The organism is Shewanella holmiensis (genome assembly GCF_025370255.1).
Classification (GTDB): Bacteria; Pseudomonadota; Gammaproteobacteria; order Enterobacterales; family Shewanellaceae; genus Shewanella; species Shewanella holmiensis.
In genome coordinates this window covers 57,672-106,208 of record NZ_JAMTCD010000016.1, presented here as the reverse complement: position 1 = coordinate 106,208, position 48,537 = coordinate 57,672, and the positions used below count along the sequence as shown (strand labels likewise).

Below are 48,537 nucleotides of genomic sequence, written 5' to 3'. Positions count from 1 at the left end.
AGTATTGGGCTCAGCCCCAACAATGTCTTCTGAGTGTTCAATTGATAAGCAGCCAGAAGACAGCTTGTGGCGAGTGGCGACAGCTAAGCATAAATCTTGGCACACCAATATTTTTGGCGCCATGTTAGCCATCTATGATGCAAATCCGAATGCCTTTGCTCAGCAAAAAATTAATATGCTTATGGCCGATGCCAAACTAAATTGCCCATCACAGGAAATACTCGATCAATATCAAGATGCGCAAGCGGATAAAATGAAGTTTGATGATTTAGTCGCTTTACATAGTGGCAGCTGAAACCGTCGTGAAGTGGTGAAAATAACCGCTTGTGTAAGCATTAAAGACGCTGTATTATCTCGCGCCTAAAACATATTCTTATTAACTGCATGTGGTGTCCAACTTCGGGTTGTGATAGCGACATGGCCTTCAATTTGAGGTAACCCCAATGAAACCAGGTATTCACCCAGAGTACGCAGAAATGACCGCAACTTGTACTTGTGGTAACGTAATCAAAGTAAATTCAACTGCAAAGAAAGATTTGCACTTGGACGTATGTGGTGCATGTCACCCATTCTACACAGGTACTCAGAAGATCGTTGATACCGGTGGTCGTATTGACAAGTTCAACAAGCGTTTCGGTATGCTTGGTAAAAAATAATTGCTTTTGCAATTATACTAAAGGCGCCTTAGGCGCCTTTTTTGTTTTTTGCACAGATGAAAACTGACTTTTTAGTTATAAATAATAGTCTTGTGTACTTAGCTAAGATTGTTGTTATTTTTACTAACATTTATGTCGTAAAACTGGCTTATTAGGGTTTAATTTTGAAAATGTTTGTTATTTTACTACATTTTTAACTTGTTGATTTTAAATAACTCGTAAGTGATAAGTTAGTATTACGTTGCTTATGCCTTTCAATGGTCGGATCGGTGGGTAAAGTTTGAGTTTTTGATTTATATCCTGTTATTTTTAGCGTATTGTTAACATTTTCCACTGCTGTATAAATCAGCAGTTATTAGATGTTGTTCACCATATAGCGCACTCAGGATTGATAAAATGTCAGATTTTCGCCAACAAGCTCTCGACTATCATGAATTTCCCGTACCAGGCAAAACTGCTGTCTGTTTAACTAAACCCGCTCAATCTAGTTATGATCTAGCGCTAGCGTATAGCCCTGGCGTTGCTGAGCCTGTGCGTGAGATAGCGGCTGATCCTGAAACGGCTTATCGCTATACCAATAAAGGTAATACCGTTGCGGTAATCTCTAATGGCACCGCTATTCTCGGCCTCGGTAATTTAGGGCCTTTGGCGTCAAAACCTGTAATGGAAGGCAAGTCATTATTGTTTAAACGTTTTGCAAACATTGATTCTATCGATATCGAAGTAAAGCACCGCACATCGGAAGAGTTTATCAATACAGTCGAAGCGATTGCTGATACGTTTGGCGGTATTAATTTGGAAGATATTAAAGCCCCTGAATGCTTTCAAATTGAAAAAGAGCTCATTGCCCGTTGTAACATTCCTGTGTTCCATGACGATCAGCACGGTACAGCGATTGTTACCGCCGCTGGCATGTTAAATGCGCTTGAAATTCAAGGTAAAGATATCAAAGATGCGGTGTTTGTTTGTTTAGGTGCTGGCGCTGCAGCAATCGCTTGTATGACGATGATTGTTAAATGTGGTGCTTTGCGTGAAAACATTTATATGCTCGACCGTCAGGGCGTGATTCATACTCGTCGTGATGATTTAAATGAATATAAAGCGTTGTTTGCCAATAACACTGATAAGCGCACCCTGCAGGATGTGATTGATGGTGCCGATGCATTCTTAGGCTTGTCTGGTGCAAATCTACTGACTGAAGAGGACATCAAATTGATGGCACCTAATCCGGTTATTTTTGCATGTTCAAATCCAGATCCTGAAATTAAACCAGAGCTCGCCCATAGCATCCGTAAGGATCTGATCATGGGCACAGGACGCAGTGATTATCCTAACCAGGTCAATAACGTATTGTGTTTTCCGTTTATTTTCCGCGGAGCGCTAGATGTAAGAGCATCGGTAATTAACGATGAAATGAAATTGGCGGCTGTCTATGCAATTGCCGATTTAGCCAAAGAGCCAGTACCAGAAGATGTGTTAGCGGCTTATCCGAATGTGAGTGCATTAAGTTTTGGTGCTGAATATGTATTGCCTAAACCAATGGACCCAAGATTATTAGTTAATGTAGCACGCGCCGTGGCGCAAGCTGCAATTGACTCTGGCGTGGCTAAGATAACCTCCTTGCCAGTGTATTAATTGCGCGATTACAAATTGTAGCGTGTGTAAATACCATAGTATTGAAAGGGGCTTCGGCCCCTTTTTAATTTTTATTAACAATGTGATAGTGTTTAAATCACAATAATATCCACAGAGTTTAGGTATACTTAGCGCAAAAATAATAATAAACCTTAATATGGGATGGTCACAGGCTATCAAAGCATTATTATTACGCCCGAATCAGATGAATTTACTGAACGTTTAGATACGACATCATGGATTTGTAATGAAAAGGGGGAATTTTCACTTTGATAACAAATGTGGCTACTACTCCATCTGTATCACTTGAGTTGTTATTAATAACGTCCAGCAGGAAGCGGATAGATGAAGCTGACTAAAATCCTCACAAAAAAGTTAACCAGTTTTTGGTTAGTTTCTCTGGCTGCGGTAGCCTTTGTTTTTTTATTGTCTGCGCTAATGAGCTTTGTACAACTCACTTACCGATTTCAACAAAATAAAGTCGCTGAACTGGAGTCTATGATAGTGACGCACTATCAGCAGCACGGTACAGATCAATTAGACACTTGGTTGCCTGCAGTATTAAAAGCTTATCATGTGGTGCAATTTCAATTGTTGTTAGACCAACAAGCTTTATATTCCTATCAAACAGATGCGCACAGTAGTGCATCAGGGTTAACCCTTTATCATCATATTATTGACCCACAAAGCGCTTTAACCGTGAAATTTGAATTACCGTCGCCCCTAAATAATTATGAGCTTAGCTGGTATGAATTGTTGATTCTATTCATTGGCTTTGGCGCCATTAGCGTATTTGTGCGTTATGGATTGAAATGGATTACCCATGAGTTAGACGGTGTTGAGCTACTGGCATTACGCAGTAAAATGATCATAGATGGCGATATACAAGGCGCAAAGCTATCGGCGGCTAAAGGGCGTCCTAGATTAATTAACCGCGCAATATCAAAACTTATAAATGATCTGGAAGATGCTCAACAAGAGCGAGGACGCCTAGATCAGTTTATTCGTGCTAATACCTTTCTTGATCCTGTGACTGAAATAGGTAACCGACTTTATTTTGAAAATCGACTTGCAGCCTTGAGCCATGACAACAAAATGGTGGCCTATGGCGTAGTTTTTTTACTTGAATTTGATGATGATGCCTTAATGAATGTTCAAGCTGACATTGAAGCTAATAAAGCATTTATTACGCAAATCGTGGCGATTATCCCCCCGTTAGTGATTGATTACACCGATGTAATTTTTGCAAGACGAAGTGCATTACAACTTGCGATAGTGGTACCACAATTATCACTTGCTGAAGCAGATTTATTGGCAGACAGGTTAATTCGTCGCTGTTTGTTGGTTAAGCATCATCAAATTGCTAATCATGATAACTACTTGCACCTTGGAGCCGCATTTTATAAAGCAGGCGATCAGCCTTCACAAATTATTGAAGAAGCTGAAATGGCTTTGCGTGCAGCCCAGCTACAACGACTCAATACCTGGTTCATGTATGATAAAGGCGCCGTCGATAAAGAAATGGCAAAAGGGTCAGTCAGATGGCGTAGTTTTTTAGAATATGCCCTGGTTAACAAACGTTTTTTTCTGCTACATCAGCCTGTGCTCGATAGCGACAATAGCTTGTTGCATTATGAGATTTTTAGTCGAGTCAGAGACAACCAAAATACTGAAATACGTGCGACGCTGTTTATTCCTATGGCCAATAAGTGCGGTTTGATGCCACAAGTTGAAAGGATGATAGTTGAGCAAGTCTTATTTAACGTTATGCCAAAAAATGACGCCATTTATTGCGTTAATTTAAGCATGGATACCCTAACAAGCCGTGCATTTATTCGTTGGATCCAATCTGCATTACTTGAGCACCGTCCTTTAGCAACCAGGCTAATTTTTGAAGTTTCTGAAGATATTTTTATAAAACATCAGCAGCATCCTCAGCTAGCCAAAACGCTGACCATGTTATCAAAGATGGGTGCTAAGTTGAGTGTCGATCATGTAGGTAAGCAAGTGGTAGGGACGCATTATATTCAAACCTATGATTTTGATTTTGTGAAATTAGACCGTTCGATCATTCGTCAGGTACATGAGCGGCCTGAAAATCAGTTATACATTCGTAGCCTTATTGGTGGTCTTTTGCGATCTAAAGCACAAGTGATGGCCGAAGGCGTTGAAATATTTGAAGAGTGGCAAACATTGAAGATATTGGGTGTCAGTGCCGCACAAGGTCCATTTTTGGGTGATATTGCCCTTGTGTAACCTTGGTTAAATATAAGGTGTTATTGACATCAAATTATGTTCAGAACTTGTTTATCTTAGTTGAGCAATCTATCTTATTAAAATAACCCAATTTTAGTATTTTTCTATAAAATTAAAATATTAGCGGTTAAACTGGTAAAAAAGTTACTGACGTGTCAATGTCATTTTTCGTTTCTAGATAAGTTACATCACAATATTGATGTGAAATGATTATTTTCAACTGTGTTATCGGTTGAGCTAGTCATGATGATTTGAGTGTTAAGGTGACTTCTGGTTAAATTAAGCTGTGATGAATATTTTCGATGAATCAGTGTGTTTAAGATTGGCAGTGTTTAGACCGTAAAAAGGCTTGCAAATGAATAATGGTTTTTTGAGTAAATTAGCTTTTTGGCGTTCGGCAGCTAACTCTGGGGTATTGGGGGTATATGTCGGCGTGAACTCTGTGTGGGTTTATCAAGCGGAAAAGTTGGAGCAACCAGAGTCATTTACTGAGTTCGATTTAGCAAAAGATAATTTCTTATTTACTTTTAATGAGATAAAAAGTCAATTTGGCACAGCCAAGTTGCAAGTTGTCCTTTCAAGTCCACACTACGAATTATTACAAGCCGATAAACCTAATGTTGATCCTGCAGAAGTTTGCCAAGCACTCATTTGGGCTATTAAAGATATGGTGGCTCAACCCGTTGCAAATATTCATCTTGATTATTTTGAGTCAACCGTATCAACCAATTCAAAAGTGAATGTGGTGGTGACTCCAAGAGATAAGCTGGTATCGTTAGCCACTGCGTGTGATGAACTTGGTTTTACCATTGCAGGGATTACCATTGAAGAGTTGGCCTTAACCCCGCTATTTGATGCAGATAACATGGCACATATGCTAGTGACTCATTTACCTGATGAAGAGCTATTATTTACCGTGATAAAAGCGGGTGAATTACTTATGCAGCGTAGGGTTAGGGGTTTTAATCAATTACATAAAGCAAGTGATGAACAATTAAGTTACGGACTTGCTGACAACCTGAGTTTAGAGATCCAACGTTCTATGGATTATTTTGAGAGTCAGCTACGTCAAGCACCTGTGTCGAGCATCAATTTATTAACTGAAGGTCAGCAACAGACCTTAGTTAAATTAGTTGCCGCCAACTTTAATCAACAGGTTAAAGCCGTTACACACCATGGTGTGCCCGCTTATTTAGCACAATTGGCTTTTAACGATCTTGCAAGAGGTGAGGCGTGATTAAAACCAAAGTTAATCTTTACAGCGCCACCTTATTACCGCCAAAGCAGCGGTTAAACTTTTTGACGCTTTCGGTTTCTGTCGCAGTACTGTTAGGTTTAACGGTATTGTTATACGTAGTGGAAAGTTACCAGTTTAATGAGCTTCAACATCAGGCTAGCCAAGCAGCGCAGAAAAATAACCGCTTAGTTGAGCAAAAAGACAATTTAGAAGCACAAGTTGCTCAACGTGTACCCGATCAAGACTTAGTCACTAGAGTTGAGTTAGAGGAACAAAGACTTACCCTAAAACGTTTACTTAAAGCTGAATTGGAAAACCGCACAGCATTGATTAGTCAGGGCTATTCGCCAATGTTGACTGACCTAGCCGCTGTCGCGGATGCCAATGTGTGGTTAAGCCGAATTTATTTCAATGAGCAGCAAATTGAATTTGAAGGATTTGGTCAACAACCTTCTAGTATTCCTCGTTGGATTGAACGCTTAAAAACCGGAGATACTTTAAAAGGCTTTGCCTTTGCCGCAATGACAATGGATAGAGGTGAAAATCAACCTTTGGCCTTTAAGTTAACCAGTGTGCAAGCTGACAAGGAGGCTGCTAAATGAAGCAACAATGGCAGCAACTTGAGCAAAAATTTAATGGATTAAGCCAGCGTGAACGCTTATTAATTGCCGTAGCCACGCTTGTGGTTATCGGTATGGTTGCGTTTATGCCACTTGAATCAAAATGGCTTGATATCAGTAAGGTGGAAAAACGCTTACAAGCCATACAACAAGAAAGCGACATTACTGAACAGCAAATCGCATTATATCAACAGCGGCTTACATTAGACCCAAATGCCGATTACCAGCAAAGGTTAACATTACTAAATACCCAAATGGCTGAGGTAGATGCTGAGCTTAATGCGCAAATGGTTGATATGGTGCCCGCTGATTATATGCCGACGGTGCTGGCGAATCTGTTATCTAACGATAAAGGGATTAAGCTGATTTCGTTTAACTCCATTGCACCGGTCGCTTTATTGCAAGTGGGGGATGATGAACAACAAAAAATGAACCTTTATAGCCATGGCATAAAACTGGTGGTCGAAGGGGATTATTTTGCGATATTAGGTTTTGTCAAAGCCATTGAATCTATGCCTGATAAGCTGTATTGGAAGCGATTAGATTATCAAGTCGAAACGCACCCCAAAGCCAAGGTCGAATTAGAATTATACACATTAAGCATCAATAGGGACTTTATCAGTGTTGCTAAACAAGATTAATCCTTACCTCTCATTAGGCTTTCTTTCCATGACGCTGGTTTATGCTGCGCATGGACAGTCGCTGCGAGATCCCACATTGCCGAGCCACACTTATCAAAGTGAGGCTGTGACAAATACACAACAAAGTTTGGTTCTCAATAGTGTCATCAATGGCGCGTCATCCTATGCGGTAATCAATAACAAAATTATGAAAGTGGGCGATACAGTACAAGGTGTGCGGATTGTGTCGATTGGTAAAAGCCAAGTGAGCTTGTCTGATGGCCGTAAACTCCATTTATTCCAGTCGGTAACACAGAGATAGGACAATAACTACAATGAAAACGATTAACTATATTACCCCTCTGTTGATGCTAAGTTTGATGGCATGCCAGACGACTAATCGTCCAGATCCGAAAGATTCAAAAAGCGCCATTAATGAATCTTTAGTTCAGGCGCAGGCGCCTAAAGCGGTAACGCCCCCGCCAGCGATGATGCCTGCGGATGTACAACGTGAATTAAATAGTCAAAATAGTATGGGAGCAGGTATGCCTCCTTTGCCTGCTGAACGACGTTTTGATGTGTCAGCGCATAATGTGGATGCGCGGGTGTTTTTCCCTTCATTAGTCGAAGGCACACCATTGAGTGTCGCGGTGCACCCTGAAGTGCAGGGCACCATTTCGTTGTCACTAAAAAGTGTCACCTTAGGGGAAGCTATCCAAGTTGTGGAAGATATTTATGGCTACGAGGTAAGCCGCGAAGGGCGTGTATTACGCATATTTCCTGCCGGTATGCGCACTGAAACATTCTCATTGAATTATCTGTATATGGAGCGAGAGGGGTTATCATTAACATCGGTTAGTTCTGGACGCATTTCTGATAACAACAGTAACTCGAATTCGAACAGCAACAGCAACAGTAACTCGAATTCGAATAACAATAATTCAAGCAATAACAATAATAGCGATAGTAATAACAATGGTAGCGACAACACTAATGGCACTTTCATTCGCTCTAAAACCAAAACGGATTTTTGGGGTGAGTTAAAAGAAACCTTAACCGCTATTATTGGTGATACTGGGGGCGGTCGTCAGGTTGTTGTAACCCCGCAAGCCGGTTTAGTCACTATCCGCGCCTTCCCAAATGAACTTCGTCAAGTGCGCTACTTTATTGAAAAGGCGGAGTCACACTTGCATCGCCAAGTTATTCTGGAAGCAAAAATTATTGAGGTCACTTTATCTGATGCGTATCAACAAGGAATTCAGTGGGACAGTGTAGTTGGCCATATAGGCAATACTAATATTGATTTTGGTACCGGTGCAGGCCAGGGGCTGAGTAATCCGATTACCAGTGTTATAGGCGGCGTGACGTCTATTAACGTTAAAGGTACTGACTTTACCACTATGATCAGCTTGCTAGATACGCAAGGTGATGTAGATGTGCTATCAAGTCCAAGGGTGACAGCTTCCAATAATCAAAAAGCGGTAATTAAAGTCGGCAACGACGAATACTTTGTGACCGATGTGTCATCGACTACGGTTGCAGGTACAACCCCTGTAACCACTCCGCAGGTTGAATTGACCCCATTTTTCTCTGGTATCGCCTTAGATGTGACACCGCAAATAGATGAAGATGGCAACGTTTTGCTACATGTTCACCCTTCAGTCATTGATGTAAAAGAGCAAACTAAATTAATAAAAATTAGTGATTCAACGCTAGAACTACCATTAGCTCAAAGTGAAATTCGTGAGTCTGATACTGTTATTAAAGCAGCATCTGGTGATGTCGTGGTGATCGGTGGTTTGATGAAGAGTGATAACATCGAAATCGTTTCAAAAGTCCCACTGCTTGGCGACATTCCTTTTATTGGTGAGGCATTTACTAATCGCAGTCGTTCGAATAGAAAAACTGAGTTAATTATCATGTTAAAACCGACAGTGGTGGGTGAGGACACATGGAAGAATGAGCTAAAGCGCTCACAAGACTTGATTGAGCGTTGGTATCCTACCCAGCAACAGTAAGATTGCTGAAGGAACTTAGCAGTTATGTATTTGCAACACTTTGGTTTACGGCAGCTGCCTTTTACATTGACGCCTAATACTGGATTTTTTTTCGGGTTAACGCCGCATGTAGAAGCGCTGCAGGTTTTGCAAATGGCTCTTGAAACTGGCGAAGGTTTTATTAAGGTCACCGGTGAGGTAGGCACAGGTAAAACCTTAGTTTGCCGAAAGTTGCTCAACGAGTTACCGTCTCATTTTCAATGTGCTTATATTCCTAACCCCTACTTAACCCCAGCGGAATTACGTTGGGCTGTTGCAGCAGATCTTGGCATTGATGTTGAAGAAAGGCTTGATCAGCAACAATTAACTCGTCTGATACATGAGCGACTATTGACGTTGAACGAGCAAGGTTTTCAAGTGGTGCTGGTGATTGATGAAGCGCAAGCACTGCCCGACGACAGCCTTGAGGCATTACGATTATTCACCAACCTGGAAACCGAAAGCCGTAAATTGTTGCAGGTTGTGTTATTTGGACAACAAGAATTAGATGAAAGGTTACAGCAAGCTAAGTTACGTCAACTTAGACAGCGTATTACCTTTAGTTATCATCTCAGGCCGTTAAATTGGGATGAAGTACACGCTTATATGAATCACAGATTAACCATTGCAGGCTTTCAAGGCAAAGCCATTTTCAATGTTAAAGAATCGAGATTTATTGCAAATGCAGCCCGAGGTATTCCGCGTTTGGTGAATATCTTAGCCCACAAAACATTGTTACTTGCCTTTGGTGAGGGCGCTAAAAACGTCTCAATAGCGCATTGCCAAGCCGCCATAAATGACACCGACGATACAAGTGAACCTATTAACAAGCCAAGCTTTATATCGCTGAAATGGTTACTGGTTCTCCTTGGCTTTACACTAAGCATTTTTGCTGTAATGCAATTAAGTTCGGCAGCATGTTGCAGTCATTGGTTTGCTCAAGTAGGTGAGTGGTTATGAGTGTTATAAATAAAATGCTGCAAGATTTAGAGCAACGTCAGCAGAATGAAGATGGCACATCTAAGGCTGAAACTAACCAATTTATTCGACCTACACTCGAATTTACAAGTCAGGTAGCTAAACCTAAAAAATCACGTTTAGTCTGGCTAGCATTCTTGGTCTTACTGGCAATGACATGGATTGGCTTTAGTCTATTTAATCAAGCTAATCGGGTTGTGAATAACACCTCCCCATCATCGCAGCCATTATTAGATGATAAGGTTGTGGCAGCAAAGACTCCCAAAGAATCGAACGCACCAGCATACGCCACACCACAGACGGTTTCAGCAGAAAATAGCATGTTAGCTTCTCAAGATGCTGATTTATCAATGAGTCATAATGCTGAGGTCGCCGACGAGCAACAGATACAAGTTACTTTGAATGACGATACAGCGTCATCAGCCATTTCTCAGTCAAATGATAACCAGGTTGTCACACCTAAAACGGATAGTAAGGTGACTGTGACGTCCGAAAACGCACATAATACTCAGTTAAATTCGTCTGAGTCAGAGGTTCAATCGGTTGCTAAAAATGTTGAGGGGCCTGTAAAGAATACTCCGGTTAGCGCAGAAGATACAAAAGAAGTAAAACCTGTTGTACATTCGCGCTCAGAGGATGGCAAGGCAAATAGCAGTATGACAGTGACTGAAGTTAAGCTGACTAAAACGCAGCTTGCTCAAGTTCAATTTAAAAAAGCGCAAACAGCAGAAAATGACAAACGTCTTGATGACGCTGCGAGTTTATATTTAGACACTATTATTTTAGACCCAAGCTTGCACAGTGCCCGAAAGCAATTGGCAAATATTTATTATGGCCGCAACAATGCCGACACTGCATTACAACTATTAGAAAGCGGCATTGGCATGTTCCCAACACATTGGGAGTTTTATTTAATGAAAGCCAACATAGAAAATGCACTGCAAGAATATAACTCGGCGTTAATTTCATTAAGTTATATTGATGATAATGGTGAGTTCGCCAGAGATAAATGGGTATATCAAGGCGATATTGCGCAAAAAGCCGCCCAGTTCAGTGTGTCTGAAGCCGCTTATCGTTCACTGTTAAAAATAGAATCGACTCAAGCGAGGTGGTGGATGGGACTGGCTTACGCGCTAGATTCTCAGCAGGAATACATTAAAGCCGCTGCCGCTTATCGTTCAGCATTAAATTACCCAGGCTTATCAAATAGCGCGACTGAGTTTGTGAAGCAGCGTTTAGTACAACTAGGAGAAAACCAATGAAACCCAAGTTAAAGATGCGTTTAGGTGATCTTTTAGTTCAAGAACAGATTATTTCAGAAGTACAACTGCAGCAGGCATTGTCTGAACAGCGTAATACCGGTAAAAAACTGGGTCGTACGCTAATTGATTTAAACAGTATCAGTGAAAATCAGTTACTGAAGTTTTTATCTCAACAGCTAAATTTGCCATTTCTGGACATTAGCCGTCGTCCAATTACCCCAGAGGTAGTCAATATATTACCTGAGGTGCAGGCGCGCAGACATCGCGCCTTAGTGGTTGAAAGCGATAACGATAGTGTACTGGTGGCCATGAGTGATCCAGCAGACCTTCAGGCTATTGATAATTTAGAAGTACTCGTTGCGCCCAAGCTATTAAGAATTGCCGTTGCCCCAGAGCAGCAATTATTAGACGCTTTTGATAACTTGTACCGCCGTACTGATCAAATTGCTCAAATTGCCGGAAAATTAGAAGAAGAATACGCCGCAGACGACATGTTTGATTTGGCGAATTTGACCCAAGGTGACAGTGATAACGAAACAACTGTTGTTAAGTTATTGCAATCTATTTTTGAAGATGCGGTACAAATGCGCGCATCGGATATTCATATCGAACCCGGTGAAAAAGTTTTACGGATCAGACAACGTGTTGATGGCCAATTGCATGAAAATACCTTAAACGAGGTCAATATTGCCTCGGCTTTGGTATTACGCTTGAAGTTAATGTCCGGTTTAGATATTTCAGAAAAGCGTTTACCTCAGGATGGCCGTTTTCACATTGAAGTTAAAGGCCATAAAGTAGATGTGCGTATGTCGACGATGCCGATTTACCATGGTGAGTCAGTGGTAATGCGTTTGTTAGATCAAACCGCGGGTTTACGTACCTTAGATGAAACCGGCATGCCGCCACATATCGTTGCGCGTATTCGGAAGCAGATTAAACGTCCTCATGGCATGCTGCTCGTCACAGGACCAACAGGTAGCGGAAAAACCACCACCTTGTATGGTATTTTGAGTGAGTTAAATACCGCTGACCGCAAAATTATTACCGTCGAAGATCCAGTTGAATATCAATTGCCTCGTATCAACCAAGTGCAAGTAAACCATAAAATTGGCTTAAATTTTTCCAATGTTTTACGCACTACCTTGCGTCAAGACCCCGACATTATCATGGTGGGGGAAATGCGCGACCAAGAAACGGTAGAGATTGGTTTACGAGGCGCATTAACGGGTCACTTTGTATTATCGACTTTGCACACCAACGATGCGGTAACCAGCGCACTTCGTTTGCTTGATATGGGCGCGGCCAGTTATCTGGTTGCCAGTGCTCTACGCGTGATCATCGCGCAGCGTCTTGTTCGCCGTGTTTGTCATAACTGTAGTGTCGATTATCAATTAACTGCAGCCGAAACCAGCTGGCTAAAAAGCGTTTCAAAAGAAGACTTTTCTCAGGCCACCTTTAAAGTTGGGACGGGTTGTCAAAGTTGTAATGGTTCAGGTTATCGTGGCCGAATTGGTATTTTTGAAATATTAGAGCTTGATGAAAGCATGATTGATGCAATGCGTACCGGCAATCCGCAAGACTTTGCCCGTGCAGCCTTAAAAAGCCCTAATTTTGTGCCATTAGCCAAATCGGCGATGGAATATCTGTTTCAGGGCACCACCACCATTGAAGAAGTGTCTAGACTGGTAGAAGATGTCACTGAATCTTCCATTCCGTTATCACAAGATGTGATAAACCAACAAGCGATTGAGGCGTAACTATGCCCATTTATTATTATCGAGGTCGAAATGCGCAAGGTCAGGCTGTGACTGCGCAATTAGAATCAGCGAATGAAAACTCCGCTGCAGATGCCTTGATGAGCCGTGGTATTATTCCGCTTGAATTGAGAGAAGTTAAACCGACAAGAACCTTTTCATTGGGCAGTTTGTTAGGCAGCAAAGTGTCGTTGGAAGAATTACAGATATTTAGCCGCCAAATGTATTCTTTAACGCGCTCAGGTATTCCTATTCTTCGTGCCATTGCGGGTTTATCTGAAACCACCCATTCAGTCAGAATGAAACAAGCGCTAGATGATATTTCAACCCAGCTAACTGCGGGCAGACCTTTATCATCGGCAATGAACCAACACCCAGACGTGTTTGATTCGTTATTTATCTCTATGGTTCATGTGGGAGAGAATACCGGTAAATTGGAAGATGCTTTTATTCAGTTGTCGGGTTATATCGAACGGGAACAAGAAACCCGCCGTCGGATTAAGTCGGCTATGCGATACCCTATTTTTGTGTTGATTGCCATCGCCATTGCCATGGTCATTTTGAATATTATGGTGATCCCAAAGTTTGCCGCAATGTTTTCCCGCTTTGGTGCGGAGCTTCCTTGGGCCACTAAAATTTTGATTGCTACCTCAGATCTTTTTGTTAATTTTTGGCCGCATATGCTGGTGGGGCTTATTGGCATGATTGTGGGGATCCGTTATTGGCTGCATAGTGAGAAAGGTGAGAAGAGCTGGGATCGCTGGAAATTACATATCCCTGCAGTTGGTTCGATTATTGAGCGCTCAACCCTGTCACGTTATTGCCGTAGTTTTTCTATGATGTTAAGTGCAGGCGTACCCATGACACAGGCATTAAGTTTAGTGGCTGATGCTGTCGATAATGCTTACATGCATGACAAAATTGTTGGCATGCGTCGCGGTATTGAATCTGGCGAGTCAATGTTACGGGTGTCTAATCAAAGTAAATTGTTTACGCCATTGGTTTTACAAATGGTGGCTGTAGGTGAAGAAACCGGCCAAATAGATCAACTGTTAACGGATGCGGCAGACTTTTACGAGGGTGAAGTCGATTACGATTTAAAAAATCTTACCGCAAAGTTAGAGCCGATTTTAATTGGCTTTGTGGCCTGTATTGTGCTGATTTTGGCTTTAGGTATTTATCTGCCAATGTGGGATATGTTGAATGTGGTTAAGGGCTAGGTTGTTGCACACATTATGCCTTAAGGCCCCATTATGCTGAAGCAACAACAGGCAGAGGGTGATCTCATCAAGGTCTATGGTCGGATGATCGCCATCGGCGTTTTTTTATTAATCTTGGCAGTGCTGGGGTTTAGGCATTTAAATTCAATTCCCAGCATGACGGGCAAAAGTTTAGCACTTGAACATAATCGACTGCTTAATATCACAGCTATGATAAAAAGCCAGTGGCTATCTACAGGCAGACCAAAGCAGTTACTGCTGAATTGGAAGAGTATGGCGCCAGATGTGCTCACAAACAGTCAAGCAGATACGTTAAATTTGGTGCCGTTACAAGCAAAGGAAGAGTTGGACGCTCAGTTGGCGGCAACCGGTAACTGGATTAGCTTGTCAAATAAAGGCTGGCCGGTGATTAATAGTTTAGATGTCATGGGATGTGAGCGTTTATGGTATCAATTACTCGCCACACAACTTAATGATATTGCTGTAAGTTATGATGCAGATACCCGTGTTTGTCGTTACTTGGCAGAAGATTCCACCAGTATCAGTTATCAATTCTCCACGGGAAGGATACTTTTTTTCCAGGGTGATAGCACAAAAGGCTAAATTAATTTTAGCAAATACCAATAAGCTGCTAATATTAGTAGATATATACGAAAATTAGTGCGATGCTAATTTTCAGTTGAAATAGTGGGACAATTGAAAGAGTGAATAACTTATGAAGTTGAATCAAAAAGGCTTTTCTTTAATCGAGTTGGTGATTGTTATTGTGATCCTCGGTTTACTTGCCGCTACCGCGATTCCACGTTTTTTAAACGTGACTGATGATGCTGAAAATGCCAGTGTAGATGGTGTTTCCGGTGGTTTAGCTACAGCTGTCGGTTTTGTTAGGGCGCAGTGGGAAGTTGATGGTCGCCGTAATACCTCGGTGATATTAGACGGTACCAGTGTCTCGTTAGATACTCGTTTTGGTTTCCCTACGGGTGTGACTAACACCGACGTTACCTCTATGACAGACTTAACATGTCAGGAAGTATTCAACAGTGTATTGCAAAGTGCACCACGTAATGTACTTTATACTCAAGATGCACGTGACCAGCGTTATACTGTTAGAGTGTTAGATAATGTTGGTGGTTCAGCGATCAGTATCAATGGCACAAATGTAACCGGTATCGATTTGTGTGTTTACCATCAAATCGCATCGTTGACTGTCGATCAAACTTCAGGCATCGCCACACCGACGCCTGACTTAACCACAAGTGGTGCTAAGGGTGTGACCTATAACCCAGGTACAGGACAAGTGTTGTCTTTCACTAACAACTAATTCATTTTACTGTTGTGTTATTGAATATAATCAAATATAACAACAGTTAAACGGTTCTAGATTTACTTTTAAGAGGTTTTTATGCAAAAAATTATGCAAAAACAACAAGGCTTTACCCTAATTGAATTAGTGGTTGTGATCATTATTTTGGGTATTTTAGCGGTAACCGCAGCGCCTAAGTTTATCAATCTGCAAGGCGATGCGCGCGTGTCTGCTTTACAAGGTTTAAAAGGTGCAATTCAAGGTGCTAATACACTCGTTTATTCAAAAGCGGCATTGGCGGGTTTAGAGAAAGGCACTGGTAAATCAGTGGTAATTAGTGGTGATGCAACAGCTAACCCTTCAACAGCTGTTACTGTCACGACAGATTATGGTTACTTAACGGCCACACTCTTAAATTTTCAAACAGCAGTTGAATTAAGTGTTTCTGCAGGAACCGATCCTGCTAGTGCATCAATCACAACTGATTGGATTTTTGATGCAGCTACTGGTACTTTCTGGCAAGCAGGCGCACCTTCAGATTGTAAGTTCACATATAAAGCTGCAACAGCTACAGCTGTGCCAGTGTTTTCAGCAATGCCTGACCCATCAGAGTGTTAATCTTGTTTTGACGTTTAAAGCCTGCATTTTTGCAGGCTTTTTTGTTTTTGATTTGAGTTGTTTTTACCGCTAACATCAATTTCTTTCCTATGATCCCCTGTCGCAACAAATAAATCTAAATCACAACAAAATCAATTAAGTTTATCAACAGTAATTTTTGTTAAGCATTTGTTTTAAAATGATTTGATACAAAGTGTTACGCTAGGCGACGAGACAGAAAATTGACGAAATGCGATAATTTGCCACTTACATGGGGTATGGCTTAGTTAACCAGCTAGGCTAGCTGTGATGACGGTTTGCTAAGTGCTTAATGGCGCCAGATTAGGGATGTCATAGTTTGTCATAGCCCCCTTTATTTTATTGTGTCCTACAGGTCGTATTTATGCAAAAGCAACAAGGCTTTACTTTAATTGAATTAGTAGTAGTGATTATTATTCTTGGCATTTTAGCGGTAACTGCCGCGCCTAAATTTATTAATTTGCAAGGGGATGCCAGAGTGTCAACTTTGCAAGGCGTAAAGGCGGCTATTCAAGGGGCAAATACCTTAGTGTATTCAAAAGCGGCCTTGGCTGGAGTAGAGAAAACCGACAGTACCTCAATTGCCATTGATGCCACAACTGATGTCAATATTGCCTACGGTTATATTACGGCTCAAAAAGATGATATCGTTGCTGCAACCGACATTTCTAGCGCAGAGTGGGTATTAGATGAAAGCGTTGCTGGGGAAGTAAAAATTAGCCAAAATGGCGCACCAGAAAAATGCTATTTCATTTATAAAGCCGCCGCTGGCGAAGGGTTATTGCCAACTTACACTTACGATTTACCCGTATTGTCCGCTAAAGCATTTCCTGAACCTGAAGATTGTTAACAGAGCTATGCATTAAAGGCTTGGGAACAAGCCTTTTTTGTTTTTGTTTAAACCTTTAAATACCTTGGGCACTAATTGTTTAGCTGTTATCCAGCTGCGCTAGTATGAAGGGCTGCACCTGCAAGATTACTTCATCCGCAAATTGTTGGACGTAGAACATTATTTAAGCAGATTTCAGCTTGCTGAGATTGAGGTCTGATTGACTCCTATCAGTTTGTACGCACTTATCTTGGTGTTAATTCAACTACAAAATGTCAACATCGCGCGTTTAGGTGCAATATCTCGCTTTCGATGCATATCAACCACAGTGATTTGGCTTAGCGATGCTATATATTAATCCTAATCGAGGTTGAAGCGCCTTTGTTTTATGGATTGAATGCCATAACGCCCCAATAAAAAGCAACAAATAGGCAGACAAAGCGTAAAAAAATTTGCCATACTATCAGGAGTTAACCGCCAAGATTACGATGAATTAATAAAAGGGTGACATGAATTTTAATCGCTCATCATTAAAGCAAAATGGGTTTAGTTTAGTTGAACTTGTTACCACTATTATTCTTATCGGCATTATTGCGGTTGTTGTTTTACCGCGTTTTTTTTCTGACTCCAGTTACAGTGCTTACTCGCTCCGCAATGAATTTATTTCAGAATTACGTCAGGTTCAATTAAGAGCGCTCAATAACACCGATCAATGCTTTGATGTAAACGTCACTCCTACAGGCTATCAATTACGCCATTATTCAGGCCGTGCAGGTAACAGCTGTACTAACATAATTCGTGCCGAAGCCTTCCAAGCTTTTAGTGGCAGGGCATCAGTGAGTTTGACTGCATCAGCTAGCCAATCTTTTACTATTACATTCGACAGTCTAGGGCGGATGTTATCACCCAGTTGTGCGGGGATGTGTTTCAATATTAATGCGGATGAAACCTTGCAAGTTGGCGTTGAGTCAGAGGGGTATATTTATGCTCTCTAATCTGCACACTCTATGTTATCAGCGAAAATCAATGGATGTTGCTCGGGGGCAATTGGGTTTTTCATTAATCGAACTTGTGGTTGGTATGCTGGTGATCAGTATCGCGATTGTGATGCTGACATCGATGTTTTTCCCTCAAGCAGATAGGTCGGTTGAGTCGCTATATCGAATGCGCTCAGCTGAGCTGGCGCATTCAGTGATGAATGAGATTTGGGGTAAACGCTATGATCAACAAACTAACCCCAATGGCGGCGTGCCAGCGTGTAATACTGGCACTCCATTAGTGCCATGTTCATCAGCCTTAGGGCCTGATGGTGAAGGACGTGATGATTATAATGATGTCGATGATTATCACGGACTCAATATCAATTCATTTATGTTCAATTCCAGCCAAACCTATGCCGCTGTTTACACAAACTTTAACCTAAATGTTAGCGTGACCTATGTTGATGCAACCACTCAGGCAGCTAAGCTCATTACCGTAGCGGTTACCACCCCAAGCAGCGAAGTCATTACTTACCAGTCTGTAAGGAGTAATTACTGATGCCATATTTGAACGGTAAACGTGGTAAGCAAACGCAAGGTTTTACGCTGGTTGAAATGGTCACTGTGATTCTTATCCTCGGCATTATTGTGGTGGGTGTTAGCAGTTTTGTGATTTTTGGTACACGTATTTTTGTTGAGTCTAGCGCGGTGGATCAAGTGTTAAGTCAAAGCCGTTTTGGTGTTGAGCGCATGACAAGAGATATTCGTAGTGCCTTGCCCAACTCAACAAGATTAATAACGGCTGTTGATGGAAGCTATCAATGCATTGAGTTTGTGCCTATTGCAGCAAGTACATCCTATGTGAGCGCCCCGATAGCGCCTGCACCAGCGAGTAATGCTGTTAGTGCCATTGCAACCAATCAAACCATTGCAGCAGGTCAATGGGCAATGATTTACCCGTTAACAGCAACTGAGATTTATAATCCAACAGGCAGTATTGCTAAACGATTTTTGATTGCAAATGTTGCCACGATTGCTGATCAAGTGAACATCACCTTAGCAGCCTCAGTGCGCTTTACTGAAGATTCGCCACTAAAGCGCCTGTTTTTAGTGGCGCAGCCAATAAGCTATTGTGTTGAAAAACAACCCAATGGCACGTCAAACTTAAAACGTTATGCGAACTATGGTTATCGCACGGCGCAGCCTTCGCCATCAATAATGGCAAATGGGGTGATTATGGCGCAAAATATTATTAATAATTTGCAAGTTGAGCCAGCAATCGTGTTAACGCCTTCAAGCCTAATAACAAATGCGATAGTGCATGTTGAGCCACGCTTTAGTGTGAATGGCGAATCATTCAAATATCAGCATCAGGTGCAGGTGATCAATGTTCCTTAAATCATCGATAAAATATAAACAACAAGGAAGCGCGCTCATTATTGGTATTTTTGTGCTGATTGTGATGTTTATGCTTGCCGCAAGTTTGATTCGCATCGTGGCTGATGGAGATGAAGCTATTTCTATGGAAGTGTGGGGGGCAAGAGCCTTAAACAGTGCAAATAGTGGTGCAGATGCAGCATTAGCGCAGTTGTTTCCGTTGACGGGAGGCGCAGCTTCTTGCACCAATGTTAGCGCGACGTGGATACCACCTGTGAATGAAGTTGGATTTCATGGTTGTCGAATCAATATTACCTGCAGTAGTGCAACTGTGGGTACGCTTACTCAGTATCGAATAAATAGCAAAGCGATTTGTGAAACAGGCGGATGCGGTATCGATAGTAGTACCAACTGTTTAAGAGTGCAAAGGCAAGTAGAGGTGGAAGCCCGTGGGAATTAGATCAATATTTTTTAAATTGATATTGCTTAGCTTGCTGCTTGTTGTGAGTTGTTTTGCCGTGGCTTTTGATGTGATTGATGAATCAGTCATTTGGCCTAAAGCGGCGCAGGGTCACTCCGGGGACAATAATGCAAGTTGTAATACGTTAAATACCCCTCAGTTGTCAATGCAGAGTGGCTCAAGGATAAACGGCACTTTAGGGCAAGCACTTGATTTTTGCAGCAGCAACTCAAATTCTGGGATGCCAAACGACAGCTGTGATGATGGTGTGGGTGGAACGCGTAAATGTACTATTACCAACAAGAAAATTGTTGGATTAAAGATGAATGGCAATCAAGCCTTTAAAACAAGTACTGGTAATGATGGTGGAATAGGTTTTTGCAGTGCAGGACAAAATCTTACCTTAGGTGCTGACGGTAAAAATCAATTTTCAACAGTTGAGCTTTATGCCGCATGTAAATTAACAATGTCTACCTCTCAATCTGAGTATTCATTCAAGAAATTACATATTGGTGCGGGTGCTAAAGTATTACTTCCTGCCGGTGATTATTGGATCGATGATTTATTTATTGATAATAATACAGAAATAGAACTGCTAGGCAATGTACGAATTTTTGTTAATAACAATAATTCCAGTATGGATGGCGGAGCAATTAATAAGAAGAATAATTTTAAATTACAGTTTGTTGCTTATAATAATTTTTCACTTACCTCTGGCTCATTGATTAATGGCAATGTTTATAGCAATCAAGATTTAGTTATGAACAATGCATCTGTGATTAATGGCAGAGTAACTGTTCGTTATTTGAAAATGTTTAATAATAATTCAATTAATCCATCATTACCTGTTGGTCCTCCATTTCACATTCAATATGGCAAGGCTACTACCGCAAACGTTACTTTCACAACGGCATTCCCTGCAGGTGTAACGCCGCTGGTATTTTTGATGCCTACGGTTTCACAAAGTAATTCTAATAATGATGGACCAGCGTCAGTTTTTCTCAGTAGTGCAAATAATCAAGGCTTTATCTGGACTCAACAAGAACCCAAAGATACCAGTAACCGCTACACTCCATCGGCAAATATGCCTGAGATCCATTGGATTGCGGTTACTCCGGGGACCCATGATTTATCTAATGGCACCAAATTAATCGCGGGTTCGGTTAATTATAATCAGGCGTTATTTGGTTCGAATTCTCCCTATACCCAGGTCGCCTTACCAGCCAGCCAAGATGTGTTATTGAATCAATTACAAACGCGCAATAATGATTGCTGGTTTACCAGTACTTCGCAATTTACCGCCACAGGCATTGAACTGGCGTTAGATACTTCCGAGGTGAGAAGTAATAATAACCAGTGCCAACCAGGAAATCTCAATAATACGCAAATACAGAATGAGACAATAGGTTATTTATCTGTGGCATCGGGGAGTGGTGCTATGGTGTTAGGTGGTGAGAATACTAATTATCATTTTGGTAAAACTCAGACCTTTAATGTGGGTGGAGTACAAGACCTTAATTATCAATGTGGTTTCACAACACCGTTAATCGGATTCACTGTTCCCCCGGTATTAGTCGCTGGTAAGAATAGCCGTAATGGTGGCGATGGTGGGTGGCTACGGCGTTGTCAATTAACCAATAGTTTGGTCAGTATGGTCGTGGACGAAGATACGTATCGTGACTCTGACCGTGGTCATATTTGGGAAAATTATAGCTTTGTTGCTATTGAGCGACTAACTAAAATTAAACAATGTTTTACTGATGATTTCCAACGTACCGATATTGGTAATGATTGGGTGGTATCAAGCAGTGGTGGTGGTTTTACTCCGTCAATAGTCAACAATCGCTTACGGGTAACAGAGGCGCGGGGGAATCAAGCGACGTCATCCACCTATCAACGTTTATTTCCAGCAGCAAACAATTTAGTGGAAATTGAGTTTGATCATTATGCTTATGGCGGCAGTGGTGCCGATGGAATCGCATTTGTGCTTTCGGATGCAGCCGTAACTCCGCAAGCCGGTGCTTATGGCGGCCCTCTAGGTTATGGTGCTCGTTCGAATGTCAATGGTTTTGCTGGTGGTTGGCTAGGATTTGGTATTGATGAGTATGGTAACTTCTCAACCGAAGGTGGTCCTAGTGGTCCTGGGCGCCGTCAGCAATCTGTTGCTGTGAGGGGCTCGGGGTCGGGTACCAGCGGTTATCCTTATTTGCGAGGCTCTTGTAATAATGGCACCACGAATACGACTGGCAACTGCCTTGCGCCAACGGTAGATAACAACAATGTGACTCCAGCACATCGTTATCGCATCACCGTCGACTCAAAAATTGTCGGTCAGTCTATAGTTAAAGTTGAGCGTAATACTGGCTCCGGTTTTGTTGAAATCATTCCTGCGTTTGATGCCGCAGCAATCAATACTCAGGCGGCTGTGCCCGCTGACTTTTTATTATCGCTGACAGGATCTACGGGTGGCGCCACTAACAACCATGAAATCGATAATGTTGAAATTTGTGCATTAGAGTCACGGCCTATTGGTGTGGTGATTGATCATTTTGAATATACCCACAGTGGCAGCGGATTAACCTGTGGCCCAGAAACATTAACCCTTAAAGCTTGTGCTAATCCGGATTGTACTCAAACTGTGCCTGATTTTATTACTGCGACATTAAGCCCTGCCACTGTGACTGGTGGCGGAGGTTGGGTTGGCGGTAATACGGTTAGCTTCAGTGGTGGCTCAACAACTGTTCAGTTGAACCGAAATACTGCAGGTCCGGTAACCGTTGGCGTGACAGGTTCAACACCAGGCGCGAAACCTTTTAGTCAAACCTTGTGTCGTATCGCTGGTGGTGCAGCATCTGTAGCTAACTGTACGCTTAATTTTGCCGATAGCGGCTTTATCTTTGATGTGCCCGATAAACTCGCGAATAAGCCAGCAACAGACATAGTAGTCAGCGCGGTTAAAAAGGATGACATCACCAAGCAATGTGTTCCAAGCTTTGCCAATGTGTCTAAAAATGTGGCTTTTTGGAGCACATACACCAGCCCATCAGCGCCGATAAATGCGCAAAGTGTGTCGGTCAATAACACCGATGTCGGCAAAACCAGCGCTACGGCAACCAACATAGCACTTGCCTTCGATGCTCTAGGAAAAGCTAACATTGCTGTGAATTATCCGGACGCTGGCCAGCTTCAACTCGATGCAAGATATACAGGCACGGGTGATGAGCAAGGGTTAATCATGGTCGGTAATGATTCTTTTGTGAGTTTTCCGGTAGGGTTATGTATTACGCCGCAAGATGCAGCTGCTCAATGTGCTGCTGGTAATAGTACTTGTAACGTGTATAAAAAAGCAGGTGAGTCATTTAACTTATTGATTCAAGGTAAAGCATGGCAAGTAGATGGTGATACGAATTATTGTGATAACCTCAATACTCCAAACTATGTTCATAGCGACATCAGTTTAGGCAGTAGTCTAGTGGCTCCCTCAGGTGGTGTGGCAGGTGTTATTTCTAATACCGATTACAATCATGTTGCCAATATCACCAATACCGTGTCGCAATCCATTAGTGAAGTGGGGGTATTTAAGTTCAGTGCCAAACCGCCTGCCAGTTATTTAGGATCAAGTTTTTATAATATACCACTCGCGCAATCTGCCAACATTGGCAGGTTTGTTCCAGACAGATTTGTGGTTGACAGCGTGAGTGTTTTACCTGCCTGCGGCGTATTTAGTTATATGGACCAGCCTTTTCTACTGTCGATGGATATTACAGCGTACAATACTTTTTCAAGTGAGACGAAAAATTATCAAAATAGCTTTGCAAAAGGTACTGCGCAGTTAGTCGGTGAAAATAGTAATAATGGCACAGAACTATCAAATCGCCTTAGTAGCTTGCCTGTTAATGCTGCTTCATGGGTGGCGGGTGTGGCAACGGTCGATGCAAGTTATCGTGCTAAATTTGCCAGAACTCTTGCCCCTAATGTTGATGGACCTTTTAGCGCGTTAGATATCGGCGTGCAGGTTTTTGATAATGACACCAATATTGCTTTTGTTGCCGATCCAGACATGCGCCCCGATACGACAGGCAATTGCACAACACCATCCAATACCTGTACGGCTAAGCGAATATCGACTCAAGACCTGCGTCATGGACGTATGTTGATGGACAATACCTATGGGCCTGAAAATGAAATATTACGCATGCCTACTTATGCACAATATTGGAACGGGAGTCAGTGGCTTTTAAACCCTAATGATAGTTGTAGCGTAATCAATGGTAGTCTAACTGGCACTGAAATTTATACACCAGCCAAAGCCAGCGCTGAAACGGTGACTCGAACAGGTAATAGTTCGACAGTGTCAGCAGGAAACACGTTATTACTTTGGCAAAATACCGCGGTGCAAAAGTACCGCGGCCAAGTTAAAGCCCCTTTAGCCGTTGACAGCTGGTTACAGTGGTACTGGAATTATGATACCAGTTCGCCCAATTTACTCGTAAATCCACAAGCAAGTGCATTTTTTGGCCGATATCGTGGCCACGATCGGATTATTTATTGGCAAGAGGTGCGTAATTAATCAGATATGTTTGGGGTTAATGTTTTTTCTACCGACGATTTTGGGGTTTTATGAGCTGTTTTTAAAAAAATATAGCCAGATTAGCAATTGTTAACCCTCCCGGTCTTGTAGATTGCGGGTGTGGTTGATAAAGTTAGCTGATTTTTCTTTCTTCTGACTTCACAGAATACAGGCCTGATACATGTTCAAAAAGCTGCGCGGCATTTTTTCTAACGACCTATCGATCGATTTAGGTACGGCAAACACTCTTATTTATGTTCGCGATGAAGGTATCGTGCTAAACGAACCCTCTGTTGTTGCTATTCGTGGTGAGCGAAATGGTAACGGCCCAAAATCAGTGGCCGCAGTGGGTACCGAAGCTAAGCAAATGCTTGGTAGAACACCGGGTAATATTCAAGCAATTCGTCCTATGAAAGACGGCGTAATTGCAGACTTTTACGTAACAGAAAAAATGTTACAGCACTTTATTAAGCAAGTGCATAACAATAGCTTTTTCCGTCCAAGCCCTCGTGTATTAGTGTGTGTTCCTGTTGGAGCAACGCAAGTTGAGCGTCGTGCGATTCGTGAATCAGCAATGGGTGCAGGCGCGCGTGAAGTATACTTAATCGAAGAGCCAATGGCGGCTGCAATTGGTGCGGGTTTACCCGTGTCAGAAGCCACTGGTTCTATGGTTGTTGATATCGGTGGCGGTACGACCGAAGTGGCGATTATCTCGTTAAACGGTGTGGTGTATTCATCATCTGTGCGTATCGGTGGTGACAAGTTTGATGATGCCATTATCAACTATGTGCGTCGTAATTACGGCAGTTTAATTGGTGAAGCCACAGCAGAGCGCATTAAGCACACCATTGGTACCGCTTATCCTGGCGATGAAGTGCTAGAGATTGAAGTACGTGGTCGTAACCTTGCTGAAGGTGTACCTAGAAGCTTTACACTTAACAGCAATGAAATTTTAGAAGCGCTGCAAGAGCCATTATCTGGTATTGTCAGTGCGGTGATGGTGGCCTTAGAGCAGTCTCCACCTGAATTAGCGTCAGATATTTCTGAGCGCGGCATGGTGTTAACTGGTGGTGGTGCATTATTGCGCGATCTAGACCGTTTATTAATGCAAGAAACCGGCATTCCGGTGATGGTTGCTGATGACCCATTAACGTGTGTTGCACGTGGCGGTGGTAAAGCATTAGAAATGATCGATATGCATGGTGGTGATTTGTTCTCTGAGGAGAACTAATCAACCCATTAGGCGGTGATGTTTGTTAGTGGGTTGCCATGGGCAAGTACGACTTCCAAGCTCACCGCGTAATTTTATATGAAACCAATTTTTGTACGTGGTATCTCTCATCAATTCCGCTTAACACTGGCAATTATATTGTCGGTGGTGTTGTTTATTGCTAACGATCGCCTCGAGCCCGTTCGCCAATCCCTGTCTTCTGTATTAAGCCCATTGCAATATTTAGCCAATGTTCCAGGTGTGATGCTTGACTGGACTGCTGAAGCATTTGCTACCCGCAATATGCTAGCGGCACAGAATAAAGTTTTGATGGATCAACAGCTATTGATGTCTGAGCGTTTGCAACGCTTTGAGCATCTTCGTCAAGAAAATGAAAGATTGAGAGCGCTACTAGGGTCACCAGTTCACATGGACTCGCGTAAAGTGGTTGCCGAAGTGATGGAGGTTGCAAGTGACCCTTTTCGTCAGCTTGTGGTGCTTAATCATGGCGAACGTACAGGCGTGTATGTGGGGCAGCCAGTGGTGGATGCCAAAGGCGTAGTGGGTCAAGTGGTTGAGGTCAGTGAATTAACCAGCCGGGTATTATTGGTGTCAGACACGACCCACGGTATACCTGTGCGGGTGACACGTAATGATGTAAGAGCCATTGCGAATGGAACGGGCGATATTGACGACATTGAGCTGCGGCATGTGGCCAAAAGTACCGACATTATTGCCGGTGATTTATTAGTGACCTCTGGTTTAGGAGATCGTTTCCCTGAAGGTTACCCGGTTGCGCGAGTCATGTCAGTTTCGCGTGATGATGGCCAAAGCTATGCGGTGATCAATGCCCAGCCCTTAGCCGCATTAGACCGTATCCGTTATGTATTATTGATTTGGCCAGATGAAGTGGACGATAACCCTATCATTCCAATCTTGCCTGACGCCGGTGTTAACCAAGCAGCAGAAAACAATACCTTGCCAGCAGAGCTGACAACAACAGATACCCCTGTAATCGATACACCTTCTGATGTATCAAGCGTTGAAAATCCACCCACTCAAGAGGTGAGTCAATGAGTGCTCACATAGCCAATGGCCGTTTTGTTGTTTGGATTACCCTATTCATTGGTATGATGTTCCAAATTATGCCATTACCGCATATTGTTGCAGCATGGCGACCCGATTGGTTGCTGATGGTGATGATTTATTGGGCGGTGGCTTTACCGCATCGATACAGTATTCTTACAGCTTGGCTGTTAGGTGTCATGCTAGACGTGCTCTTAGGAGCAACACTAGGGGTAAGAGGGCTGGCATTTGCTTTAACAATTTACATTGTGGTGCTGCATTTTCAACGATTACGTAATTTTCCACGATGGCAGCAAACCATTTTGGTCTCGGTATTTGTGTGCATTTATCATTTAGTCATTTATTGGACTGAGTTTGCCATTGTTGGCGGCACGCCTTTTAATACTGATATGTTTTTACCAGCTTTCTCAAGCCTCATCATTTGGTGGTGGATATTCTGGTTTTTACGCAACATACGTCGTCGTTATAAAGTGCGTTAGTAAAACTAAGATTGTGATTGAGATATCTAACAAATTCAGCGTTTTGTTAAAGAGAGTACAATTTAAATGACTTGGGTTTTGGCTTCAACTTCTCCTCGACGTAAGCAGCTTTTTGCCCAAGCTGGATTTTCAATTGCCCATTTTTCCTTTGAGCAAGTTTCCCCTGATATTGATGAAACCCCCTTTGAAGATGAATCCGCTGCGGATTACGTAGTACGCCTGGCGTTAGAAAAAGCTCAGGCAGGTCTGGTTTTGGCGGCACCATTCACACACGCTAAAGTGTTAGGTTCAGACACCTCTGTGGTGTTAAACGGTAAGATTTTAGGCAAACCAAATGACGCTGCCGATGCAAAACAGATTTTACAACAGCTTTCTGGGCATACTCATCAAGTGATGACTGGGGTGGCGGTAACTGATGGGATCCGCTCTTTTACTCGATTATGTGTTACCGATGTCACCTTCTGTGATATTAGCGATGCCGACATTGAAGCCTACATTGCCACACAAGAGCCTATGGACAAAGCTGGAGCTTACGGCATTCAGGCCTTAGGTGGCTGTTTTGTTGAGTCGATTAATGGCAGTTATTCCGCGGTTGTCGGTTTGCCGTTAGTTGAGACAAGACAGTTAATGCAATTAATGGCTAAGGCATAAAAACGAATTTATTACTTTAAATTTTCATAGTTATCTCTATCAATATAATGAATTGAGTATCTATGTGACCTGAATACTGGTGGCTTATGAATATCAAAGCTCAGCGTAAAAAAGGCTCGGAGTTACTGATCAATGTTACCCCTACAGAGGCTCGTGTTGCCTTAGTAGAGCATGGCGTTTTGCAAGAAGTGCATATTGAGCGTCGAATGAAACGAGGCTTAGTAGGCAATATCTATAAAGGTAAAATTAGCCGAGTGTTACCGGGCATGCAGGCCGCTTTTGTCGATATTGGTTTAGATAAGGCGGCTTTTTTACATGCGTCAGATATTGTGCCGCACACTGAGTGTGTAGCCGACGTCGAAAAAGGTAACTTTGTCGTACGTGATATCGCTGAGCTTGTGCGTCAAGGTCAGGATATTATGGTACAAGTGGTTAAAGACCCCTTGGGCACTAAAGGGGCTCGATTAACCACCGACATCACCCTGCCATCGCGCTATTTAGTCTTTATGCCTGGTTCAAGCCACGTAGGCGTATCACAACGGATTGAGTTAGAAGAAGAGCGCGCGCGGCTGAAAAAGATCACCCTGCCTTATGTTGATGAAGATGGCGGTTTTATCATCCGTACCGCAGCTGAAAACGTCGGTGAAGATGAATTAGCTCAAGATGCCGCATTTTTACGCCGAGTATGGGCAAAAGTCAGTGAGCGGCGTAAGCGTAAAGGTGCTTGTTTGCTTTACCAAGATCTGGCGTTACCCGTAAGAATTATTCGTGATTTTGTGGGTACTGAACTCGATCATATTCAAGTGGACTCCCGCCGAACCTTTGCCGAACTACAGCAGTTTGCGCAAGAATTCATGCCAGAGATTGCCGATAAAATTGAACACTATGGCGGTCCTGCACCTATTTTCGAACTTTATGATGTTGAGAATGAAATTCAACGGGCTCTTGGGCGTAAAGTCGAATTAAAATCGGGTGGTTATTTGATCATAGATCAAACCGAAGCCATGACTACGGTAGATATTAATACCGGCGCATTCGTTGGGCATCGCAATCTTGAAGAAACAATTTTTAACACTAACCTTGAAGCCACTCAAGCCATCGCAAGGCAGCTCAGATTACGTAATCTTGGCGGCATTATTATTATCGACTTTATTGATATGCTCGAAAGCGATCATAAGGCAAGAGTGCTAGAAAGTCTCAACGCAGCATTAGCGTTAGACAGAGTTAAAACCAGTGTCAGCGGTTTCTCGGGGCTTGGCTTAGTTGAAATGACCCGAAAGCGCACCCGTGAAAGTTTAGAGCATGTAGTGTGTGGCGAGTGCCCAGCCTGCCTAGGTACAGGTTCGATGAAGACCATTGAAACCGTGTCATATGAAATTTTTCGGGAGATAATCCGTCTAAATCGTGCCTATAAAGCGGATGAGTTTTTGTTGTATTGCTCGCCAGCGGTGTACATGAGTTTAAGTGGTGATGAAAGCCACTTACTTGCCGAGTTAGAAGTGTATATTGGTAAGCGTATTCGATTACAAAATGAAACCATGTATGCACAAAACAAATATGATGTAGTGATGATGTAGTGACTTCAAAGTACCTGACGACCATAGGGCGAACCTTGTTACAAGCACTTGCAATTTTGTTGGTGCTTTTTGCGCTTGGTGTCAGTCTAGTTAGAGGTCTACTGCCCCATGTGCCTGAAGTCAGGCATGAAATATTAACGTATGTTGAAAGCCGTTATGGGGTGGCCTTAGAAATTGGGGAAATATCCGCAAAATGGCAGGCTTATGGGCCCTCTTTAACGATTAAAGATTTAATATTACCGCCTCAACCCCACCTGCCAGTCACGCTGATTAGTGAGCAGGTGCATATCAAGCTCGACTTCTGGGAGTCTTTTTTAACGCTATCACCGCAAATTGAAACCGTCAGTTTTGATAAGGTTCATTTAGCGATAAATTTGGATCAATTGCCGAAGAAAAATGTCGTTGAAGAGGCTGCTGAAGAAACCATAGCAGATCCCAACGTCCCCTTGGCTTCGAACAAAAATCTCGACTGGTTATATGCCTTACTATTGGAGCAACTGGATCATTTTTCTATCAATGATGTTTCAGTTCAATTATTTAGTTCGCAGCATGACTTTCATCCTATTTATTTAGAAAACTTGGTTTGGCTGAATCAAGAGGGTAAACACCAAGGCCAAGGTTCAGTGTTTATCGATCAAAAAGTATCGGCGAAAGAGTCCCTATCACTACAAATCGCCTTAACTGGAGATGGCTATAAACCGGAGACTATTAGCGGTGATATTTATGTCGTTGCAGATGATTTGGATTTAGGTGAGTGGGCCTCAAGACGAAAAAATCCATTAATTAACCAAGATAAAATCGAATTTGAAGGTGTGGTCAATCTAGAGGCTTGGCTTAAATTTGAAAACCGAAGCATTCAAGATGGCTTGCTCACCTTTAAGCCCAGTTGGCTGCAGTGGCGTGATAAAAAAAACCTACCGCATACTGGGGCTAGCGCATCATCAGCTGTGTCTAATACGTCAGCGGATAATGCAACAAAGATAGTCTCAGCCCCTGTTTCTGACATGCAGCGCTTTAATATTCAATCGGGTGTATTAACTTGGCAAACAAGCCAAGCAGGTTGGCAAATTAACAGTCATGACTTTGTTATTGAATCAAACCAGCAATCATGGCCGGAATTGTCATTATCATTAGCCTATCAAAATGCGCAATTTTTTGGTCAGCTAAGCCAAATTAATGTGCAAATGTTGGCTCCTTTATTGCCGCTTATACCCAATTTGGGGCGTGAGCATGTGGCCTTATGGCGCAATGTTGATTTACAAGGTGATATTGGCCCTATCAAAGTGTACAAAGCACAAAATCAACCTTGGGAAGCAACCGCGAAGTTAACTCAACTTGAATGGCAACCTATTGCACAAGTGCCGGGATTGAGCCCTATCGACATCCAGTTGGCTTGGGCAGATAGCAGCTTGCAGGTTGTGTTGCCTGAGCAACAATATCAAATTGACTTTGCCGGTGGCTTTAATCAGCCATTACAGCTAACAGGTAAAGCTTTAACAGCCAGTTTTAATGTTAATGACATGCAACTGTTAGTACCCAATATTCATTTTTTCAACGAAGAAATTAACTTGAAAGCTGACTTAAATATGCACTTTTTAGAGCAAGCCGATATGGCGCTTGCGGCAAATGTGGATATTTATGATGTGGCTAAAGCCAGTAATTACTTCCCGCTCATGGCCATGTCTCCAGGCTTAGTTGATTACTTAACTGCTGGTCTACAGGCTGGAAGTATTCATCATGCTAATGTACTTTGGCGAGGGGCATTTAATCGTTATCCCTACACTGACTTTGATGGTGTGTTTCAGGCTGAATTTACTATTGAACAGGGGGTATTTAAGTTCCAACCTGATTGGCCTGCAGTGAAGCAACTTGACTTGCACGCGTTGTTTGAAAACAAACTGATGAACTTAACGATCAACAGCGGCAATTTAGGTCGAGTGAAGGTCGATGGTGCAAGGGTATGGATCCCTGAGTTGGGTGCAAATTCTTTATTAAGGGTGACGGCCGATTTAAACACTGATGCTAAGGCCGCAGCGCAAGTGATCAATGCATCGCCATTGCGCCAAAGTGTTGGTGAGACCCTAGCGGTTGTACAAGTCAGTAAAGCCATTAGCACACAATTAGATTTAGCCATTCCACTTTATGACGGCGATAAACCTGTCATTAAAGGGACGGTCAACTTTGATAACAATCCCGTTTATATCGCCAAGCCGGGGATTCAACTCAACCGCGTGAAAGGGGCTATTAGCTTTAATAATAACCTTGTTTCAGGGCAAAAATTACAGGCCAAATTATTTGACCAAGATTTTACATTTAGTTTTGCAACCAAAGAACGCAAGAAACAGCAGGTGTTAGATGTTGATTTTGATGGTCACTTTGATATTGGAGAATTACCGCCATCATTTACCACACCATTAAGTGACTATTACCAAGGTAACTTTGACTGGAGTGGCCATTTAATGATGATGTTTGGTGAGCAAGGCTATAGTTTCCGTGCCCAAGCCGACACTGATTTACGCGGCGTCAGTTTTGCTCTTCCTGTACCATACACTAAATCGGCAGATGAAATTAAACCGCTTTCAGTCGAGGTGATTGGTGATAATAAGCAATCTTCATTAAGCATAAAGCTTGCGGAACAAGCTGAATTTTGGGGCGAATTTGGCAACCATGAGAATGTTCATCATCTACAGTTTTATGAATTAATGCTAGGGCGTAAGTTTAAATTAGGCGATACCTTAGTAAAACAAGACGGCCGTATCACTATTGATATGAACCAAGCCATGTTTGCTGAGTGGTTACCTATTATTACCCGTTTTACAGAAACTAAACCCGATGCTCAGGTAGCAGAGGATAATCCGCCAGCATCAGTATTCCCATCTTTAGTACAGATTAATGCCAACATTAACAAATTCAACTTGTTAGCGCAAAGTTTTAGCCAATTTAAACTTGCGGCGGCGCCTAAAGATGACGTTTGGCGTTTTGATGTTAACTCAGATCAATTTGTTGGACGAGTCGACTTTTATAAAAGCTGGCGTGAACAGGGGCTAAAAATTGTGGCAGATAAACTGCACTTAACCCCAAAAATAAAATCGCAAACCGATGCTGAGTTTAGCCCAGACACCTTGTTAGACAACATGCCGCCTTTAGCGATAGATGTAGATGATTTTAAAGTGTTTGATATGCAGTTTGGTCATTTAGAAATGCAAGCAACTCCGTATGCTGAAGGATATCGTTTTCAAACCATTTCTTTAACGAATCCAACTTCAAACATCACCGCACAAGCTAAAGGGGTATGGCAAAAGACTGAAGATGACAGCATGACTCAGTTTGATGTGAGTTTGAAAGTGGATAAATTTGATGAAATATCGAGTCTGTTAGGGATTAACCCTGGTTTAAAAGATGCTCCGCTCTCGTTGGCAGGGGATTTATCATGGCAAGGCGCACCCTATAGTTTTTCGCTAAAAACCCTTGATGGCAAAATAAAGTTTGATTTTGGAAAAGGACATTTATCTGAAATTAGCGATAAAGGTGCGCGCATATTTTCTTTATTCAGCTTAGATTCTATTTTACGTAAATTGTCCTTTGATTTTTCTGATGTATTTGGTTCAGGTCTATACTTTGATAGCTTTCAAGGCCATTTAGATATCGCAGACGGTGTGGTCAAAACCACCGACACCGAAATGGACACAGTGGCAGGCGATATGAAAGTGCGAGGCTATACCGACTTAACCACCCAAAGTTTGAATTATGATGTGCGTTTTTTGCCTCAACTTGCTTCGAGTGTGCCTACTGTGGTGTTTTTAAGTACCAGTGCATGGACCTTGGGGATTGGAGCGTTTGCGCTGACCAAAGTCTTAGAGCCAGTTATTGAAGTTATCTCTGAAATTCGTTTTAGAATTACGGGCACTCTGGACAATCCTCAAATTCAAGAATTAGAGCGTAAAAGTAAGGAGATCGAGATCCCTGAGGCAATTCTTCGTCAAAAAGGCATCATACCCGCAACTGATGCTCAAGATAGCAAGCCAAATGATGTGCCAGAGCCAACCAAGGTTGACCCTCAAAAGCCATCAGCCACCCCGCAGAAAACTGACAATATCAAGGTGAGTAACCTGCGACAAGTGAAAAAGGACAGTCATGCAAATCAGTTTGTTACAGTGTCAAAGCAGCCGAGACGTTCAGGCGAATTTAGCGTATATCGACACGCAGCTTAGACAGTTACCCAGACACACTCATCAGGCACAAATGGTGGTGCTACCCGAGTGCAGTTTGCTATTTGGTGGTCATGAATCGCAACAGTTGCAATATGCCGGCACTAACGATGAAGGTGAGCTAAAACAAGCTTTAGCGACGTTAGCCAAACGTTACCAAGTGTATATGGTGGCTGGTACTATTCCTATGCGCGCGGATGACCATAGGGTATATAGTCGCAGTTACGTGTTTAGCGATACCGGAAAAACAATTGGCTCTTACGATAAATTACATCTGTTTGATGTGGATGTTGCAGATGGTACAAAAAACTATCGCGAAAGTGATACTTTCCACCCAGGCTCGCGTATTACCGTAGTAGATACACCTTTTGGTAAAGTGGGTTTAGCCATTTGTTATGATATTCGTTTTCCGGATTTGTTTCGCGCGCTTCGCCTTGCAGGAGCCGAGATCATTGCATTACCATCAGCCTTTACCAAGGTGACTGGCGAAGCACATTGGCAGGTTTTATTACAGGCCAGAGCGATTGAAACTCAATGTTATTTGTTAGGTGCCGGACAATGGGGGCAACATAATGAGGGCAGTCGTGAAACTTGGGGACATAGTATGATTGTCGACCCATGGGGCAAGGTGATTGCTGAGCGTCCAGAAGGATTAGGTTGGGTTCAAGCAGAAATAGATTTACAACAAGTTGCAAAAATTCGCCAACAAATGCCTGTGTTAGGGCATAATCGTTTTATTGACCCCATGCTTGCAAACTAGCAACTGTGGGCTGATTAGATTGAATAAAGAGAATATTAATGCCTTTTTTATCACAAGTTGAGCAAAGCTTATTTCAAGGTGGTTTGACATTAGATGGCCTGCAAGATTATTTAGCCATTATTCACCAACATCAAATTGACTTCTCTGATCTGTATTTTCAAGGCAGTCGCCATGAGTCCTGGGTGCTAGAAGATGGCATTATCAAAGAGGGTAGCTTCCACATTGAACGTGGTGTGGGCGTTCGTGCGATTACTGGCGAAAAGACTGGTTTTGCCTATGCAGATGAAATCACGCCTGCGGCGTTAGACGCTGCGGCTAGGGCGGCCAGAGGTATCGCTTTAGCAGGTAAGCAACATAAAGTAAAAGCGTTTAGTCGTACGCAAAACATTGCTTTATATGACAGCGCCGATCCGATTGCGGCAATGGATGAAGTGAAAAAAATTGAGCTATTAAAACAAGCAGACGCTTATATTCGCAGCTTAGATAGTCGAGTGATTCAAGTGGTTGTCAGCTTATCAGGCGTACATGAAGAAATTCTGGTTGCTGCTAGCGATGGGACGTTAGCGGCAGATGTTCGGCCTTTAGTCCGTTTTAATTGCAGTGTGATTTTAGAAGAAAATGGCAAACGTGAACGTGGCAGTGCCGGTGGCGGTGGACGTCATGACTACAGTGTATTTTTAACCACAGATGATGCTGGGTTACCGCACAGTTTTGAGTTTGCCAGAGAAGCCGTTCGCCAAGCGCAAGTTAATATTCACGCAGTAGATGCACCCGCGGGTGAAATGACTGTGGTATTAGGTAGCGGTTGGCCAGGTGTATTGTTACATGAAGCTGTCGGACATGGCTTAGAAGGTGACTTTAATCGCAAAGGCAGCAGTGCATTTAGCGGTAAAGTGGGGCAACCTGTGGCATCGAGTCTGGTGACGGTTGTTGATGATGGCACCATGCAGAATCGTCGTGGTTCACTGAGCATTGATGATGAAGGCGTGCCAACACAAAAGACCACCTTAATAGAAAACGGTATTTTAAAAGGTTACATGCAAGATAAGCTTAATGCGCGTTTAATGGGGCAGGCATCTACCGGTAACGGTCGCCGTGAATCATATGCCCATTTACCTATGCCACGTATGACAAATACATACATGGAAGCAGGTAAGTCAGATCCTGCCGAAATTATCAAGTCGGTGAAAAAAGGCATTTATGCACCTAACTTTGGTGGCGGACAAGTGGATATTACGTCGGGTAAATTTGTGTTCTCGGCATCTGAAGCGTATTTAATTGAAAATGGTGAAGTCACTCAAGCTATTAAAGGTGCTACGCTTATTGGTAACGGCCCAGAGGCCATGAGTCAAATATCTATGGTAGGCAATGATCTTGCTTTAGATAAAGGTGTGGGTGTGTGTGGTAAAGATGGCCAAAGTGTTCCGGTAGGTGTGGGGCAGCCAACATTGAAAATTGATAAACTCACTGTTGGTGGCACGGCATAAATTATCGAGGTTCAGCTTAGGTATATATAGCCTAAGCTGAACCTCTTTAAGCTATAAATGTGCGTCTTCAACTAAGCTGCTATTGATTTGAGTTTGGTATATTCTCTGGGTAATTAAACGTAAGTCATTTATACTTGAAGGATTATTAGAGTTAAAACTCTATTTACGGTGGTAACATGGAAATATCGTTTAATCGACAACCTTTAAATCAAACGTTGCAGCAAGCTAAACAGACATTGATACGCTGTTTAATGGCATCAATATCCTTTTTGACTGTGTGTATTGCCCCATTGGCGTATGCTGACTCTCCAACCGCGCAATATAGTCAACCAGCTTCGGCGCTAACCTTTGCTCAGGCTTGGCAACAACTGCAGCAAGTCAGTGATAAATTTAAAGCTGAAACTCAGCAAGTCAACCGTGCTCAGGCTGAGCAAGAGGCCAGTAACTCGCTAAGCTACCCCGCACTTGATATTGCGGGCAGCTATACTCACCTTGAAAAACCCATTGAACTTGATTTACGCGATTTAAACCCATTAGCATCCATTGATCCTAGTGCCTTACCGCCTCAATTGGGTCAAGCTCTTGCCGCTATTCCAGGTTCAATGTTTGTGACCCCCTTTACCGAGCAAGATGTGTTCCGCGCGAGTTTACAGGCGATGTGGCCTATTTATACCGGCGGTAGAATATCTGCAGCGCAAGGTATTAAAGCTGCGCAAGTGGCTGAAAAACAGCAAGAGCTTGCTTTAGTACAGCGTGATTTATTCACCTTATTAGTCGATAGGTATTATGCGGTAACCGTTACTCGGGTGTTAACTGAGACTCAGCAACAACTGGTGGATTCATTAACTGTTCATGCCAGCCATGCTGAAAAATTAGAGCGCGAAGGTCAAATCGCTACCGTTGAGCGTTTAAATGCACAAGTGGCATTAGAAAACGCCAAGGTCTCGCAACGCAGTGCTAGCCGCCAATTTGAAATGGCATCAATTGCGTTGAGCCGTATGTTACAAGCAAGTCATGTCGAGCCCTTATCCCCTTTATTCATGTTAGAGCATCAGCCGGCATTAGGGCCATTAAGCCAGTTGACTATGACACAACATCCCGCCTTAAAACTGTTAGAGGCTAAAGAGTTACAGGCTAATGGTTTAGTCGATTTAGAAAAGGGTGGCTATTACCCAACCGTGTTTTTATACGGTAATTACACTTTATATGAAGATGATAGTTTGTTCTCTCAAATTGAGCCAAATTGGATGGTGGGCGTTGGGGTTAAAGTGCCTTTACTGAGTCGAGATGGTCACAGCGGTAAAGTCAAAGCAGCTAAAAGCGCCTTGCTTCAGGCTCGACATACCAAAGCACAAACCCAGCAAGATTTAGGTTTGTTGGTTGAGCAAAGTTATCGACAACTGTTACAAGCGCATGAAGAAGTTGCGGCATTGAATACTTCATTAGCCTTAGCGACTGAGAATTTACGCTTACGTGAGTTAGCCTTTAATCAAGGGTTATCGACCTCAGTAGATCGCGTGGATGCCGAGCTAAAGCTGAACGCCGTTAAAACACAGCAATTGGGTGCCAAGTACCGTTATTTACAAGCTTATGCCAAATTAATGGCAATCAGTGGTCAGTTAGATGAGTTTATTGGACGAACGCAGCAGGAGAATTCACATGCGAGCAAATAAAATCTTAGCCGTGTTGGCGGTGATAATTTTGGCTATGATTTTAGCTTATGGTGTTAATTTAGCGTTTGCACCTAAGCCGGTATTTTTACAGGGACAAATTGAAGCCCGTGAATACAATATTTCATCTAAAGTGCCAGGCCGCATTGAGCAGGTGATGGTTCGTAAGGGAGATAAAGTTGCCGTTGATGACATTTTATTTGTGATTGACAGCCCTGAGCTAAACGCCAAACTGATGCAAGCAGAAGGCGGTCGTGACGCTGCGAAAGCGATGCAGCAGGAGGCCGATAACGGTGCCAGACAGCAACAAATTACCGCATCTAAAGAACAATGGTTAAAAGCGAAAGCCGCCACAGAATTGATGCAAAAAACCTATCAACGTATTGAAAATCTGTTTAATGAAGGTGTGGTGCCTCGCCAAAAGCGTGATGAGGTTTATACCCAATGGCAAGCGGCAAAATATACAGATCAAGCTGCTTTTGCCATATACCAAATGGCACAAGAAGGCGCCCGAGTTGAAACCAAAGCCGCGGCCGAAGGCAATGCCAGAATGGCTGAAGGTGCGGTAAAAGAGGTTAGCGCGATTTTAGCTGATAGCCAAATGCGCTCACCTAAAAATGCTGAAGTCAGTGAAGTGCTATTGCAAGCCGGTGAATTAGCACCAAGTGGCTTTCCTGTGGTTAGCCTAATTGATATGTCAGATGCTTGGGCTGTGATGCAAGTGCGTGAAGATCAATTAGCGCATTTCAAACAAGGTACTGTTGTTGCATTGCGCCTACCTGCATTAGATAAAACGGTCGAGTTTACTGTTGAATACGTCAGTGTGATGGGTAATTTTGCTACTTGGCGTTCAACCGAAAGTGGTCATGATTTTGATATGCGCACCTTTGAGGTTTTATTGCATCCTAACCAGCCCATTGCCGACTTACGTGTAGGTATGTCGGTATTGTATCTCCCTGATGCAGAATAAGCGCTACCATGACTGTCAAACAGCGTTGTCTCTCTGAGCTAAATAAACTTTGGCGCTCACCATGGCAGCTTGCTATGGTGAGCTACATTCCTTTGATAAGCATGCTGTGTTTATGGTGGTTGTTCAGTGCTGGTTTACCAAGACAGCTTCCGGTTGCCGTGGTCGATCTGGACAACAGTCAGGTATCGCGTATGTTGACGCGAAACCTACAAGCTAATGCGGTTATTTCACCGCAATCTTACGCCAATCTCGCCACTGCAGAAGCCGATATGCGCCAAGCAAAAGTTTACGCTTTAGTGGTGTTTCCTGTTGGCATGAATAAAGACTTAGTTACCGCCAATAAACCATTGATAGACATCCGTTATAACAGTCAATTTTTATTAGTGGGTAAGCTGTTATCCAGTCAAATTCAGTTGAGTTTAGGCAATGGTTTATTAACACTGGGCGCTAAAAAGCTATTGCTTAGCGGCACCCATAGTGAAAGCCTTGCTGTCAGTTTATCCCCTGTCACCAGTCAAACCACTGCGCTGTTTAATCGCAATAACAACTACGTAGGATTTTTAGTCCCACCGGTATTGATAGCCTTATGGCAAATACTCTCTGTATTTGTCTTTATGAATTCACTTAATGCTGAGCTCAAGCCTGCTGAGGGTCAGCCTAAGTTGGCCGCTGATTTTTGGAAAACAGTGATAGCAAAAGTGCTGCTATTAACCCCAATTATGTTAATACATGGCAGCTTTATTTTGGTGTGGTTATATCTTTACTTAGCCTTGCCGATAGCCGGTTCAATAGGATTATTAATTATTGCCCAATTAGTGATGTTGTTAACCCTGTGGCTAATTGCCTGTTTGATTTTTTTAATAATACGAGAAAAAGCCAGTTGTATTAGTATTTGTACGGCCTTATTTGCCCCTGCATTCGCCTTTATGGGGATAACTTTCCCGGTAAATGAAATGCCATTAATCGCCCAGTGGTGGCGCTTAATTATGCCATCGAGTCATTACATCGACTCACATGTGGGGATAGTTAGCTATGGTGAGACCTTGCCACAACTGTTGGCTCAGCTCGGCTCATATTGGATTTTTCTGCCGCTTATTCCGATTATTTTTATACTCAGCCATTTTGCTCTTGAGCGTCGTCCCATTGAAAAAGAAGGGAGTCAATGATGACTTTATGGCAACTGATGTGGCGAGATTTAAAATCGATATTGTCTGATAAAGACTTGGTGCTGACCATATTTGGTGCTGTATTATTTTATTCGGTGTTATATCCGCTGCCATACCTAAACCAGGTTCCGACTGAGCAGAACATTGTGGTTGTTGATCATGATCATTCATCATTAAGTCGTCGGGTAATTCGTCATGCCGATGCCAGTTCGAAAATAAGAGTACAGGCGGTTCTACCCAGTGTAGATGAAGCCAAACAGTGGATAACCTCAGGTGAAGCACACGGTTTACTGGTTATTCCTGAAGGGTTTCGACGCAGCTTGTTATTAGGTAAAGGTGCGACGTTAAGTTACGGCGGTGATGCCAGTTATTTTTTAATATACTCAGCGGTCGTTGAAGGCCTAGTCAGTGCGGGCATGGACGCCAGTAAACAGATTCAAATGGTGGGGCTATTAGCCCGCGGTCAAACGGCTGCACAAGTTGAAAAGTCTTTAGATTCAATCACCATCAACTCAGTACCTGCATTTAATCCCAGCTTAGGTTACACGCCTTATGTGGTACCTGGGCTATTTTTACTCATATTACATCAAACTATGCTGATTGGCATTTGTATTTTGGGTGCCAGTCAGTGGCGAACAACAGGTTATTGGCAGTCGGTGTCACCGCTGTTATTGGTGTCAGCGCGAGTGCTGACCTTTAGCAGTATTTATGCGGTTTTAGCGATATTTTATCTAGGTTATTGTTTTTATTTTTATGATGTTAGTGTGTTAGCGACCATGACTGAAGTGAGTTTGTTTATGCTGCCCTTTATTCTCGCTACTGCCGCATTAGGAACGGCAGTGAGTAGTCTGTTTGTTCGTCCAGACTTGCCGACACAGTTCTTTTTATTGATCTCTATGCCAATCCTTTTTGTGGCAGGATTTGTATGGCCATTGGCATTAATTCCTGAGCCACTGCTGTTGTTATCACAAATCATCCCTGCTGTGCCAGCGATTAGCGGTATGTTAAATCTCAATCAAATGGGCAGCGGTTGGCTGGCTGTTTTACCACAATGGCTGCAGCTTTGGGGGATGTTTGTGTTGTTTTCGTGCTTAGCTTTAGTGGGGGTTAAATACCGTCAGCAACAAGCGTTAGCAAATGGTCATTAATCGTAAGTGACTGCTAAGTACTGAACCAGAATAATACTTGCCCACAACAGATCTGTTAATTTCTTTGAATGAGTGAATTAACTCTGATGACTAGCCCTGTTGGTGGTTTTGTCTCTATATGAAAAAGCCCACAAAAAGTGGGCTTTAACATCTCAACTGTGTGATAAATTTTTCATCATATAGAGCTAATCTATAACAGTATCACATCAAAGCTAGTATTTGTTTTTACGCCACTTGGCGTCGTCACTGTTACCGTTACGGTACTAATACCCGCAGTGCCGGTATTTTCTAATGTGAACGAAGTGCTGGTGCCACCTGCAATGGTGCGATTTGGAACCGTGTAGTTATCAAATAATAAATTACCTTCAGTCGCGGTTACCGTTACCGTGGTATTTGCAGGTAATATTTGGTTAGCATTATCGGTTAAGCGTACTTCGAACCTCGAGCGTGCATTGGTGGCAATCGGGGCGATATTACTAAAATCAGCGACTAAATCAGTACCGTCCTGGTTAAATTGCATCACCGCAGTAGAGCCTGACATAGTGAGCACAAACGCTTTACGGATATAGGTTTTATTGGCTTGACCAGTACCACAGCGTCCATCACCGCGTAAACATTGCGGGCCATTAAACTTAGTATCTGGGCCGCCGTAGATAGTGCCAGCCGTCGCACTAAAAAACTTTTCACCAGTGCTATACATGCCGGTTTCATCATCATCTCTATAGGCATCGCCTAAATCGACAAACCCATTGGGATGGTAGGTATCGATATCCATACCGTTGCCGCTACAGGCAACAGGAGTATTGTTGCCGTCTAAACAGGCTAAGGCGATAGCATTACCGTCAGCATCGCCAAACATGTTGTCGCCATCGGTGTCAAAGAAGGTTTCATGGCCTAAGGCGTAAGCTAAAATGGTCACTCGGTTGTCTGATACGCGGGGGTTTGCTGATGTCCAGGTGACATTACAGGTGCCGTTTAACGTTGCGCATGAAGGTTGTATTTGACCGCCTTCAGCGGTGAAGTTAACCACTGTGTCATCTGGCGCAGGGTTACCAAAGCTGTCTGAAGCATAAATTGAAATAGTGATCGTTTCGCCATTTCTGTTACCGGCTTCAGGATTGAAGGTTGAAGTTGAAATACTAAAACCTAATTGTTGTGGTAAACCTGTGTTGACGGTCAGTTGCTCCGACTGGCTAGTAATAACATCAGTGGTATCTTTATCGGTAGCAGTTGCAACAACCCTGACAGGGGTGGGAACAGTGCCAGATAACACTCGCACACTCACTAAGCCTTGTGCATTGGTTATGCTGCTGTCAGTTGGGTTACCGTTAGCAAAAGATAAGCCACCAATCACTGTGTCCAGGGTGAAGTTAACGGTTTGCTGCGCGGTAGGCTGGCCGTTGGCACTGGTCACCATAAAAGTCACTAGAGAAGATTCACTTGATCCCGTGCCGCCAGCGCCTTTTATGCGAATTTGATTTGGCTCTGCTGAAATAAAGCTTAAGCTTGCCAAGGTTTGACGACTTAATGAGAACCCTAAGTTAGCCGTTAATGCCGTAGTGCCAACTGTTGCGGTGGCGATAATTTGATCGCTACGCTCACTGTTGCCACTGCAACTTGTATCTGAGAATGTCGCCCCCGCTGCGCCAGACAATGTTGTCACTGGCGAATCTAAACTGGCTTTATTGTTAGCTGAGCAATCGGAACTGAACGTCACGCTGGTGGGTGTTTGTAAGCGAGTATAAGTGCCATCATTGTTATCTGTCACTATGGTTGCCGTCACGCCAAATGTACCGCCTGCGCTGAGTTTGTAGGCGCCATTATCCAAAGGTAAGGTGGTGGCTAATTCGTTTTCATAAAATTCGGTTTCAGACACCCAACGTCCCATCTTAAACAATCCAACTGGCACAATATCATCGGCAGATAGGACTTCGTAAAAACTAGACTGGGTGATTTCTTTACCTTGATAATTTGTACTAACCACTAAGGTGCTTGCACCTAATTCGGTTAAGGTGGGAGTATAGGCAACAATGGCCTTGCCATCACTGTTGGTTAACGCCGTTGCCGGAGACAAACTGGCGCTGCCAGCAGCAAAGCTCACCAATTGGTTGGCAATACCTTGATTGCTGCTATCCAATAAGGTGGCTTGCAGTTGCACAGCTTCATCCACTTTAAAGCGGGTGACCGTGCCAGTAGCATTGTTAATGCTAGCGGTAATGGTTACCGATTCAATAGGGGTGACAGAGTCAAGTGCCAGAAACTCAAAGTTACGACTGGCGCTGACGGTATCACTGCTAGCTGGATTAAATTGAACGCTTAGCTCTCCTGCATTAGCGACAGTAGAACTAATAACAGATGTGGCTTGACCATTGCTGTCAGTTAGCTTTGAGGCTGGTGCTGCATCACCAAACGGTAATACAAAATCGACCACTTGGCCTGTGACTAGGGTGCTACCATTCTTTAATGTGGCCACAGCGCAAAACTGTTCATTTAAATAAAATGATTGTTGGCTAGTGGCTTGGGTACATTGTCCGTCTACTATCGCTTGAAAACTTAAGCTGATAGCGTAATTAGCATCAGGTGTTTCAGTTTCGGTTCCATCCGCGGCGCCATTGCAACCGCTGACCAGTAAAGCTGAAGCAAACACCAATGAAATACTACGATTCAATGTCATTATTTGCATGGGTAACATCCTAGTTTTTGTTGTTATTTAAGTCGTAAGGCTAATTGTCTGCTTACGTTATAGCCTGAGTATATTACCCAGTGATCTCGCTGCGTAAATATTTAAACAACTCTTTGGCTGATTTTGACTCAGGGCCTTTAGCCAGTTCTTTGTTTGCCTGACGTATTAGTTGACGTAACTTTTGACGATCAAGCTGTGGATTCTCATCCAGTAAGGCTTGGATCTCCGTGTCACCATTAGCTAATAAGCGTTCACGCATTTTTTCAAATATTTGCAACTGAGCCGCTTCATTATTGTTTTTATTCAGCACTTTATCTAGTGCTGCTTCTATCGGTTCGTGATCAAAGCCACGCATTAATTTACCGATATACTGTAAATGACGGCGGTAAGCTTCGGTTTTTTGCTTAATCACTTTGCTTTTTAAAATCGCGTCGTACAAAAACTCGTCAAGCTCCATCTTGTCGAGTTGGCTTTTACTTAGCGCCACAAGACGCATGCCTAAAGCCTGCGCTTCTTCGCTTTCTTTTTTAAATCCAGTACGGCTGACGTATTCGTCATCGTTGTCGTAGGGTTGCTGAAAGTGCTCAGAATCACCAACAATTTTCATAATGTTAAACCTCAAATAAATATCTGCTAATGATAGCATTTATTTTGCTGATGTATCTGGTAAAAAAGATACTGAAAACGTGTTGTTATCAATCGGGAAATGAATTTGCTATGCTAATGCTAATTTAGGCCATTTAAGAGATTATTTGTGACTTCTCATCAAGCACCTTCAGCCACTATCGACAGTGAATTACCGGCATTAAAAAACGCGGTTAGCGTTGCACTTGAATATGCAAAGCAGCTAGGTTCTAGCGCCGCCGAAGTAGCAATCAGTAAGCAGCAGGGACTTTCGGTTTCTACGCGAAATAAAGAAGTGGAAACGGTTGAGTTTAATAAAGATGGTGCACTGGGTATTACGGTTTACCGTGATGGCCGTAAAGGCAACTCATCGACATCAGATCTCAGTCCAGAAGCCATCCGCCAAGCCGTGAAAGCCGCTGATGATATAGCAAAATATACATCAGAAGACCCTTTCAGTGGACTTGCCGATAAAGCTTTGATGGCACAAGATATTCGTGATTTACAGCTGTATCACCCGCAAATATTAACTGCCGAAGAATTAGCTGAAATTGCGATTCGTTCAGAAGATGCTTGCTTACAAAGTGATAACCGTATTAAAAGTTCTGATGGTGCAACAGCTAATGCCCACACCAGCGCTAAAGTGTATGGTAACAGTCATGGTTTTTTAAATGGTTATTGCAGTTCGCGCTACAGCTTAAGTTGTGTCGCGATAGGTGAAGAGTCTGACGGCAATATGCAACGTGATTATGATTATACCGTTGCTCGTAAATATCAAGATTTATTAAGCCCAGAAGCCGTAGGCAAACAAGCCGCACATAAAACCTTAAGCCGCTTAGATGCGCGTAAAATTGCCACGGCTAAAATGCCGGTATTGTTTGCGCCTGAAATCGCCACAGGGTTAATGGGCCACCTAATTGGCGCCATTAGCGGTAGCAGCTTATACCGTAAGTCGAGTTTTTTATTGGATTCGATTAACACGCAGATTTTTCCCGATTGGTTCAGTATTGAAGAACAACCTCATCTGTTAGGGGCTTTAGCCTCAGCTAATTACGACAGTGAAGGCGTGGCAACCCAAAGCCGTAAAATCATTGATAATGGAACCTTAGCTACTTACTTACTCACCAGCTATTCGGCACGTAAATTAGGTTTAACCAATACGGGGCATGCTGGCGGCATTTATAACTGGACCCTAAGCCATAGCAACCAAACCTTTGATGAATTAATTAACGCAATGGGAACCGGTTTAATTGTGACCGAAGTGATGGGCCAAGGCGTTAATGGAGTGACAGGCGATTACTCTAGGGGGGCAGCGGGGTTCTATGTTGAAAATGGTCAGGTGCTATATCCGGTGGAAGAAATCACCATAGCGGGTAACTTAAAAGACATGTTTATGGGCATTCAAGGTGTGGGTAAAGATCGTGATTTACGCTCATCGATTCGTACTGGCGGGATTTTACTCAGTGAAATGAAAATAGCTGGTAATTAATCGCTGCATTAGCTGACCGCTGCGATTGCTAGTAAAACTGATGTTAATTAAACAGGGGTAAGTGAAGACTTACCCCTGTTTTTTATTGAGTCTGCAGTGTTTATGCTATTGAAAATTCATACCGTGAAATATGATGGTAAATCGCATTGGGGGTTAACCAAGCATTACCCGGTAAATCAGGCTGATTAGGTGAGTCTGGTAGCATTTGTGGCTCGATACATACAGCTTGATGGTGAGTGAACACTTGCTGTTTTTTACCTACTACTCCGCCTAAAAAGTTAGCGCCGTAAAATTGCACACCCGGTTGATTAGTATAAACCGTCATCTTCACGCCATTTTGAGAGCTTGAAATCGCGCCAAAACGTTGTAAATCACCGTCTATGTTATCCATCACAAAGCAATGATCAAATCCGTGGGTTGCGGCTAAAGCGGGTCGTTGTGTTTGTACTGCCATAGGTGTGATAGCGGCTAAATCTAAATCTGTACCAGCCGTGGCTACCATCGCTGTGGGCACACCAACATCGTTCATGGTGAGATATTGCTTGGCATCCACTTGAATGTGGTGCGTGGTATTACTGTCACCACCGTCTAAATTGAAGTAACTGTGCTGAGTTAAGCTAACGGGGCAGGCTTTGTCTGTTGTCGCCAGTATTTCAACATATAGGTTATTACCCACTAAGCGATAATCTAACTGAACTTTACAATTGCCCGGAAACCCCATATCGCCATCAGGACTGTGCAGGGTCAAGCGCACACCATCATTGGTGGTGCCTAATTGCCAATGTTTGCGGTTAAAGCCTTCGGTGCCGCCGTGTAAGCAATTTGTGGCTTGATTAACGCTGAGTTGATAATCAACGCCGTCATAAGACAATTTACCGTTTGCGATACGATTGGCATAACGGCCAGCGATAGCCCCTAAGTGAGCTGACTGGGCTAAATAATCCGCTATATTGTCACAACCTAAAACCACATTTTGACGTTCGCCATTTTTGGTTGGCACCCACAATGACCGGATTATGCCGCCTAAACTCAAGACTTCCATTGCGATAGTGCCATTGTCTAAACGTATGCGTTCGACTTCTTCACCACGGGGATCTTGCCAAGATTCAAGCACACTAAAACGTACCATTGAGGCCTCTCTGGTTTGTATTTAAGGTTCGGGTAATTGAGTTTTTATTTACTTATCCTGCCTGCGCCAGCACTGGCTGAGCACAGTAAAATACGAGGCTCTAGCCCCGTTTTCTGGGTGTATTCTTGTTCAACTAAATTAATCACGTCATCGGTAAGTTCATGCTCGATCAGCGCAAGTACACAACCGTCACTCATGCGCACACCACCCCGTTCGCCAATATGTTGAGAAATCATCGATACGAGAATGTCTACTTCGGGGGCGATAACTTCAAAATCATCACGTAACGACACATGTGATTGGGTCATTAATTGGCTAAAACGCGCAATATCATTTTGTTGAAGCGCTCTGGCAGCATTACTTGTGCGGGTGTTTTCGGTGATCACATGGCGAGCTCGTCTAAACTGTTCAGAAGATAAGGTGTCTCTTTGCTGTTCTAGATAGCTTAATGATAAATCCCGTAAAGAATCTAACCCAAGTAACTGGGTGATGATCGCACAGTCTTTTTTACGTTCTTCAAACTGCATCATAAAGGCTTTGCGGTTGATATTAGGGTCAATCACTACCATGCTGAGGTTTTCAGGGAGCAAAATCGCTTCGCTTTCTAACTCTAAGCAATCAATTAATAGTGCATGATCTTCTTCCGCTAACGCGCTGATCATTTGATCCATAATGCCGCAATCAAGGCACATATATTGGCTTTCGCCGCGTTGGGCTAATAATGCAATTGCCGAAGGGGATAAATGTAATTGGCTGGCATAGCTAATTGCAGTACCAAATGCGATTTCTAATGCGGCAGATGAAGATAACCCTGCACCAAGTGGCACGTTACCCACAATGGCCAAATCCAGTCCTTTGGCTTGCAGCCCCGACATATGCATTGCCGCGGTTACGCCTTTTAAATAGTTTGCCCAATCATCATTAGAAGAGACAGAGCCTTCCTCACCGAATGTCCATTGCTTAATTTGCCCTGGAAAGGCATCCGTTACCGCGCGAAATAAATTGTCCTCACGATGCTTAACCGCAATCACAGTATGAAAGTTAATGGCTGCAGGCAGGACTAATCCTTCATTGTAATCGGTATGTTCACCAATAATATTTACCCGGCCAGGAGCCTGGTATAAATCATCCGCTTTTGTGCCAAAAGTTTGCACAAATAATTTAGTTGCCCGTTGCGCTGGGTTAGACATACTTCGAAAATTTCCAACAGAAAGTGATCACGTGATTACCTTGATTTATATCACGACTCAGTAGTAACTGTAACTGAGATTTTTTTAACTAAGTGCAAATTGAAAATACGCTGACAGAAACAAAAAACGCCTCGATATTTTTCGAAGCGTTTTTAATTAACAATCACTTAGTACTATTAGGCGTGATGTTGGGATTAAACTGATGATGTAGATGCTGATTCGTTGGCCGCTTTTGATTCATTGGCCTCTTTATCTGCACGATTAACTTGCTCTTGGTTTTCGTCTAACAGTTCATAAATAACATGGTCAACAAAACCGGCACCCGCTGCTTCATAAAGGTTGTAAGCGGTATCAACCCCCGCAGCCTTTAACGCATCGGCATCTTCAGTGTATTGCACAATAGCACTGATTTTGCCCTCGTAATTCAGCTTCTTAAGTTGTTCTACGGCAAATAAGTTACCCACATGATGCGGAATCGCCAGCAGTACTAATTCAAGATTGGGCGCACGTTCTAATTTTTCCCAAAAATCGGTATCGCCAGCATCGCCTTGCACCACATTACGGCCTTGAGTACGATGAAA

At 42.9% G+C, this 48,537-nt stretch carries 40 protein-coding genes (1 of these 40 cut by a window edge); 35 read left to right on the top strand and 5 right to left on the bottom strand.

Features of this window, described 5'->3' with window-relative positions; genetic code table 11:
- The 34 genes from NE535_RS12865 to NE535_RS12700 all read left to right on the top strand — a co-directional run.
- A partial coding sequence (locus NE535_RS12865) for a FimV/HubP family polar landmark protein (RefSeq protein ID WP_280925440.1) occupies positions 1 to 295 on the top strand: 295 nt, incomplete at its 5' end.
- A gap of 148 nt (positions 296 to 443) precedes the next feature.
- Positions 444 to 656, top strand: coding sequence for a 50S ribosomal protein L31 (gene rpmE, locus NE535_RS12860; protein ID WP_261299027.1), 213 nt, complete (start codon positions 444 to 446; stop codon positions 654 to 656).
- Positions 657 to 1,052: 396 nt separating this feature from the next.
- Positions 1,053 to 2,291: a malic enzyme-like NAD(P)-binding protein gene (locus NE535_RS12855; RefSeq protein WP_261299026.1), complete on the top strand. Its 1,239-nt coding sequence runs from the start codon at positions 1,053 to 1,055 to the stop codon at positions 2,289 to 2,291.
- Between the two features lie 345 nt (positions 2,292 to 2,636).
- Entirely contained in the window at positions 2,637 to 4,547 is a 1,911-nt protein-coding gene (csrD, locus tag NE535_RS12850; protein ID WP_261299025.1) for an RNase E specificity factor CsrD, read from the top strand.
- 355 nt (positions 4,548 to 4,902) lie between these two features.
- A complete protein-coding gene (locus tag NE535_RS12845) occupies positions 4,903 to 5,784 on the top strand; it encodes a biogenesis protein MshI (RefSeq protein WP_261299024.1) in 882 nt (293 codons plus the stop codon).
- A complete protein-coding gene (locus tag NE535_RS12840) occupies positions 5,781 to 6,386 on the top strand; it encodes a PilN domain-containing protein (protein WP_261299023.1) in 606 nt (201 codons plus the stop codon). The genes NE535_RS12845 and NE535_RS12840 overlap by 4 nt, the downstream gene beginning before the upstream one ends.
- Positions 6,383 to 7,045, top strand: coding sequence for a type II secretion system protein M (locus NE535_RS12835; protein ID WP_261299022.1), 663 nt, complete (start codon positions 6,383 to 6,385; stop codon positions 7,043 to 7,045). The genes NE535_RS12840 and NE535_RS12835 overlap by 4 nt, the downstream gene beginning before the upstream one ends.
- Positions 7,046 to 7,073: 28 nt before the next feature.
- Positions 7,074 to 7,346 carry an MSHA biogenesis protein MshK gene (locus NE535_RS12830; protein ID WP_261299021.1) on the top strand — a complete coding sequence of 91 codons (273 nt, stop codon included), beginning with the start codon at positions 7,074 to 7,076 and terminating at the stop codon, positions 7,344 to 7,346.
- 13 nt (positions 7,347 to 7,359) lie between these two features.
- A complete protein-coding gene (gene mshL, locus NE535_RS12825) occupies positions 7,360 to 9,042 on the top strand; it encodes a pilus (MSHA type) biogenesis protein MshL (RefSeq protein ID WP_261299020.1) in 1,683 nt (560 codons plus the stop codon).
- 24 nt (positions 9,043 to 9,066) lie between these two features.
- Positions 9,067 to 10,020, top strand: a complete 954-nt coding sequence (locus NE535_RS12820; protein ID WP_261299019.1) for an ExeA family protein — start codon at positions 9,067 to 9,069, stop codon at positions 10,018 to 10,020.
- On the top strand, positions 10,017 to 11,300 hold the full coding sequence (locus tag NE535_RS12815; protein WP_261299018.1) for a tetratricopeptide repeat protein: 1,284 nt from the start codon (positions 10,017 to 10,019) through the stop codon (positions 11,298 to 11,300). The genes NE535_RS12820 and NE535_RS12815 overlap by 4 nt, the downstream gene beginning before the upstream one ends.
- Positions 11,297 to 13,057: a GspE/PulE family protein gene (locus NE535_RS12810; protein ID WP_261299017.1), complete on the top strand. Its 1,761-nt coding sequence runs from the start codon at positions 11,297 to 11,299 to the stop codon at positions 13,055 to 13,057. The genes NE535_RS12815 and NE535_RS12810 overlap by 4 nt, the downstream gene beginning before the upstream one ends.
- A 2-nt stretch (positions 13,058 to 13,059) precedes the next feature.
- The gene (locus NE535_RS12805; RefSeq protein WP_261299016.1) at positions 13,060 to 14,274 is read left to right on the top strand and encodes a type II secretion system F family protein; all 1,215 of its coding nucleotides are present in this window, start codon (positions 13,060 to 13,062) and stop codon (positions 14,272 to 14,274) included.
- Positions 14,275 to 14,307: 33 nt separating this feature from the next.
- Positions 14,308 to 14,877 (top strand): hypothetical protein, encoded by a 570-nt coding sequence (locus tag NE535_RS12800; protein ID WP_261299015.1) that lies wholly within the window; start codon positions 14,308 to 14,310, stop codon positions 14,875 to 14,877.
- Between the two features lie 112 nt (positions 14,878 to 14,989).
- Positions 14,990 to 15,595 (top strand): prepilin-type N-terminal cleavage/methylation domain-containing protein, encoded by a 606-nt coding sequence (locus tag NE535_RS12795; protein WP_261299014.1) that lies wholly within the window; start codon positions 14,990 to 14,992, stop codon positions 15,593 to 15,595.
- A gap of 93 nt (positions 15,596 to 15,688) precedes the next feature.
- Positions 15,689 to 16,195 carry a type II secretion system protein gene (locus NE535_RS12790; RefSeq protein WP_261299035.1) on the top strand — a complete coding sequence of 169 codons (507 nt, stop codon included), beginning with the start codon at positions 15,689 to 15,691 and terminating at the stop codon, positions 16,193 to 16,195.
- 382 nt (positions 16,196 to 16,577) lie between these two features.
- The gene (locus NE535_RS12785) at positions 16,578 to 17,063 is read left to right on the top strand and encodes a prepilin-type N-terminal cleavage/methylation domain-containing protein (protein WP_261299013.1); all 486 of its coding nucleotides are present in this window, start codon (positions 16,578 to 16,580) and stop codon (positions 17,061 to 17,063) included.
- 488 nt (positions 17,064 to 17,551) lie between these two features.
- Positions 17,552 to 18,037: a type II secretion system protein gene (locus NE535_RS12780; RefSeq protein ID WP_261299012.1), complete on the top strand. Its 486-nt coding sequence runs from the start codon at positions 17,552 to 17,554 to the stop codon at positions 18,035 to 18,037.
- Positions 18,027 to 18,581 (top strand): prepilin-type N-terminal cleavage/methylation domain-containing protein, encoded by a 555-nt coding sequence (locus tag NE535_RS12775; protein ID WP_261299011.1) that lies wholly within the window; start codon positions 18,027 to 18,029, stop codon positions 18,579 to 18,581. The genes NE535_RS12780 and NE535_RS12775 overlap by 11 nt, the downstream gene beginning before the upstream one ends.
- Positions 18,581 to 19,420 carry a PilW family protein gene (locus NE535_RS12770; protein WP_261299010.1) on the top strand — a complete coding sequence of 280 codons (840 nt, stop codon included), beginning with the start codon at positions 18,581 to 18,583 and terminating at the stop codon, positions 19,418 to 19,420. The genes NE535_RS12775 and NE535_RS12770 overlap by 1 nt, the downstream gene beginning before the upstream one ends.
- Positions 19,410 to 19,859 carry an MSHA biogenesis protein MshP gene (locus NE535_RS12765; RefSeq protein WP_261299009.1) on the top strand — a complete coding sequence of 150 codons (450 nt, stop codon included), beginning with the start codon at positions 19,410 to 19,412 and terminating at the stop codon, positions 19,857 to 19,859. Before NE535_RS12770 ends, NE535_RS12765 begins: the two co-directional genes overlap by 11 nt.
- Positions 19,849 to 24,429, top strand: coding sequence for a DUF6701 domain-containing protein (locus tag NE535_RS12760; RefSeq protein ID WP_261299008.1), 4,581 nt, complete (start codon positions 19,849 to 19,851; stop codon positions 24,427 to 24,429). The genes NE535_RS12765 and NE535_RS12760 overlap by 11 nt, the downstream gene beginning before the upstream one ends.
- A gap of 181 nt (positions 24,430 to 24,610) precedes the next feature.
- The gene (locus NE535_RS12755; protein WP_261299007.1) at positions 24,611 to 25,660 is read left to right on the top strand and encodes a rod shape-determining protein; all 1,050 of its coding nucleotides are present in this window, start codon (positions 24,611 to 24,613) and stop codon (positions 25,658 to 25,660) included.
- 78 nt (positions 25,661 to 25,738) lie between these two features.
- Positions 25,739 to 26,716 (top strand): rod shape-determining protein MreC, encoded by a 978-nt coding sequence (gene mreC / locus NE535_RS12750; RefSeq protein ID WP_261299006.1) that lies wholly within the window; start codon positions 25,739 to 25,741, stop codon positions 26,714 to 26,716.
- On the top strand, positions 26,713 to 27,204 hold the full coding sequence (mreD, locus tag NE535_RS12745; RefSeq protein ID WP_261299005.1) for a rod shape-determining protein MreD: 492 nt from the start codon (positions 26,713 to 26,715) through the stop codon (positions 27,202 to 27,204). Before mreC ends, mreD begins: the two co-directional genes overlap by 4 nt.
- Before the next feature lie 66 nt (positions 27,205 to 27,270).
- On the top strand, positions 27,271 to 27,855 hold the full coding sequence (locus tag NE535_RS12740; protein ID WP_261299004.1) for a Maf family protein: 585 nt from the start codon (positions 27,271 to 27,273) through the stop codon (positions 27,853 to 27,855).
- Between the two features lie 86 nt (positions 27,856 to 27,941).
- Entirely contained in the window at positions 27,942 to 29,432 is a 1,491-nt protein-coding gene (rng, locus tag NE535_RS12735) for a ribonuclease G (protein WP_188842533.1), read from the top strand.
- Entirely contained in the window at positions 29,432 to 33,643 is a 4,212-nt protein-coding gene (locus NE535_RS12730) for a YhdP family protein (RefSeq protein ID WP_261299003.1), read from the top strand. The genes rng and NE535_RS12730 overlap by 1 nt, the downstream gene beginning before the upstream one ends.
- Positions 33,567 to 34,400, top strand: a complete 834-nt coding sequence (locus NE535_RS12725) for a carbon-nitrogen hydrolase family protein (protein WP_261299002.1) — start codon at positions 33,567 to 33,569, stop codon at positions 34,398 to 34,400. Before NE535_RS12730 ends, NE535_RS12725 begins: the two co-directional genes overlap by 77 nt.
- A gap of 38 nt (positions 34,401 to 34,438) precedes the next feature.
- A complete protein-coding gene (gene tldD / locus NE535_RS12720) occupies positions 34,439 to 35,887 on the top strand; it encodes a metalloprotease TldD (RefSeq protein WP_261299001.1) in 1,449 nt (482 codons plus the stop codon).
- Positions 35,888 to 36,063: 176 nt separating this feature from the next.
- Positions 36,064 to 37,560 (top strand): TolC family protein, encoded by a 1,497-nt coding sequence (locus NE535_RS12715; protein ID WP_425347461.1) that lies wholly within the window; start codon positions 36,064 to 36,066, stop codon positions 37,558 to 37,560.
- Positions 37,547 to 38,527, top strand: coding sequence for an HlyD family secretion protein (locus NE535_RS12710; protein ID WP_261299000.1), 981 nt, complete (start codon positions 37,547 to 37,549; stop codon positions 38,525 to 38,527). The genes NE535_RS12715 and NE535_RS12710 overlap by 14 nt, the downstream gene beginning before the upstream one ends.
- 8 nt (positions 38,528 to 38,535) lie before the next feature.
- Positions 38,536 to 39,693 carry an ABC transporter permease gene (locus tag NE535_RS12705; protein WP_261298999.1) on the top strand — a complete coding sequence of 386 codons (1,158 nt, stop codon included), beginning with the start codon at positions 38,536 to 38,538 and terminating at the stop codon, positions 39,691 to 39,693.
- Positions 39,693 to 40,841 (top strand): ABC transporter permease, encoded by a 1,149-nt coding sequence (locus NE535_RS12700; RefSeq protein WP_261299033.1) that lies wholly within the window; start codon positions 39,693 to 39,695, stop codon positions 40,839 to 40,841. The genes NE535_RS12705 and NE535_RS12700 overlap by 1 nt, the downstream gene beginning before the upstream one ends.
- A gap of 190 nt (positions 40,842 to 41,031) precedes the next feature.
- On the opposite strand, the gene NE535_RS12695 is transcribed toward NE535_RS12700, so the two are convergent.
- Positions 41,032 to 43,515 (bottom strand): Ig-like domain-containing protein, encoded by a 2,484-nt coding sequence (locus NE535_RS12695; RefSeq protein ID WP_261299032.1) that lies wholly within the window; start codon positions 43,513 to 43,515, stop codon positions 41,032 to 41,034.
- A gap of 82 nt (positions 43,516 to 43,597) precedes the next feature.
- Positions 43,598 to 44,131 (bottom strand): ribosome biogenesis factor YjgA, encoded by a 534-nt coding sequence (gene yjgA / locus NE535_RS12690; RefSeq protein WP_261298998.1) that lies wholly within the window; start codon positions 44,129 to 44,131, stop codon positions 43,598 to 43,600.
- A 147-nt stretch (positions 44,132 to 44,278) separates the two neighbouring features.
- Here yjgA and pmbA point away from each other — a divergent pair, with 147 nt between their 5' ends.
- Complete coding sequence (pmbA, locus tag NE535_RS12685; RefSeq protein WP_261298997.1) at positions 44,279 to 45,637, top strand: metalloprotease PmbA; 1,359 nt, start codon at positions 44,279 to 44,281, stop codon at positions 45,635 to 45,637.
- Between the two features lie 100 nt (positions 45,638 to 45,737).
- Here pmbA and NE535_RS12680 read toward each other — a convergent pair whose 3' ends face one another.
- From NE535_RS12680 to NE535_RS12670, 3 genes are all read right to left on the bottom strand, one after another.
- Positions 45,738 to 46,766, bottom strand: coding sequence for an aldose epimerase family protein (locus NE535_RS12680; protein ID WP_261298996.1), 1,029 nt, complete (start codon positions 46,764 to 46,766; stop codon positions 45,738 to 45,740).
- A 44-nt stretch (positions 46,767 to 46,810) separates the two neighbouring features.
- Positions 46,811 to 47,956: a galactokinase gene (gene galK / locus NE535_RS12675; protein WP_188842551.1), complete on the bottom strand. Its 1,146-nt coding sequence runs from the start codon at positions 47,954 to 47,956 to the stop codon at positions 46,811 to 46,813.
- A 194-nt stretch (positions 47,957 to 48,150) separates the two neighbouring features.
- Positions 48,151 to 48,537, bottom strand: the 3' end of a protein-coding gene (locus NE535_RS12670) for a cation:proton antiporter family protein (protein ID WP_261298995.1). 1,275 nt of this gene lie beyond the right edge of the window; 387 of the gene's 1,662 nt are visible here — the last part of the coding sequence; its start codon lies off the right edge, out of view; it ends in the stop codon at positions 48,151 to 48,153.

Coding starts and splice junctions, on each gene's coding strand:
- NE535_RS12830 (WP_261299021.1), top strand. CDS start 7,074: ATGACGCTGGTTTATGCTGCGCATGGACAGTCGCTGCGAGATCCCACA.
- NE535_RS12785 (WP_261299013.1), top strand. CDS start 16,578: ATGCAAAAGCAACAAGGCTTTACTTTAATTGAATTAGTAGTAGTGATT.
- NE535_RS12765 (WP_261299009.1), top strand. CDS start 19,410: ATGTTCCTTAAATCATCGATAAAATATAAACAACAAGGAAGCGCGCTC.
- NE535_RS12845 (WP_261299024.1), top strand. CDS start 4,903: ATGAATAATGGTTTTTTGAGTAAATTAGCTTTTTGGCGTTCGGCAGCT.
- NE535_RS12770 (WP_261299010.1), top strand. CDS start 18,581: ATGCCATATTTGAACGGTAAACGTGGTAAGCAAACGCAAGGTTTTACG.
- NE535_RS12820 (WP_261299019.1), top strand. CDS start 9,067: ATGTATTTGCAACACTTTGGTTTACGGCAGCTGCCTTTTACATTGACG.
- mreC (WP_261299006.1), top strand. CDS start 25,739: ATGAAACCAATTTTTGTACGTGGTATCTCTCATCAATTCCGCTTAACA.
- NE535_RS12715 (WP_425347461.1), top strand. CDS start 36,064: ATGGAAATATCGTTTAATCGACAACCTTTAAATCAAACGTTGCAGCAA.
- NE535_RS12775 (WP_261299011.1), top strand. CDS start 18,027: ATGCTCTCTAATCTGCACACTCTATGTTATCAGCGAAAATCAATGGAT.
- csrD (WP_261299025.1), top strand. CDS start 2,637: ATGAAGCTGACTAAAATCCTCACAAAAAAGTTAACCAGTTTTTGGTTA.
- yjgA (WP_261298998.1), bottom strand. CDS start 44,131: ATGAAAATTGTTGGTGATTCTGAGCACTTTCAGCAACCCTACGACAAC.
- mshL (WP_261299020.1), top strand. CDS start 7,360: ATGAAAACGATTAACTATATTACCCCTCTGTTGATGCTAAGTTTGATG.
- rpmE (WP_261299027.1), top strand. CDS start 444: ATGAAACCAGGTATTCACCCAGAGTACGCAGAAATGACCGCAACTTGT.
- NE535_RS12705 (WP_261298999.1), top strand. CDS start 38,536: ATGACTGTCAAACAGCGTTGTCTCTCTGAGCTAAATAAACTTTGGCGC.
- tldD (WP_261299001.1), top strand. CDS start 34,439: ATGCCTTTTTTATCACAAGTTGAGCAAAGCTTATTTCAAGGTGGTTTG.
- NE535_RS12755 (WP_261299007.1), top strand. CDS start 24,611: ATGTTCAAAAAGCTGCGCGGCATTTTTTCTAACGACCTATCGATCGAT.
- NE535_RS12815 (WP_261299018.1), top strand. CDS start 10,017: ATGAGTGTTATAAATAAAATGCTGCAAGATTTAGAGCAACGTCAGCAG.
- rng (WP_188842533.1), top strand. CDS start 27,942: ATGAATATCAAAGCTCAGCGTAAAAAAGGCTCGGAGTTACTGATCAAT.
- NE535_RS12855 (WP_261299026.1), top strand. CDS start 1,053: ATGTCAGATTTTCGCCAACAAGCTCTCGACTATCATGAATTTCCCGTA.
- NE535_RS12680 (WP_261298996.1), bottom strand. CDS start 46,766: ATGGTACGTTTTAGTGTGCTTGAATCTTGGCAAGATCCCCGTGGTGAA.
- NE535_RS12780 (WP_261299012.1), top strand. CDS start 17,552: ATGAATTTTAATCGCTCATCATTAAAGCAAAATGGGTTTAGTTTAGTT.
- NE535_RS12800 (WP_261299015.1), top strand. CDS start 14,308: ATGCTGAAGCAACAACAGGCAGAGGGTGATCTCATCAAGGTCTATGGT.
- NE535_RS12795 (WP_261299014.1), top strand. CDS start 14,990: ATGAAGTTGAATCAAAAAGGCTTTTCTTTAATCGAGTTGGTGATTGTT.
- galK (WP_188842551.1), bottom strand. CDS start 47,956: ATGTCTAACCCAGCGCAACGGGCAACTAAATTATTTGTGCAAACTTTT.
- NE535_RS12695 (WP_261299032.1), bottom strand. CDS start 43,515: ATGACATTGAATCGTAGTATTTCATTGGTGTTTGCTTCAGCTTTACTG.
- NE535_RS12710 (WP_261299000.1), top strand. CDS start 37,547: ATGCGAGCAAATAAAATCTTAGCCGTGTTGGCGGTGATAATTTTGGCT.
- NE535_RS12810 (WP_261299017.1), top strand. CDS start 11,297: ATGAAACCCAAGTTAAAGATGCGTTTAGGTGATCTTTTAGTTCAAGAA.
- NE535_RS12725 (WP_261299002.1), top strand. CDS start 33,567: ATGCAAATCAGTTTGTTACAGTGTCAAAGCAGCCGAGACGTTCAGGCG.
- NE535_RS12805 (WP_261299016.1), top strand. CDS start 13,060: ATGCCCATTTATTATTATCGAGGTCGAAATGCGCAAGGTCAGGCTGTG.
- NE535_RS12835 (WP_261299022.1), top strand. CDS start 6,383: ATGAAGCAACAATGGCAGCAACTTGAGCAAAAATTTAATGGATTAAGC.
- NE535_RS12700 (WP_261299033.1), top strand. CDS start 39,693: ATGACTTTATGGCAACTGATGTGGCGAGATTTAAAATCGATATTGTCT.
- mreD (WP_261299005.1), top strand. CDS start 26,713: ATGAGTGCTCACATAGCCAATGGCCGTTTTGTTGTTTGGATTACCCTA.
- NE535_RS12790 (WP_261299035.1), top strand. CDS start 15,689: ATGCAAAAACAACAAGGCTTTACCCTAATTGAATTAGTGGTTGTGATC.
- NE535_RS12740 (WP_261299004.1), top strand. CDS start 27,271: ATGACTTGGGTTTTGGCTTCAACTTCTCCTCGACGTAAGCAGCTTTTT.